The sequence below is a fragment of the Hydrogenophaga bisanensis genome (genome assembly GCF_042665135.1).
Taxonomy (GTDB): domain Bacteria; phylum Pseudomonadota; class Gammaproteobacteria; order Burkholderiales; family Burkholderiaceae_C; genus Hydrogenophaga; species Hydrogenophaga bisanensis.
Genome location: NZ_JBHTBX010000009.1, coordinates 108300 through 158267, shown reverse-complemented (window position 1 = coordinate 158267; position 49968 = coordinate 108300). Strand labels below are relative to the sequence as shown.

The following is a 49968-nucleotide window of genomic DNA, read 5'->3' as shown; positions in this document are numbered from 1 at the left end:
TAGTCGCCTCGGTGCTCCTGCACCATGCGCACGGCGCGCTCGCGGACCTCGGGTGAGAACTTGTTTGACTTTGTCATGGCTCCATATTCTCAGACGTTGGAGCCTCCTCAATTCCCGGGGCGGTTCAAACACGATGTGGCGAAGCACTCTCAGGATTTTCAGCTGCTGCGCTCTTTCCTGGGGCGGCGGCGGCTCGGTGTTGGCTCCTTTGAGGACGTCTTGTGAAGCTCCTCTGTCTACAGCCCCGCTCTCGGCTACGCCGGTTGCGTCGGCCTTCAAGCCCCGAGACCTGAGCTGCGGCAGCAAGCCCTCTTCCCCGGGATAGTGTTCTGCATAGAAGGCATCGAAGGCGCCCAGAACACGGGTGACGACATCATGAACTGTCCGAATGGCCAGTCTTTCAGGCACCCCCAGCAAGTGGCCGGCGGCCAGTACCGCCTCGGGCGTCACCTGATCCAACCGAACGACTTCCTGCGACAGGTGAATGGCCAGCGGCACGTGTGGCCACAGGCCATGGTCATCGGCGAACGCGCGCGTGTGGTAGACCCCTGTGGCCAGCAAGTCATAGTGCGGTGACAGGTCGACGCGCCCCGGGCTGACCAGGAACGACAGGTTCTTCAAGTGGCAATCGTCGTTGGCCACCAACAGGTTGAAAACCAGCCATCGAAAGAGCAGCACAGGTGTCGTGAGCTTGTCCGAGCAAGCCTGTGAAATCTCTCGCAAGACCTGTACGCTCTTCCCGTACTTGAACACGCGCGATTTGTTGAGCAGCTGGCACGCGTCGATGACGTGGACGCGCTGTACATCGGGAGGCCTTTCGGCGGTCTGTGGTGCAAGCTCGGCCGGGTCAAATCGGCGATCGAACCGTTCGATGGCGTAAACCGTCTGAGGCACATGCAAGAGCTCCACCGTCGGCACATCAAGCCGGGCCGCGTGCGCCAGCTTCATGGTGAGCCATTCCAGGTAAGCCGATGCGGGGTAGGTTTCGCTGGAAGGATGGTCTGGCTTGAGGATGTGCGTCGACGGCGTGGAGCCCACAGGCTCATAGATGTCCTGGCCCTTGAGCACCGCCAACATCTTGTGTTGTGCGCCTGCCAAGGACATTCGCTTGGGTGCTTGCTTCGTCAGGGTGGAGCGTGGCAGTTCCTGGATACGCTGGCTCAGCTCTTCATAAGGCAGTGCCTTCAGAGCACGATGCGCCGGAGGCTCCTGACCCTCGGGGAGCAGCGTCAACGAACCTGCAGACTCGGCTCCCAGGTATTCCAGCAGCGCAAAGGCATCGTCGTGATTGCGCAGCTTTGCATCGGCGGCGATGAGCTCCCGGAGCTTCTCTTCGGGCAACAGGTTGTCGAAATACCATTGCACCGGGCGTAGCGTGGCGCCATCACGGTTCAGCAGCTGGGTGCGAGGCAGCGCGGGGCAAAGGTCGAAGCTGTCCTCTCGGGTGGCCCATGACGGCAGATACGCAAGCGTCCAAAGGTCTTGGTCCTCATGAAGGGTGGCCACTTGCACCTGATTGATGAAGATTGTGAGGCGTCGTCCTCCCTGAGGCAGCTGCTCTGTCTCTGCATCAGGCATCGGGGTCTCCTGTCGCAGGGTCGGCCTCTATTGACCCACGGTCGTTCGCCGGGATGGGGCGCTTCTGGTTCGTTCGTCTCCTTGGGTTGGTACGAAGCGCCTGACGCGACAAGGCCTTGCTCATCTCGTCTCTGTAGGAAGCCCCTTCGGAGTCCGGAAGCTCCAGGGCAAGCTTCACCCCAAGGCGATGCAACAGTTGCAGGACCATGCCCATCTGGATGGTCGCCTTGCCATTTTCCAGGTCAGTCATGAACTGCTTGCTCACCCCAGCGGTGAGTGCGAAGTCGTCGATGCGAATACCTGCCCGCTTGCGCAGCGTTCTGACGGCAACGCCGGCGTCCAGTACGGAGGTCAAAGTGATGTTCATAAATATTCCTGCACTCATGGGAACCATCCCTGAAAATCCGCGGGATGCGCCAAAAAATTCCTTCGAACGAAGGAATTTTTAACAAGTCAGTTCGTTCTGTCAACCAAGTTCCTGCGATAAAAGGAACATACTCATGTTTTCTATACCCAGTGGCTACATTTCCTACGAATCCAGGAATATTTCGGGTGGCGGTCCAAGGTTGAGGCAGTGCCGCTGACGGCACTGCTTGGCCTGGGCCGGGGCCACGACCAGCCGCAGCGTGCTCACCCGCTACCGGGGAAACGCACTTCCGCATGGCTGGGCAGCTTTTGCATGCACGCTTCAAACAGGGGACTCTGCAGCCAGTGGGTCAGCCACGCCTGGACACGCGCGAGGGGTAGCGCGTTGAACCACGCCGGGTCCACGGCGGCGAATTGCCTGACGAAGGGGAAGATGCCGATGTCGGCCGCGCATGGCTGTGCGCCGCCCAGAAAGTCGTGCTCGGCCAGGCAACGCTCCAGTTCATGCAACAGCACGGCCACCGCTTGCTCACGGTGGAAGGTGCGCCTGTCGGTCGTCGCCGTGTCTGTGGTGTCCTGCGTGAACCGTTCGGCGTACTTGTAGCGGTCCAGGTGGTGTTTGAAATCGCCGTCGTTGCGTTGCAGAAGCTCCAGGTTTTCCGGGGTCTGCGCCCTGCTCCACCAGGCCTGTGCTTCGGCATCTGCGCTTTCATGGGTCAGTGCCCATTGCACGATGTCCCAGCTCTGCTCCAGCACCTGGCCACTGGGCAGCACCAGCACGGGCACCGTCCCCTTGGGTGAGGCAGCCAGCATCGCGGCGGGCTTGTCGCGCAGGACGATCTCATGTGCGTCGAATGCGATGCCCGCCACCAGCAAGGCCATGCGCGCGCGCATGGCGTAGGGACAACGGCGGTAGGTGTAGAGCAGGGGGCGTGGCGGCTCCATGGCAGTGATCAGGTGGCAACCATCAGGTGTATTCGGGCAAGCCTATATTGTCGGGACTGCACGGAGAACGTTTTTTGGCATGAACAGAACATCGGTGGTCATCGTGGGCGGTGGCCTGAGCGGCCTGTATGCGGCCCATCTGCTGGAACAGGCTGGCCTGCACGACTATGTGGTGCTGGAAGCCCGCACCCGACTGGGCGGGCGGCTGCTGTCCGAGTCGGCGGGCGAGGCCCGTTTTGACCTGGGGGCCACGTGGTACTGGCCCGACATGCAGCCGCAGCTGGATGAGGTGATCCGCCAGCTGGGCCTGCGCACCTTCCGCCAGCATGAGGCCGGCATGATGGTGTTTGAGCAGAGCGCGACAGCGCCCGTGCGCCGCTTTGAGGGCCTGCAGGGCGAATTGGCGCCGTCGCTGCGCATTGACGGCGGCATGGCCCGCCTGGTGGATGCGCTGGCGGCGCGGGTGCCGGGCGAGAAGATCCGAACGGGTCATGTCGTGCGCCGTATGCAGGCATTGGATGAGGCACACACGCTGGTCGAGTCGATGACGGACGATGGGCAGGCGCACGCGTTTGTGGCCCACCATGTGCTGCTGGCCATGCCCCCGCGTCTGGTGGTGGAACGCATCGGGTTCGAGCCACCCTTGCCCGACCCTCTGGCCCGCGCCTGGGCCTACTGCCCCACCTGGATGGCGCCGCATGCCAAGTACGTGGCGGTGTACCCACGGCCTTTCTGGCGGGCGCAGGGGCTGTCGGGCGGCGCACGCAGCTACGCCGGCCCCTTGGTCGAAATTCACGACGCGTCTGCCGCTGATGAAGGCCTGGGGGCCATCTTCGGCTTCATCGGCGTGCCCGCCGCCACCCGGCAACGCCTGCCTGCCAAGGCACTCATCGATCTGTGCCGCGCACAGATGGGGCGCCTGTTCGGGCCAGAGGCCTTGAACCCGACGGCGGAGTGGCTGAAGGACTGGTCCACCGACGCCTTCACGGCGACGCCTGCCGACACCGTGTCTGCGGGTGGTCATGCCACGGCCCCGCCGGCTGCCCCGGGGGATGGCCCATGGCATGGACGGATCACCGGCATTGCCAGTGAATGGTCGTCGCTGTTTCCTGGCTATGTGGCGGGGGCGATTGATGCTGCTGCGGAGGGGACGAGGGCGCTGTCAATCAGCTAGTCGGAAGGTCACACTCATTGGCTGACTCCCCTGGTGTGACTCGTACGCTACTCGTCCGTGGTAGGTGAATGGTGCCGCTTTGGAGCCAACAAGTTTTTGAACACGCACGAAAAGGTCACGGTTAATGCCACACTCCGCATGATGAGTGATCTCATCACCACGAATACTACTGGGAACAGTTGAAGAGCAGAAAATGCGCTTATGTTTCCGGTAGGAGTACGTGACATGAGTTCCAGTTGCCCGGGTTCAACTACTTGCTTAGCAGTAGTGGAATCTCGTTAAACATCAGGGTTGGGCCATGGTCAAAGCAAAAGACGCCTCGCTGAAGCAGGTGGTGGTAGTTGAATGGTCATTCGCCCCTCTGCCCTAAGATACAAGGTTACTCTTTATATGCCGACAGACATGGTGCCTAGCCATTAGCAACCACGTGTGTGGAGCAGCGAACTGCAGAAGTAGCAGCTCAAGTCGGGAGAGAGTCCAGACATCCTTAAGAGAGTGTGATGCGGCTAGCAGAGCATGTTGACGTCAGTGTGGCCATGTCCGAACAAAGCATATAGTGCTATCGTACTCGGACACCATGCTACAAGACCTTCTCTCCGTTGTTTCTTCGAGCGACACTGGCTGTTAGCCGATTCACAGACGGTTGCAGAAAAAGCACTGGTATCCAGAGATTTCTCAGCTTTTAGGTACGTCTACAAGGATTTCGAATGAGTCGATATGTAAATCTTGATGCAATGATTCCGAGAGCCGATTTCGCTGTCTTGCCTGACGATTCAGAGCAAGGCCTGTCCGCTGATAAATTTGAAACCGTACATCTTCAGTCCCTCGGAGGTGACTCGCTAATTCTCCCCAATCTTAGAAAACCAGATTTTCAGCGAGAAACAAACCACTGGTCGCCAGAACAAGTTGTTCAGCTAATAGAATCTTTTGTCGACAATGAGTTAATTCCCGCCGTAATTCTATGGCCATCTAAGCAACATCTCTTCGTAATTGACGGGGGACATCGACTGAGCGCGCTTCGTGCGTGGATAGAAGACGATTATGGCGATAAACATATTTCGGTTCAATTCTTTGGACCAAACATATCCGATTCTCAGAAGCGTGCGGCTCAAACCACAAGAAGACTTGTAGAAAAACGTATAGGTTCATATCAGTATCTCAGGGGTTTGCTCACTGCTAATGCAACCCCTGATTCAGACTCACTAAGACGAGCCAGCAACATGGCGCGACGCTCGCTGCGGGTGCAATGGGTGGAAGGCAATGCAGAAAAAGCCGAAAGCTCTTTCTATAAGATAAATACACAGGGAACACCGCTCGACTCAGTTGAAGAACTACTAATCAAAAACCGGAGAAAAAGCACTGCGATCGCTGCGCGGAGTATCATTCGTGCTGGCTCAGGCCACAAATACTGGACCCGCTTTTCGTCCGAGTTCAAAAGGGACATAGAGCAAAACTCAAAGGAAGTTTTTTCGCTTCTATTTGAGCCCGATACACAAAACCCTGTCAAAACACTAGATCTTCCATTCGGTGGAAGTGCTGGAATACGTTCAGCGCTTGAGCTTCTAATAAGCTATGTCCAGTTCGCGACCCGAACTCAGCAAGGCGTTATTGAGATAGACAAACTAAATGACGACGAAGATGGTAGCGAAACCGTCAAGGCTTTGAGACAGACGTTAAAATTAACCAGCAGAATCACCGGCAACAAGGATGGGAGCTTGGGGCTGCACCCAGCAGTCTATTTCTATGGCCCAAGTGGACGACACTCCCCATCTTTATTCATGGGAATTGCCTTTCTAATCGCAGAGAAGTTGGCAAATAACGATGTAGCATTCTTTCGCATTTTCTCAAAGGCCAGAGGAGAGATGGAGCCATTTATTATTGCAAACAAGCGCCTTCTTGCATCAATAGCTCAGCAGACCCGAAGTACAAAACGGGTAGAAGTAATTGCCAAGCTTTTTGAAACAATGATTCGAAGATTTGCGAACGGCGAAGTGATGACTAGAGAAGATCTGGTGTCTGCAGCAGGCCTCAAATCTGAAGTCTTGTTGTCAGAGAATGAGGTCGATCACGCTGCAATAAGATTCAGCGATGACACAAAGAGTGCCACTTACATCCGTCAGGCGCTTGCCTCTGCATTGAAGTGTCCTGAATGCTCAGGATTCTTGCATCCTTCGAAGTCTGTGTCTTACGATCACAAAATTCGAGTAGCAGATGGCGGAAATGGGAGTGACGAGAACTGTCAACTGATGCATCCGTACTGCAATCAAACCATCAAGAACTAGTTACTAGCTTTACAAAATCACCAAAAGTGAGTATCCAATTTTTCTGAGACTCCGTATATGTAGCCCTCACCGAGGAGGTAGCTACGAGTTGAAGGCCTTTAACTTTCATTTCGGAAGTTTGATTTTCCGATATGGCGGGCTCAAGTGTGATTAGGTGCTTCGTTGGGATTCTGTCTGCCTCCGACAAGACCTGACGCCATCGGTCTTTGCATGTAGTTTTTGCGGCAAGCATCCTCAAGGGCGGTGATCCCACACTCAAATCTCGATATGATTTCACACTTGGAAAGAGGAAATCAGGACGCGAATTTCGCTCGGTTCTTGCACCACGGACATACTTGACACCGAGCGCCTTCAAAGCAGCCTCGATGTGATTCTCAAATGCATGCCCGACCCGTGATTTCCTTCGATTTTGCACCGAAAGAGAGAAGGAAATAAACTCATCAATTCCAGCGAATCCGCTCTTTATTTTTGATTCCAGAATTCTCTTTTCAAAGGCCCGGAAAATTCTTTCCTCCTGTTCCATCCATGATTCCAAAGCAAAATCGGGATCATCATGCACGGTCAACTCGTTGTCGAGACTGAGTCGAGCAAAATCCGAAAAGTCTTTGGTACTTGGAAACTGGCCCTTAAATTTCTCCACCGCCCGCTCTGCCAAATCATCAGCAGGTTCCACTGCTTGAATTCCCAGAGCCTCCAACAGGTAAACCCTAGTCAAATCAAGCGTTTTCTTACTAACTGAATTATCAATCTCCCACGCAGCATTGTTTAACTTTAAGTCGAACAAGTGGCATAGGCGACGCTGATGCACCGAACCAACGCCAGCAAAGATAATAAATAGCGTTCCATCAATTGCCTTGGCAACTATACACAGATCACCCGCACGCAAATTTTTGGTAACGCTGTTGCTCTTGTAATAAAGGCGATATTCAGGCGATCTACCAGTTTTATTGAGTCTAGTATCGTAGTATGTGACCTCGTCGATTAAAGATTCCGGCTCGCCTACATCCTCAAATTTTATATACCTAGCTTTATATCTAATTTTCTCCGCCCCAGGGTTACCGAGAATTGCAGTGAATTTATTAGATCCAATTTCGTGCTGATTTGATGCCTTTGTTGCATCAACTGCGCTTAGAAGTTTGGCGGCAAATCCAGAAAAATATGACGACATCTTTGTCATTTCTCTTTCCCCTGCACTTCCATCCAATCACCTCCATCCACTATCCACTCAGAAATCTGATTTATCGTCTCGGCAATATCCGAGTCTTGACCTTTCAATGCACACTCCCAGATGACTGCAACGCGCCAACCAGCACCAAGTAGTGCTTTCAAGCATCTTTCGTCCCGGCTCTGATTCTCTCGAATTTTTTTGATCCAAGAGCCAGTGTTCGTGGAGGGGGTTTTAAATAATCTGCACGAGTGACCGTGCCAGAAGCAGCCGTTCACAAAAATGACTGCTTTATGCCGAGGCAGGACGATATCTGGTTTACCGGGCAAATCTTTCCGATGCAAACGGAAACGGAAACCTAGTTGGTGAAGCAAGCTCCTAACCAAGAGTTCAGGCTTGGTGTTCTTCCCTCGAATACCGGACATCATCCGGCTTCGTGTCGCCGCATCAACGATGTCGGTCATTTTTCAGATGCCTCAGGCGACCATTCGTTCATCAATCACTTGATTCAAAGACCCCAGAATCATCGGTTGCATCGCACGAGCCACTGCTTCCATAACAGGCACTACAACCGAGTTACCAAACTGTTTGTAGGCACGGGTATCAGACACCGGAATTTTGAATGAGTCCGGGAAGCCCATCAAACGAGCGCACTCCCTAGGGGTCAGTCGTCGCGGGTTCTTCTTGCTGCCTTGGCTCACAAGGATCTCCGAGCCGTCCTTGTAGTAGCGGGCGGACAGCGTTCGAGTCACGCTGTCGGGAGTCACCAGCCCGAAGCCAAAGCCGTTACCAGCGGCCTGGTGCTTCTTTTTGTAGTCCTGCAGATAGGCCCAGAGCTTGTCAGTCAGCGTGTACTTGTCCAGCACACGCCCGGCCTTGTGGTCAAAGTACTTGTCACCATCGGCCTCAATGAACGGCTCGTCTTTTCCGCGGTGGAGGATCTCTCCCAGCAGATGCGAGCCCTTGGGAGGCAGGTCCACCATGTCCCAGTCGAAGATGACCGGATCACGGAAGCCGACAATCAGGATACGTTCCCGGTGCTGCGGTACGAAGTGCGCACCATCGATCACCTTGCAGTGGATCTGGTAACCCAGTTCGTCCTTCAGGGTGCGCTGGATCACGTCAAATGTCCTGCCCTTGTCATGCGACTGCAGGTTTTTCACGTTCTCCAGCAAGAAGGCCTTCGGACGCTTCTCGTCGATGATGCGCGCCACATCAAAGAACAGGGTGCCTTGTGTTTCATCCTGGAAGCCGTGAGCGCGGCCGAGTGCATTCTTCTTTGACACTCCGGCAATCGAGAAGGGCTGGCATGGAAAGCCACCGAGCAGGACATCGTGATCAGGAATTTCGCTCGCCTCTATCTTGGTGATGTCTCCGTTGATCGGGTGGCCGCCCGGATAGTTCTCAGCGTAGGTTCTTTGGGCGTATTCGTCCCACTCGCTGGTAAAAACGCACTCGCCGCCGATGGACTCAAAAGCCTGGCGGATGCCACCGATCCCGGCAAAGAGATCGATGAAGCGAAAGTCACCCAACGGTGCTTTGGACACGCCAAAGTCCAGTAGGCGCTGGAGTTCAGCCACCACGTGTCGGGGAGGAACAATCTCTCCCGCCTTCCAGCGCTGGAGGGTTCTTAACGAGACCCCGAAATGCCGCGCCATATCGAGGGCGGGCCATGCAGCTTGGGCTGCATTCAGGTACTTCAGGGCTGGCTGGTCGTCGGCAGTGGTGAGAATCATGATGTTCAGGCGGGAATAATTGACGACATTATGTCGCTTACTTGTCCCCCTGAACAGATATACAGTTACACCATCTCCCGTTGGACAAATCCGCTGAGGGTGACGCCATCCTCTACCGCCGTCACCAGCACCCCATCCACCCGCGCCAGTCGCGGGCCCTGGCGAGCCCAGTCGATGAGGGCTTGCACGGCGCTGGCCGGGCCTTGGGCCAGGGCTTCAACGCTGCCGTCTTTCCGGTTGCGCACCCAGCCTTGCAGGCCCAGGCGGGTTGCTTCTTCGGTCATGCTGGCGCGGTAACAGACGCCTTGCACGCGGCCGGTGATGCGCAGGTGGCGGGTGATGGTGTGCGTGGTGCTCATCCGGTGGCATTTTGCCGCCGCACGAACATGCGCCAGCCCCCGCTCTGGTTGACCACCATGCCGGCCAGCACGGTGGCGGTGCCGGCCCATTGCAGGGGGGTGGGCACCTCGCCCAGGAAGGTCATGGCGGCCACCAGGCCGACCACCGGCACCAGCAATGAGAACGGTGTGACGCGGCCGGCCGGGTGGCGTTGCAGCAGTTTCGTCCACAGGCTGTAGGCCAGCAGCGTGGCCAGCAGGGCCAGGAAGAGCACCGCAAACCATGCGCGGCCATCGAAGCCGGCCAGCTGCTGGGCCATGCTGGCGGTGCCGTCCACCCAGGCCGACAGCAGCAGGAAGGGCACGATGGGGACCAGGCTGCTCCAGACGATGAAGGGGAAGGGCTCGTAGGCGCCGGCCTGCGCGGCGCGGCGGGCCACCAGGTTGGACACGGCCCACATGAAGGCGGCGCCCAGCGTGAGCACGAAGCCGGCCAGCGTCATTTGCCGGGCGCCTTCGCCGTGGGCGCCGGCGATCATGAGCAGGCCGACAAAGGCGATGACCAGGCCCAGCCATTGGGTGGGGCGGGCACGTTCGCCCAGCACGGTGGCGGCCATGATGAGGGTGAAGAAGGCCTGCGTCTGCATGACGACCGAGGCCATGCCCGCCGTCATGCCCAGATGCAGGCCCAGGAACAGCAGGCCGAACTGCCCCACGCCCTGCGCCAGGCCATAGGCCACGATGAAGCGCCAAGGCAGCGCGGGGCGGCCCACGAACAGCAGAAAAGGCAACGAGGCCGCAGCAAAGCGCAGAGCGCCCAACATCATGGGGCTGAGCGACTGCAGGCCGATCTTCATGACGACGAAGTTGAGCCCCCAGATGACGATGACGCCCAGGGCGCGCAGCAGGTCACCGCGCGAGAGGTGGGTGGGTGTGGCGCTCATGCCTTGGCCTGATACGGGGCCTGCGGGCCGGGCAGTGCGCCCACATGCACCGGCCGGCCCTGCTGCGCGCGCGCCAGGACAAAGCCATCCAGCGCCTGCGCGCTGGTCTTGCGCGGGGTGTAGCCGAACACGGTCTTGAGGGCGGTGTTGAGCAACACCGGGCGGTAGCGCAGGAAGTCCAGCTGTTCGGGCCCGTAGCGCGTCAGGCCCAGGCGCGAGCCCACAGCCAGCGCGGCGGTGAGCAGGCCGGCGGGCAGATCGCGCGTGCGCTTGCCCAGGCGGGCGGCGATCTGGTGGATGGTGAGTGCGCCGTCACCGGCCAGGTTGTAGCAACCGGGCGGGGCGCCGTCCAGTGCATGGGTGATGGCGCCGGCCACGTCTTCGTCCCAGATGAAGACGAAGGGGCTGTCGCTGCCGCTCACGGCCAGCAGGCGGGGTTTTTCAAACAGGGCGGTGATCTGGTTGTCGACCCGCTCACCCAGGATGGTGCCGATGCGCAGCACGGTCTGCGCGAGCTGCGGGTGGTCGGTGCGCCATTGGGCCAGCATCTCTTCGACCAGGCGCTTGTGGTGTGCGTAGGCAAAGCTCTGGTTGCCGCGCAGCGGGTGCGATTCGGTCAGCCAGGCGGGGTTGTCGGCGTGGTAGCCGTAGGCCGCGCCGCTGGAAGACACCACCACATGCCGCACGCCTTGCGCCACGCAAGCGGTGAGCACGTTGCGGGTGCCGTTGACGTCGACGTCGTACTCAAAGTCGCGGTTGGAGTCGCGCCCCGGGGTGACGATGGAGGCCAGGTGCACCACGGTGTCGATGGCGTGTTCCTGCAGGGTGCTGGTCAGGGCCGGGTCACGCACGTCTTGCACGCGGTAGGTGACGCCGGGTTGCTGGCGTTCGGCGGGTACCTCGCGCACGTCCAGCGCGATGATGGCGTCGGTCTCTGGCCGGCGGGTCAGCGCGGCCACCAGGCCACGGCCCAGGAAGCCGTCGGCCCCGGTGATGAGGATGCGGCGCGCGCGTGGGGTGCACGGCGCTGGGTGGGTGCTGTTCATGCTTGTGCGGTCTGTTCGGTGGAGGCACCCTGGGGCTGGCGGCGGCCCCACCATTCGGCCAGCGCCAGGCCGGCGATGATGTCCCAGAAGCCCCAGACGCCGGCCACCACGGCCATGCCGCCCAGGCCCCCGAAGAAGCTGAAGATCAGCACCAGGCCCAGGCCGGCGTTGCGGATGCCGACCTCGATGCTGACGGCGCGGCGGTCATAGTCCTGCAGGCCGGTGGCGCGGGCACAGACGTAGCCGGTGCCGAAGGCCAGCGCGTCGTGGATGACCACAGCCAGCAGCACCAGGCCCACATAGTCCAGGAAGAAGCGCCAGTTGCCAGCAATGGCGCCGATGATGAAGCCGATGAGGGCCACGAAGCTGAAGATGCTGACCCCGCGCTTGACGCGGGCGGTGAAGGCCGGGAAACGGTGCGCGCACCACAGGCCCAGCACAAAGGGCAGGCCGATGATGGCGACGATGTGGCCGACCATTTCCAGCGGGTCCAGCGCAATGGTCTTGAGCAGCACCGAGGCCTCGGGGTGCAGGCTGCCCCAGAACGCGAAGTTCAGCGGCATGACGACGATGGCAATCGCGTTGGAGATGGTCGTCATGGACACCGACAGTGCCACATTGCCCTTGGCCCGGAAGGTGAGGATGTTGGACACGTTGCCCGGCGGACAGCAAGCCACCAGGATCATGCCCAGCGCGATGCTGGGGCCCACCTCCAGCACGCGGGTGAGCACGTAGGTGACCGCCGGCAGCACGATGAACTGCGCCGCAATGCCCACGGAGATGGCCCAGGGCATGCGCAGCACGCGCCGGAAGTCATCGACCCGGGTGTCCAGCGCGATGCCAAACATCAGAAAGCCCAGCACCACATTGAGCAGCGCCAGCGAGGCGGGGTTGAAGTTGAGCTGGATCTCGTCCACAGGCAGCATGAGGGTCTCCCGGTGGTATCAGGCCAGCGCGGCCGCGGCGTTGCGCACGGCGGCGCGGTAGGTGTCCTTGTGGACGTAGTACGCCATGCGTTCGAGCTTGAGGTACTTGAAGCCGCCGGACATATCCGGCGGCGGCCCCTGGATGGCGGCCTCGAAGCGCTGCGCGGCCGGGGTACCGCCATCCAGCCCCTTGAAGAAGCGGGCCACCAGCTCGGCCTGTTCGTAGCGACCCTGCCAGCCGATGCCGCTGGCCTCGATCATGCCCAGCACGGCCAGGCGCTTCCAGCGCGGGGCAAAGATGTTCAGGTGCAACTGCGGCGCCATGCCCTGCCAGTTGAGGTGGGCCTGGTCGATGAAGGGGTAGTGCAGCTTGTAGCCGGTGGCGGCCAGCACCATGTCGTAGTCCTGCTGGGTGCCGTCCTTGAAGTGCACGGTGTGGCCGTCGAAGCGGGCGATGTCGGGCCGCACGCGGATGTCGCCATGGCCCAGGTGGTGCAGGATGAGCGAATTGACCACCGGGTGCGATTCGTACATCTTGTACTCGGGCCTGGGGAAGCCGAAGCGTGTGGGGTCGCCGGTGAACCACTTGAGGACGATGCTGTCGACCTTCTGCTTGAGCCAGGGCGGCAGCGGCTTCTTGCCGCCCAGCGTGTCGGCCGGTTTGCCGAAGACGTACTTGGGCACGAAGTAATAGCCCCGGCGCACCGAAATGTCGACGCTGGCGGCGTAGTGCACCGCATCGACCGCGATGTCGCAGCCCGAGTTGCCGGCGCCGACGATGAGCACGCGCTGACCCTTGAACTGCTCGGCGTGCTTGTAGGCCGAGGTGTGCAGCAACTGGCCGTCGAACCGGCCTTCAAACGCGGGCATGTTGGGCTCGGCCAGCGTGCCGTTGGCGATGACCACACCCTTGTAGACGGCGCTGTCCTGGCTGCCATCGGGGTTCTGCACGGTCACGCGCCAGGATGATTCGGGCTGGTCGTTGACCGGCTCCACACGCAGCACGCGGGTGTTGAAGCGAAAGTGCCGGCGCAGATCGAAGTGGTCGGCAAAGTCGCTGAAGTAGCGGCACAGCTCGCGGTGGCTGGGGTAGTCGGCCGTGCCCTCGGGCATGGGAAATTCGGTGAACTCGGTGGTGCGCTTGCTGGAGATCAGGTGCGCCGATTCGTAGACCGTGGAGCGTGGGTTGGCGATGTTCCACAGGCCGCCGACATCGCTGTACGCCTCGAAGCCCTGAAAGGGGATGCCGAGCTTTTGCAGGTTGCGCGCACCGGCGAGGCCCGAGGGACCTGCACCGATGAGGGCGATCATCTGGTCGGTGGGCACGTTGGCGGTGATGGCAGGGCCGGTGGCCGCTGCCGCCTGGGCTTGGTTGTCTCGCATCATTGTTGTTGTGTGATTGGGGAATCGATGGGCGCCGGGTTCAGGTGGCTGGTGGCGGAGGTGGCTGGCCGCTGGTCAGACCCGGAATGGGGGTGCTGCCCGCTTCACCCGGGCGGGGCTTGCGTGGCTGGCGCAGCAGGAGGCGGTCGTGCCAGCGTGCGGGCAGGCAGGCCAGCAGGCGCGAGAGCCAACCGATGTGGCGCGGCAGCACGATGTGTTCACGCCCGTGCGCCACGCCCTGCAGCAGGGCCCGGGCGGCGACATCGGCCTCCATGAGGCCGGGCATGGCAAAGCGGTTGCCGGCTGTCAGGGGCGTGCGCAGGTAGCCCGGGCTGACGGTGTGCACGCTGAGGCCGGTGCCACGGCACTCGGCGCGCAGGCTTTCCAGGTAACGGATCAGGCCGCCCTTGCTGGCGCAGTAGGCACCGTTGCCGGGCATGCCGCGCCAGCCGGCGATGCTGGCCACGCCCACCAGTGCGCAGCGGGCACCGGGGGTCTGGCGCGCGGCCTTGACGAAGGGCTGGAAGGTGACGGCCGGGCCGAGCAGGTTGATCTCGAGCATGCGGCGCATGACGGCCAGATCGCCGGCATCGGCCGTGTCCATGCCACCGGCGACGCCGGCGTTGGCCACCACCAGAGCGGGCAGGCCTGCGACTTCGATGGCCTGCGCGGCCATGGCCTGCATGGCGATGCTGTCGGACACATCGACGGTGTGGATGGCGGTGCGACCGGGGGCCAGGTCGGCCAGGGTCTGCAAGGCATCGCGGTTCAGGCCCACCAGCGTGACATGGGCGCCGGCGGCCAGCAGCTCGCGCGCCAGGGCCTGGCCCAGGCCTCCACAGGCACCGGTGACGACGGCATGGCGAAAGGGCAGCGCGGATGGATTCATGACAGGCGCAAACAAAGTGCTTGTGTGGCACTGTAGAAGGGCAGCAGAATATTCCGGAATATTTTGTGAAATCGTCTCGGATTCAGAGATTCATGAACCCAACGTCTGCTGCCAGCCCCGGGCTGCGCCTGTTCGATCTGCTGGAGGTGCTGGTGCGCGAAGGCCGGCCGCTGACCCTGGCCGAAGCGGTGGCCGCCAGCGGCTGGCCCAAGCCGACGGTGCACCGACTGCTGGGCCAACTCGAAGCGGGCGAGCTGCTGGCCCGTGAGCCTGACGGACGGCGCTATGCGGTGGCGCCACGCCTGCTGCGCCTGTCGGAGTCGGCGCTGGCGGGCAGCACGCAGCAGGGCGTGCGGCACGCGGTGCTGCGTCAGCTGGTGGCCGATGTGGGCGAGAGCTGCAACCTGACGGCGCTGTCGGGTGCCGAGGTGGTGTACCTGGACCGGATCGAGTCGGCGTTTCCGCTGCAGTTCAACCTGCGGCCGGGCACACGGGTGCCCATCCACTGTTCTGCCAGCGGCAAGCTGCTGCTGGCACACCTGCCCGCCGCCCAGCGAAATGCGCTGCTCGAGGGTCTTCCGCTGGCGAGCCATACCGCCACCACCCTCAGCAGCCGCGAGGCCCTGGAGGCCGAGTTCCGGCGCATCCGCAAGGACGGCTATTCGGTGGATGCCGAGGAATTCGTGGAGGGGCTGGTCTGTGTGGCCGTGCCGGTGCCGGCACAACATGGCGGCATTCCGCGCTGTGCGGTGGCCTTGCAGGCGCCCGTGGCCCGCATGAGCCTGGCACAGGCGATTGAGCGACTTCCACGCCTGCAGGCGGCCGCGCAGGCATTGGCGCGCACCTGGGGGGTGGGCTGATCAGGCCGGCACCGGGCCGGCGCTGTGGCCGGGGGAGCAGTTGCCAGTCGGCGCGGGCGCAACGGCGGGTGCTGCGGGGGGCTGCAGGGCTTCCAGGCTGTGGATGAGCTGGTCGATCTGCGACAGGAAGTCCTCGCGGCTGTGGTGCGGGCTGTCGGTGATGAGGCGGGTGGCCTGTTCGGCCAGGACGGGACGGCCGGCTTCGCGCGCCCAGCGGCGCACGTCGCAGTAGGCCAGAAAGGCCAGCCGGCCCAGGTCACCGCGCCGGCGGGCGTGGTGAAGGTCGGCAAGCAGGTCTTCCAGCAGATCCCAGCGGCTGTTCATGGCATGGCTTTATGTTGCAGTGCAGCACAGTCTGTGCAGCTTGGCGCGGGCTGTCAAGCGCTGTAGTCGACAGATCAGTCTAGAGGGCGACGAGCGGCGGGTGTGGCTGGCAGAGCTGTGTCACTGCGCCGAGGCGGGCAGGCCGAACACCTTGTCGAAAGCCAGGTTGAAGACGAAGGTGTAGATCAGGAAGAAGACGATCAGGCCCAGATCCAGCACGAAGGCCTGCCAGAGGCTGATCTCCAGCCACCAGGCGAAGAGCGGCACCAGCGTAACGACCAGCCCGCCCTCGAAGCCGATGGCGTGGGCAGCACGGCGCCAGAAATTGCGGCCACGCACGGCCTGGCGGGCTTCCCAGCGCTCGAACAGGGTGTTGAAGATGAGGTTCCACGCCACCGCGATGGCCGATGCCGCCACGGCGGCCACGCTGGCATGGCCGACGCTGCTGCTGGAGAGCAGCGCCAGACCGGCGGTGGAAGCGGCGATGGCGATGAGTTCGTAGAGGGTGACGTAAACGATCTTGCGGCGGATGCCTTGCATGGGTGATGTCAGGGGTCGTGTCAGGGGTGGTTGATGTGCGCTTCGTAGCCCGCCTCGGCCAGCGCGGCGGCGATGTCCTCGGGCGAGATCATGCCCGTGTGGTTGACCCAGGCGGTCTGTTCGGCCAGGTTGACGTCGGCCTGGCTGACGCAGGGCAGGTCTTGCAGCTCGAACATGACGGCGTCGGCATCGTCTTGCGTGCGCAGGCCGGGGAGGTGAAAGATGGTCTCGGGCATGGTGTTTTCTAACTTTCGAAAATATTTGTCTGTACTTTTATTTTTATCTGTCATATGATGCACCCATGGCGAGGCGGGTCTCTGGATCCTGCACCTCACCAAACCGGTGGCGCCCCTGGCCCCGGTCCGCTGCGGCCGATGCCGTGCGCGTTGTCCTGCTGAGCTAAGGACACCACGTTTTTTCTTTCCCTACCAGCTTTCTGAGGCAATGCCTGTGGTCTTTGACCGGCGGCGCTGCCACAGCCTCTCTCTGTGCTGTCGCGATCGCCTTGTCTGGCGCCGGCTGGCACATCTCTCTCTCTGTTCTGAAAGGCTCTGACATGAGCAACACCAAACTGTACGTGGGCAACCTGCCTTATTCCATCGATGATGGCGCCCTGCAGCACAATTTTTCCGAGTTTGGCGACGTGACGTCCGCCAAGGTCATGATGGACCGCGACAGCGGCCGTTCCAAGGGTTTCGGCTTTGTCGAAATGGGCACCGCCGAGCAGGCTGAAGCCGCCATCCGTGGTCTGAACGGCATGTCCGTCGGTGGCCGCTCGATCGTGGTCAACGTCTCGCGTCCCAAGGAAAGCTCGGGCGGCAGCTACGGTGCTGGCAACGGTGGTGGCTACCGCGGCGAGCGCCGCTCGTCCTACTGAGCACCCGCTGACCTCCGGCAACGGCCCTTGACGGGCTGACGCCAGCCAGCCAGAAACCCCGCCCGAAACGGCGGGGTTTTTTCATGGCCGGGCGGCTGAGGGGTACCGGCTGCGTGCTGTCGATAATGGAAGAGCGCCCCCTCCTGGTCCCCATGGATAACGACGCCTCTTACCCCCCATCCCGCCGAGCCTGGCTGATGCTGCTGGCCCTGTCAGCCGCGGCGGCCTGCTTGCTGTGGTTGCCATTGGACCTGAATGCACGCAAGGGGCTGGCGCTGCTGGTGTTCATCGGCCTGCTGTGGCTGACCGAGGCGCTGCCGCTGCCGGTGACCTCACTGCTGGTGCCGCTGGGTGCGCTGCTGCTGGGCTTTGAGGGCCTGAACACCACACGGGCGCTGGCGCCCTTTGCCGACCCGATCGTGTTCCTGTTTCTGGGCGGCTTTGCGCTGGCCACGGCCCTGCGGGTGCAGCGGCTGGACCGCATGCTGGCGGTGGCGCTGCTGCGCCTGTCGGGCGGGCACCTGGGGCGGGCGGTGATGCTGCTGCTGGGCGTGACGGCCTTGCTGTCCATGGGCATCAGCAACACGGCCACGGCCGCGATGATGCTGCCGCTGGCCCTGGGCATCCTGGCGCCGCTGACTGGGGACAGCGACCACCGTACGCGCGTGTTCGTGCTGCTGGGCGTGGCCTATGCGGCCAGCCTGGGGGGCATGGGCACGCTGGTGGGATCTCCGCCCAACGCGATCGCCGCGCGCGCCGCGGGCATCGACTTTGCGCAGTGGCTGTGGATCGGACTGCCGATGGTGGCGCTGCTGATGCCGCTGATGTTGCTGACCCTGTGGCTGGTGCTGCGCCCGCACCTGGACCGACGCATCGACATCGACCTGGAGCCTGTGCCCTGGACGCGCGAGCGCGTGCTGACGCTGGCGGTGTTTGCGCTGACGGCGGCGGGCTGGACGCTGGGTGCCGCCCCGTTGAAGACCCTGGGCATCCAGAGCCCGGACACCTTTGTGGCGCTGGCCGCGCTGGTGGCGCTGGTGGTGCTGCAACTGGCGCGCTGGCAGGACATGATGCGGCACACCGACTGGGGCGTGCTGATCCTGTTTGGCGGCGGGCTGGCGCTGGGCGAGGTGCTGGGCTTGTCCGGCGCGGCGCTGGTGCTGGGGCAGTTGATGGCGGGCACGCTGCAGGGCGCCAGCCTGTGGTGGACGCTGCTGGCGGTGGCCGTGTTCATGGTGCTGCTGAGCGAGTTTGCCAGCAACACCGCGGCCGCCGCGCTGCTGGTGCCGGTGTTTGCGGCCGTGGCGGCCCCCATGGGCTTGCCGCCCGAGGTGCTCATCGTGCTGGTGGCGCTGGCCGCGTCGTGCGGCTTCGCGCTGCCGGTGGCCACACCGCCCAATGCGCTGGTCTTCGGCACCGGGCTGGTGCCCCAGCGCAGCATGATCCGCGCCGGGCTGGCGCTGGACGGGATGTGCGTGGCGGTGCTGGTGGTGGCGGCGCTGCTGGTGCTGGGGATTGGGCAGTGACACCAAGCCAGCGGGCTGTCGTGGCCCGGCTGGGCACCACCCAGACCCTGGCCTGGGCCTCGTCCTATTACCTGCCGGCGCTGCTGGCGGCACCCCTGTCGGCCGAACTGGGGTTGCCGGTCACCAGTGTGTTCGGTGCCTTCACGCTGGCGCTGGTGATCTCGGCGCTGGTGGGTCCGCGCGCCGGGCGCGCCATCGATGAACTGGGCGGCCGCACGGTGCTGCTGGCCACCAACGTCCTGTTTGCACTGGGCCTGGCCAGCCTGGGACTGGTGCAGTCCGAATGGCAGCGCTGGGCCGCGGTGGAGACCGCAGCTGAAGAGGCTGACCAGCGCCCTCAGTTGCGGGAGGTCAGCGCCGCCCCACGCCAGGTGCCCCGCTGGATGGGCATGGCCATGGCCACGGTGTTTGCCATCACCTGGTTCACCAGCACCGCCATGGCGGCCCACCTGCCCACCCTGCTGCAGGCGCAGGGCCTGAGCCAGGCGGCCGCTCTGGGCGTGGCCATGCTGGTGGGGCCGGCCCAGGTGGCCGGGCGCTTGCTGGAGTTCGGTTTCCTGCGCCATGTCCATCCCTTGCTGTCGGCCCGGCTAGCGGCGGCCACCCACCCGCTGGGGGTGGTGGGCTTCATGGCTTTCGGTCCGGCGGCGGCCTGGCTGTTTGCGGGCCTGCATGGCACAGGCAACGGCATCCTGACGATCGCCAAAGGCACGTTGCCGCTGGTGGTCTTCGGTGCGGCGGGTTACGGACAGCGGCAGGGATGGCTGATGGCACCGGCGCGCATCGCGCAGGCCGCGGCCCCGGTGCTGTTCGGTCTGGCGGTCACGCAATGGGCCAGCGGTGCACTGTGGCTGACCGCCGGCCTGGGTGTGCTCGCGCTTCTGATGCTGCAGGCCATGGCAGCCCACCTGCCCCGCTGAAGCTCAGGTCGCCACCGCGCGATCAAGCGCCTGGTCGATGTCCCAGAGGATGTCGTCGATGTGCTCCAGGCCCACCGAGATGCGCACCATGTCGGGCGGCACGCCGGCGGCCAGTTGCTGAGCCTCATCGAGCTGGCGGTGCGTGGTGCTGGCGGGGTGGCTGATGAGGGTGCGTGTGTCGCCGATGTTGACCAGGTGGCTCATGAACTGGGCGCTCTCGATGAACTTCACGCCGGCGGCCATGCCACCCTTCACCCCGAACGCCAGCAGGCCCGAGGCACCGCGCATCTGCCGCTTCATCAGGTCATGCTGCGGGTGGCTGGCCAGGCCAGGGTAGCTGACCCAACCCACGCGCGGGTCGTTCTGCAGGTATTGCGCCACCGCCAGCGCGTTGGCGCAGTGCCGCTCCATGCGCAGCGGCAAGGTCTCCACCCCCTGCAGGATCTGCCAGGCGCTGGTGGGCGCCAGAGACGCACCGAACACGCGCAGGCCTTCCATGCGGCAGCGCATGGTGAAGGCAAAGTCACCAAAGGTCTCGAAGAACTTCACGCCGTGGTAGCCGGGCGAGGGTTCGGTCATCCCCGGAAACTTGCCATTGGCCCAGTCGAACCTGCCGCCCTCGACCACGACGCCACCCAGGGTGGTGCCGTGCCCGGCCAGGTACTTGGTGGCGCTGTGCACCACGATGTCGGCGCCGAAGCGGATGGGGTTGCACAGGAAGGGGCTGGGCACGGTGTTGTCCACCACCAGCGGCAGACCATGCGCATGGGCGACATCGGCGATGGCCTGGATGTCGAGCACCACCATGCTGGGGTTGCCGAGCGTCTCGGCGTACAGGGCGCGGGTGTTGGACCGAATAGCGGCCGCGAAAGCCTCGGGGTCGGTCGCATCGACAAAGGTGGTCTCGATGCCGAATTTCTTGAGGTTCACCGCCAGCATGGTGACGCTGCCGCCATACAGCGCACCGGCCGCGACCACGTGGTCGCCGGCCTGCAGCAGCGTGGTCAGCGCCAGGGCCTCGGCCGCCATGCCACTGGCCGTGGCCACGGCGGCGCGGCCGTTTTCCAGTGCGGCGACGCGCTCCTCCAGCGCCGCCACCGTGGGGTTGGACAGGCGCGAGTAGACGTTGCCGAAGGTCTGCAGGTTGAACAGGCTGGCCGCGTGGTCGGCGCTGTCGAACACGAAGCTGGTGGTCTGGTAGATGGGCAGGGCGCGCGCGCCGGTGGCGGCGTCGGGGATCTGGCCCGCGTGGATGGCCAGGGTCTCGGGCTGGAAATTGCGGTCGGCCATGGCGCTCAGGGGTTGCGGGGACGGTGGGCGGAAATCACCCGGGTGTTGACGCCGGCCCAGTTCAGGCCACCGAACAGGCGGGCATGCTCGATCTTGACGCAGCGGTCCCAGATGCTGTCCAGACCGGCATCGGTGGCGATGCGGTCGGCCTCCTCGCTTTTGAGGCCCAGCTGCTGCCACAGCGTCTTCGCACCGATGGCGACCGCGCTTTTCGCAATCGCGGGAATCTCCTCGACCTTGCGGAACACGTCGACCATGTCGACCGGAAACGGAATGTCCTCCAGGCGGGCGTAGCTCTTCTCGCCCAGGATCTCGGGGTAGCGCGGGTTCACCGGCACGATGCGATAGCCGTGCTCCTGCATGTACTTGGCAGCGAAGTAGCTGGGCCGGTGCCATTCGGCCGACAGGCCAACCACGGCAACGGTGCGGTCGCGCGCCAGGATGCGGCGCAGGGTGGGAATGTCGTCTTGCATGGTCCCGACACAATAGCGCCATGGCCACCGAACGCAAGGCCCTGCCTGTCATCGACCCGACGCGCTGCACCGGCTGCGGCTGGTGCGTGGGCGTGTGCCCGCCGCATGTGCTGTCGCTGCAGGCCGCCCCCGGCTGGCAGAAGAAAAGCACGCTGCACGATGCCGACGCTTGCACCGGTTGCGCCCTGTGCGCGGTGCGCTGCCCGTTCGATGCGATCGCGATGCGGCGCCCGCAAGCCGCCTCACCGGGCGACCACCCGGGCTGACTCGGCGCCTACCCTGCGTGCGCGCGCAGCCATGCCACGATGTCGGAGGTGACCTCGTCGCGGTTGGTCTCGTTCAGGATTTCGTGGCGACCACCCGGGTACAGCTTGACCGTCACGTCGGCCAGACCCGCCTTGCGGTAGCGCTGGCCCAGCAGCTCGATGAGCGCGCCGCCGCCGGCCAGCGGATCGGCATCGCCTGAGGCGATCAGCACCGGCAGGTCGCGGCGGATGCCGGCCAGCAGCACGGGATCGCCCACCCGGGATGCGGGCGCGAACAGGGCGGGAATCACATCGGCCGGCACGTCCCAGCCGCACCAGGGGTTCGCCACGTAGGCGTCCACCTCGGCGGGGTCGCGCGACAGCCACTCGTAGCCCGTGCGGTGTTCAAAGCCCGCGTTGAAGGCTTCGAGCCCGGCGGGCCCGTCTGCGGGCGCATTGGCCATAGCGGCAGCAAACGCGTCCAGCGCGGTCGATCCGGACAGCACCACGCCCGACCAGGTGGCGGAGTGGTCGAGCAGGGCCGCCTGCGCGGCGAACGAGCCCATCGAGTGCCCGAACAGAAACACCGGCAGGCCGCCGTGCTGCGCCCGCAGGGCAGCACCGAACTGGGCCACATCGGCGATCAGGCCACCAAAGCCGGCGGCGCCGAAGTCGCCCAGCCGCCCGTCGGCGGTGCGGCCGTGGCCCCGGTGGTCGACCGCGTGGACCACGAAGCCGGCCGCGTTGAGCGCCCGGGCAAAGCGGTCGTAGCGCTCGCCGTGTTCAGCCAGCCCGTGCGCGATCTGCACCACACCGGTGGTCGGGCCGGACACGTCAGACCAGGTGTAGGTCACGACCCGGGTGCCGTCTGCGTTGGAGAGAAAGGAGGAGGTGGAGGTGCTCATCGCTCCATTGTCACCCTGCAGACCCTGCGTCCGACCTAGTGAAAACGGCAGGGCGTTCCGATGTGGTCAGGCGTCGATCTGCATCGCCGGGCGGGCTTGCACCTTCTGCAGCCAGGCGTTCGTGATCGGGTGCTGGTCCACCGGCGCACCCAAGTAGACGCTGTAGCCGATCACCGACGCCACGATCAGGTCGGCCAGGGTGTACGCCTCGCCCAGCAACCAGGGCTTGTTACTCAGGTTCGTCAACGGCCCTTCCTCGCCGAATGAACTAGGTGGAAAACCCAAACATCACTGGCAGTTCCCGCTGCATTACGGTCCTTCTCGCCTAATGCAGTTGCTGAACCTTAGCCCTTCTGCGCCAGCCAACCCCGCCAACTCCCCAGCTGAGTGATCTCAGTCCCATCCTCGACCCCGATCGCCTCACACACAAACCCGCTCACCCAAGTCCCATCGGCCAGCTTCACCTTGCCGATCCCCAGCGGGGCGGGGATGCCGTCGACGATGCTGCCGAAGTGTTCGGCGAGCAGTTCCCAGACTTCCATGTCAATCGCAGCGCCGCCTTCCGCCACGCGCACGATGCCCGGCCGCTGGACCGGGCCGCCGGCGAGGGCGTAGAACTTGTATTTGGGCGCGGACTGCACCGCGCCGAGCAAGCGCGCGCCGCGCTGGGTGAGCTGCCAGTTGAGCGGCAGGCCGCTGAGGTGCGCGCCGCAGACCGCGACCTTGACCGTGTCGGCGGCGTCGCGGCCAGCCTCGACCCCGTACGCGTTTCGACCATGGCACCTTCTCCGCCTTGCAGGCGGCGTACCCCGAGGCGCAGATTCCGGTGGCGCTGCTGTTGGTGCTGAAAAGCTGCGACCCGGCTGCGCTGGGAAGACCTGGCGCACTGAAGGTCCTCAGGCCGAATGCGTATAGCCGATCCGACGTCAGCGCGCAGAGCGCGCGGCACATGGGCGTTCCGGTTTTTGCCCTATTGTCCCGGCGGCAGCGCAGCTTGCCGCACTGCGTCAGGATGCTCCACCTGTCCGCACGGTGCGGACAATCCGTTTTGGAGCAACCCATGAGCGACCTGTCGCAACCCCAGAATCCGCCCGTCCTGCTGGACAAGATGCAGTGGCGCTACGCCACCAAGAAGATGGACGCGTCCAAGGCCGTGCCGCAGGACAAGGTCGAGCGCATCATCGAGGCCGCCCGCCTGGCGCCCACCTCCAGCGGCCTGCAGCCGTTTGAAATCATCGTGATCACCAGCAAGGCCGTGCGCGAGCAGATCCAGCCCATCGCCTGGAACCAGGCCCAGATCACCGACGGGTCGCACCTGCTGGTGTTCGCTGCCTGGGACCACTACACGGCCGAGCGCATCAACCACATGTTCGACCTGGTGAACACCGAGCGTGGCTTCACCAACGAAGGCTGGGAAAACTACCGCCAGATGCTGCTCAAGAACTACCCGGTGCGTGACCCGCAGGTCAACTTCGAGCACGCCGCGCGCCAGGCCTATATCGGTCTGGGTGCCGCGCTGATCGCGGCCGCCTTCGAAGAGGTGGACGCCACGCCCATGGAAGGCTTCGACCCCGCCAAGCTCGACGAGATCCTGAAGCTGCGCGAGCGCGGTCTGCGCAGCGTCGCCATCGTGCCGCTGGGCTACCGCGCGGCCGAAGGCGACTGGCTGGTCAACCTCAAGAAGGTGCGCCGCCCGCGCGAGCAGTTCGTCACCGAAGTGAAGTAACGACCGGTCGCCGAGGCCGGGGCCTTCAGCGGAAGAAGGCCTCGACCTGGCCCTTGAGCTTGATCATCAGCGGCTGGCCACGGCGGTCCAGCGTCTTGGGCGAGGGCACCGCGATCCAGCCTTCGCTGATGCAGTATTCCTCGACATCGTGGCGCTCATTGCCGTTGAAGCGGATGCCGATGCCGCGTTCGATGATCTCGCGCTGGAAGAACTTGCTGCGCGGATCGACCGACAGGCGGTCGGGCAGGGCGAGGGGGGTAGAGGGCGTGGTGTCGGACATGGCGATCGCTCAGAAAACAGCTTGGGCGCGATTGTCCCGCATCATCTGGCCGATCACGGCTCAGCGTGGCGAATAGGCCAGACCCGAAGCCACCCCGCCGAACAAGTCGCCTTCAACCAGCGCGACCCCCGGAAACTCCGCCTGCAGCGCCTGCTGGAAGGGCCGCAGGGCCGATGAGCCCCCGGTGAGATAGATCGCGTCCAGGGCACCATCGCCCAGACCGGCGCGCTGCACACACTCGCGCGCACAGGCCACCGTGCGGGCCAGCAGCGAGTCCAGGTCGTGCTGCATGGCGTCCAGCGACAGCGGTGCCTGCAGCGCGCGCTCGACAAAATCCAGGTCCACCACCGCGTCGGTCGCACCCTGCGAGCAGCGGATCTTGGCCTGCTCGACCGCATGGGCGATGTGGTGCCCGTGGCGCTCGCGCAGCACCGCCATCAGCCGCTCGTGCAGGCGGGTGTCGCTGTAGTTGACCCGCAGGTTCTGCGCCTGCGACAGCGCCCGTGGCAGGTACAGCCACTGGATCAGGTGCCAGGTGGCCAGATCGATGAAGACGCGGCTGGGCACTTCGCGCTGTTGAGGGCCCAGGTGCCGGTAGCCCAGCAGCGGCATCACCTGGCCCAGGCTGATCTTCTGGTCGAAATCCGTGCCTCCGATGTGCACGCCCGTGGTGGCCAGCACATCGCCACTGCGATCGGCTTGCAGGTGCCGTTGCGGACCCAGCCGCACCACCGTGAAGTCCGAGGTACCACCGCCCACGTCCACCACCAGCACGACGCTTTCGCGGTCCAGGCGCCGTTCGTAGTCCAGGGCGGCGGCGATCGGCTCCAGCTGGAACGACACCTGCTCGAAACCGACGGCCTGCGCCGCCTCCAGCAGGGACTGCTGGGCCTGGGCATCGCGCACCGGGTCGTCGTCGACAAAATGGACCGGGCGTCCCATCACCACCTGCGTGGGCGCGATGCCCAGCGCCTGCGTCGCGCGTTCACGCAGGGTGGCCAGAAAGGTGGCCACGATGTCCTGAAAGCTCACCAGCCGGTGGTTGACCTCGGTCTTGTCCATCAGCAGCGGACTGCCCAGCAGGCTCTTGAGCGATCGCATCAGCCGCCCCTCGGTGCCCGCCAGGTACTGGGCCACCGCATCGCGCCCGAAGTGGGTGGTCTGGTCCTCGGCGTTGAAGAACACGGCTGTGGGCATGGCTTGCGCCGCGCCCTCCAGCTCAATCAGGCGGGCCGCGCCGCCGTCCGGCGCCCAGGACACCGCCGAGTTGGAGGTGCCGAAATCGATGCCGAGGGTGCCGCGAAGCGATGAAGTCATGGGGGGAGGGATGCGCTGGGGAGCCGGGATTCTGCCAGCATCCACCCTGCCGTTACCCGGCCCCTTCAGCATCCAGGGGTGGATGCGCCATGGGTGGCAACCGTCCCTTCTGCCGGCTGACCCGGCCCTGCGCCAGGTAGTGGCTCATGCGCCAGATGTGGTGGGCGCTGCGCTCGATCCAGCGGAAACAGTCGGTGCGCTGCAAGGCCTCCACCACATTGGGCTGGCCCGCCGGCGCGTGGCGCAAGGCGTCCTGCCGCATCTGGCGCGCCTGCGCGGTCAGGCCGGTGGCGGCCAGCTCCATCTCGTCGATCACCGAACCCAGTTCATGCGACCTGAGCCCGGCCTTGGCCATGTCGATGATGCGCTGGCTGGCCTCGAACGCCCAGCCAAAATCGGCGCCCGACAGCTCGGTGCGGACCTGCAGCAGGTCGTGCAGGCGGGTACGAAAACGCAGCAGGTGATCAATGGCGTGCAGCTGTGCGATGCGCGGCGCCACCAGCCGGTCATCGTCGGCAGGTACCTCGATGCGGCCGACAAAGTCGTAGACGCGGTTGATCTCGCGGTCGAACTGGCGCAGCCGATCGGCCAGGTCGTCGGACGCCTGGTCACGCAGGCGCCCGTCGTAGATGGCCAGGGCTTCATCGGCCAGCTGCTCCAGTGCGCGCTCGGACGCTTCCAGCGCCACCGCCGGCAGCGCCAGCAGCGTGTCGTCCAGCCGCGCCGACGCCAGGCCGGCCCCATCGGGCAGCAAGCGCTCCACGTAGCGGGCAAACGGGCCCGCAAAAGGCAGAAAGACGATCACCCCGACGGCGATGAACAGCGTGTGGAAGGCCGCCAGGCTGCTGGCGCCGGCGTCCAGCCCGGCGTGCACCCCCAGCCAGTCGATCACCTGGTGGAACAGGGGCAGCAGCACGATGGCGATCACCCCGGCAGCGGCATTGAACAGCACATACGCCAGCGCGGTGCGCTTGGCGTGGATGGTGCCCCCGATGGCCGACAACACCCCGGTCATGGTCGTGCCGATGGCCGCCCCCACCACCAGGGCGGCGGCCTGGTCGAAGTTGATGGCACCGGCGTGCAGAGCGGCCAGCGTCGTGGCAATGGCGGCGGTGGACGACTGCATGACCGCGGTCATGGCCAGTCCGATGAGCATCACGGCAATCCGAGCGCCGTAACCCCCGGTGGGCAGCGACGCCAGGTTGAACAGCCCGGCAATCTGCTTCATGGCCTGCTGCAAGGTGTCAAGCCCCAGGAACATCAGCCCGAAGCCGGCCATGGCCATGCCCAGCGCCTGCCAGCGCCCCCGGGCCAGCAGTTTCATGAAGGCCCCGATGCCCACCAGGGGCAGGGTGTAGAAACCCAGGTTCACCTTCAGGCCCAGCCCGGCCACGATCCAGCCGGTGGCCGTGTTGCCCAGGCTGGCGCCGATGAGCACCCCCACCGCTTGGGCAAAACCGATGAGACCCGCACTGACGAAGCCGATCAGCGTCACAGTGGTGGCCGAGGAAGACTGCACCAACATGGTGATCAGTCCACCGGAGAGCATCGCCTTGAAGGGCGTGCCGGTGAAGCGGATCAGACCCCGTTGCAGGGCGCCGCTGGCAAAACCCACCAGGCCGTCGGACATGAGCATCATGCCCACCAGAAACAGGCCCAGGCCGCCGGCGAACGGAATCAGGAAATCGAACATCGCTGCCATTGTGACGACATGCCTTGAGGGCAGCGACCCGATCGTGCCTGCCACCCACGGGCGATCAGGTGCATATGCACAAACTAGGTAATCTGTTTTTAGGATTTTTTAGCCATATTTATGTAAAATTTAATACCCATAGCCGTTATCAAAATAACCCGTCCGTACCCATCATGTCAGCCCCATCGACCCGTGAAACCAAGCATGTCGTCATGGTCGTGGATGACCGGGAGGATGACCTCTACTACGCCTCCGTGATCCTGCAGAAGACCTGCTCGGACTGCGATGTGCGCACTTACCTCAACTCGGAACAGGCCCTGGAAGACCTGCGCACCCGGGGACACGAGGTGGATCTGGTGCTGCTGGACGTGGTGATGCCGGCCATGAACGGCCTGGAGTTTCTGCGCGCCTACGCCGACCTTCAGCAGCAGGGCCGGGCCCGGGCCAAGGTGGCGGTGCACTCGGCCTTCGGCGACCTGCCCGAGGTGTCGGCGGCCATGAGCCACCCCAGCGTGGCCCACTTTGTCGAGAAGCCCATGAGCCGCGACACCGTCCGCGCCCTGCACGACCTGCTGGCGCGCTGACCATGGCCGGCGATGCTGCGGCCTAGAATGGCCGGCACATGAGCCACGCCGACCGCATCGCCGCCATCGACTTCGAAACCACGGGCGTATCGCCCACCCGGGGGGATCGTGCGACCGAGGTCGCAATCGTCATGACCGAAGGCGGGCGCGTCGTGGACCGCTTCCAGAGCCTGATGAACACCGGGGTGCCGATCCCGCCCTTCATCACGCAGCTGACCGGCATCACCAACGCCATGGTCGCGGCTGCGCCGCCCGCCGCACAGGTCATGGCCGACGCGGCGCGCTTCGTGGGTGACACGCCGATGGTGGCGCACAACGCCGGCTTTGACCGGCGCTTCTGGCAGGCAGAGCTGACCGCGGCCGGCTGCGCGGCCGATCAGGCCTTTGCCTGCACGGTGCTGCTGTCGCGCCGCCTGTACCCGGACGCGCCAAGCCACAAGCTCGGCTCCCTGATCGACTGGTTCGGCCTGCCGCGCACCGGCCAGGCCCACCGCGCCCTGGCCGACGCGGAGATGGCAGCCGAACTGCTGGGCCGGATCCGGCACGACCTGATGATGCGTCACGGTGTGCCCCGTCCCGATCACGCTTTTCTGCGCGAGCTGCAGGCCTGCCCGGCCCGTCAGCTGCCGCGCTTTCTCCAGACCCGCCGCGAATCGACAGTTGTAGCCTGAGTACCGGTCTGCTCCGATCCGGGCAGCTGGGCACGGTCATGGGCGCATGGTAAGTTCTGGCAGAGGAGCCGTGCACACCATGACCGTCACCGAATGGCACAACCTGCCAGCCGACGAGGCTCTCCAGAAACTGGACACCGCGGCCGTCGTCGGCCTGACCCCCGCTGAGGCCGAACGGCGCCTGCGTGACCACGGCGCCAACCGCCTGCCCGAAGCACCGCGACGCCCGGGGTGGCTGCGCTTTGCCCTGCAGTTCCACAATCCCCTGATCTACGTGCTGCTGGTGGCTGGTGGGGTGACGGCGATGCTGGGCAGCCATGTGGATGCCGGCGTGATCATGGGCGTGGTGCTCATCAACGCGGTCATCGGACACATCCAGGAAGGCAAGGCAGAGCAGGCGCTGGCGGCGGTGCGCAGCATGCTGGCCGAGCGGGCCACCGTGCTGCGTGGGGGCGAGCGACACCAGATCGACGCCGCGCACCTGGTGCCGGGCGACATCGTGCTGCTGGAGGCCGGCGACCGGGTACCGGCGGATCTGCGCTTGCTGCAGACCCGCAACCTGCGCACCATCGAATCGGCGTTGACGGGCGAATCGACCACGGTGGAGAAAGACAGCCTGGCGGCGCCCGCCGACGCCGGCATCGGCGACCGGCACGGCATGGCGTTCTCGGGCACGCTGGTGGCCTACGGCACCGGAACCGGCGTGGCGGTGGCCACCGGCGCCGCCACCGAGATCGGCCGCATCGGCACCCTGGTGGGCGACGTGCAGACCCTGGCCACCCCCCTGACCCGGCGGCTGGACCAGTTTGCCCGCCAGATCACCGCGTTCATCCTGGTGGTGGCCGCGCTGACGCTGGCCTACGGCCATCTGGTGGTGCAGATGCCGATGATGGACCTCTTCCTGGCGGTGGTGGGGCTGGCGGTGGCGGCCATTCCCGAGGGCATGCCGGCGGTGGTGACCATCGTGCTGGCCATCGGCACCCGCGTGATGGCGCGCAAACGGGCGATCGTGCGGCGCCTGCCGGCGGTGGAGTCGCTGGGCTCGGTCACGGTGATCTGCAGCGACAAGACCGGCACCCTCACGCGCAACGAAATGACGGCCGTGCTCGTGGTGCTGCCCGAGGGCGAGATCAGCGTGAGCGGCACCGGCTACGCGCCCGAGGGCGGCTTCCACCGCGATGGCGAGGTCCTGGCGGCGGACCGCGATGCGGCGCTGGTCGCATTGCTGCACTGCGCCCTGCTGTGCAACGACGCCCGGATCCGGCGCGGCGAAGACGGCCAATGGACCCTGGCGGGCGACCCCACCGAGGGCGCGCTGGTGACCCTGGCCCACAAGGCCGGCATGGATGCCGCCACCCTGGCGCAGAACCATCCCCGGCTCGATGCCATTCCCTTCGAGTCCGAGCGCCAGTACATGGTGACCCTGCACCACGACCACGCGGGCCACCACGAGCTGCTGCTCAAGGGCGCCCCCGAGCGCGTGCTGGCCCTGTGCCGCACGCAGCAGGGCGGACAGGCCCTCGACGCCGCCTGGTGGCACCAGGCCATCGAGCGCGCCGGTGGTGGCGGCGAGCGCGTGCTGGCCCTGGCCCGCTGCGACTGGCCAGCCACGCAGCACGAGGTGCAGACCGAAGACCTGGCACCGCGCTTCGAGATGCTGGGCCTGGTGGGCATCATCGACCCACCGCGCGAGGAGGCCATTGCCGCCGTGGCCGAATGCCAGCAGGCAGGCATCCGCGTGAAGATGATCACCGGCGACCATGCGGTGACCGCCGCCGCCATCGGCCGGCAACTGGGCCTGAACGCCGATCGCGCACTGACCGGCGACGTGATCGCCACGCTGGACGATGCCGCACTCAGGCAGGCGGCGCAGCAAACCGACGTGATCGCGCGGGCCAGCCCCGAACACAAGCTGCGCCTGATCGCCGCGCTGCAGGCGCAGGGCCATCTGGTGGCGATGACCGGCGACGGCGTGAACGATGCGCCGGCATTGAAGGCCGCCGACATCGGGGTGGCCATGGGCGGCAAGGGCACCGACGCGGCGCGCGAGGCCTCGGACCTGGTGCTGACCGACGACAACTTCGCCACCATTGCCCGTGCGGTGCGCGAGGGCCGCGTCGTCTACGACAACATCAAGAAGTCATTGATGCACATGCTGCCGACCAACGGCGGCGAGGCGGGCGTCATCCTGCTGGCCATCTTTGCCGGTCTGCCGCTGCCGGTGACCGCCGGCCAGATCCTGTGGGTCAACACGGTCACCTCCGTCACGCTGGCCCTGTCGCTGGCTTTCGAGCCTGCCGAGCCCGGCGTGATGCGCCATCCCCCACGCCGCCCGGACGAACCGGTCATCACCCGTGCGCTGGGCCTGCGCATCCTGTTCGTGATCGCGCTCATGGTGATGGCCACCTTCTGGGTGTTCCACTGGGAACTCGGTCGCGGCGCGAGCCTGGAGACCGCGCGCACCGCCGCCGTCAACACCATCGTGTTCTGCGAGCTGTTCTACCTGTTCAACGTGCGGCACTTCACGCGCCACGCGCTGCGCGCCGACACGCTCACAGGCAACCGCGTCGCGCTGCTGGTGGCCGCCATCCTGGTGGTGCTGCAACTGCTGTTCACCTACGCCCCGCCCATGCAGCGGCTGTTTGCCAGCCAGCCGCTGCCCGGCGATTCGTGGGCCATGATCCTGACCATGGGAGCGATCCTGTTCGCCCTGGTCGAGTTGGAGAAGGCCCTGCTGCGTCGCACCCGGGTGCGACGTCTGTGAACCCCCTGCCTGATACGAGGAGAGTCCCGATGCCACTGACCCGACACATCTTCACCGCCGTGGACCTGTCACCCCCGTCGCTGCAGGCGCTGGACCGCGCCCTTGATCTCTGCGCGGCCACTGGCGCGCACCACACGGTGATGCATGCGCTGGGCCTGGACGCGCTGGGCCCGCTGCGCAACCTGATCGGTGCGCAGGCCGAGGACGTGGCCCGGAAGGCGGTAGCCCGCCAGCGGTCGGCCATCGAAACGGCCCTGCAGGCACCCGGCCGACAGCGCACCCCGGCGCCCACGGTACGGGTGGAGGAAGGCTTGGCCACCACGGTGGTGCCCGCCCATGCGGCCGCCACCGACGCCGACCTGGTGGTGGTCGGCTCGCGCGGTGAGAGCGTGCTCAGGCGCATGGTCATCGGATCCACCGCCTCGCGCCTGCTGCGCAAGAGCCGCTGCCCGGTGCTGGTGGTCAAGAACCCCTGCCTGACACCCTACCGGCGAGTGCTGCTGCCCATGGATTTCTCGCCGGGATCGGCCCTGACGATCCGCCTGGTGCGCGAGCTGGCACCACGGGCCGATCTGGTGCTGCTGCACGTCTTTGATGTGCCCTTCGAGGGCATGCTGCAGTACGCCGGCGTGTCCGACGACGTGATCCACCAGTACCGCATCGAGGCTCGCGAACGGGCTCTGCAGCAGATGCGCGAGCTGGCCGCCGCCCAGGGATTGGCGGTGGGCGACTACACCCCGCTGGTGGAGTACGGCGACGCCGTGGCCCTGATCACCGGCCACCAGGAGCGACTGGGCTGCGACCTGATCGCCATGGGCAAGCACGGCACCCATGTGACCGAGGAACTGCTGCTGGGCAGCGTCACCAAGCGCGTGCTCTCCGAGGGCGATGCGGACGTGCTGGTGGTGGTGGACAAGCGCGGGCCGCAGAACAGCGCCTGAGCGATCAGCGACATGGCGCTGCACACGCTGACGCTGTTGGTGGGCGGTCTGGTGGTTCTGGTGGTGGGGGCAGAACTGCTGCTGCGTGGCGCAACACGACTGTCGGCCATGCTGGGGATTGCGCCGGTGCTCATCGGCTTGCTGGTGGTGTCGGTGGGCACCAGCGTTCCGGAACTGGCGGTGGGTCTGACATCGGCCAGCGAGGGCACAGCCGCCCTGTCGGTGGGCAATGTGACGGGAGCCAACCTCATCAACCTGTTGCTGATCCTGGGCATCAGCGCTTGGCTACGCCCGCTGCCCACCGACAGCCTCAGTGTGCGACTGGATGTGCCGGTGATGGCCATCGCCAGCACCGCCCTGTTTCTGCTGGCGATGGACGGCGCCCTGGAACCGGGCGAGGGCTTGCTGCTGCTCATCGGCGGAGTGGCCTATGTCGCGGCGCTGTTTCGCACCAGTCGGCGGGAAGACCGTGCCACGCTCGGAGAATTTGCCGATTCCTTCGCACATGCACCGGTGGCGTCGGCCGGTCAGGCCATGACTTGGGGCATTCACATGCTGACCCTTGCGATAGGCATTGCAATGACCGTGCTCGGTGCCGACTGGCTGGTGGACGGCGCGGTGGACCTGGCCAGCCAGATGGACGTTTCCCAGTCGTTGATCGGTCTGACCATCGTGGCGGTCGGGACCACGATGCCTGAACTGGTCACCACCCTGGTGGCCACCGCGCGCAACCAGCGCGATGTGGCCATTGGCAACCTGGTCGGCAGCTGCATCTTCAATGTGCTGTTGATTCTGGGCGTCACGATCAGTCTGTCAGAGGGTGGCATTCCCATCGGACCCACCCTGCGCTGGATCGATCTTCCCCTGGCGGCGGCGGTTGCCCTGCTGAGCGTGCCGGTGTTCCGTACGCGCCGCGTGGTCTCGCGATGGGAAGGGGGCATGCTGGTGATGGGCTATCTGGCGTTCATGGTTTCACTGCTGGTCTGGCGGACCTGATCGCGGTGTCAACACCGGTTCACGATGGGCTGCGACAATCGCGCCCATGAGCACCCATGTCCACACCGCCCAGCCGTTGTCCACCCAGGACAGCACCCGCATCGACGACCTGCGCATCAGCGCGGTGCGTCCCCTGATCACGCCCGCCCTGCTGCAGGAGTGGCTGCCGGCCACGCCGGCGGCGCAGGCCTTGGTGGAGAACAGCCGCGCTGCCCTGTCCCAGGTGCTGCACGGCCAGGACGATCGCCTGATCGTGGTGGTGGGTCCGTGCTCGATCCATGACCACGAGCAGGCCATGGCCTACGCGCGCCGCCTGAAGGAGCAGGCCGATGCCCTGTCGGACGACCTGCTGGTGGTCATGCGGGTGTACTTCGAGAAGCCGCGCACCACCGTGGGCTGGAAGGGCTACATCAACGACCCGCACCTGGACGGCAGCTTCGCCATCAACGAAGGGCTGGAGCTGGCGCGCCAGCTGCTGCTGGACATCGTGGGCCTGGGCCTGCCGGTGGGCACCGAGTTCCTGGACCTGCTCTCGCCCCAGTTCATTTCGGACCTGGTCAGCTGGGGTGCCATTGGCGCCCGCACCACCGAAAGCCAGAGCCACCGCCAGCTGGCCAGCGGCCTGTCCTGCCCGGTGGGTTTCAAGAACGGCACCGACGGTGGCATCAAGGTGGCGGCCGACGCCATCGTGGCGGCCCAGTCCCCGCACGCGTTCATGGGCATGACCAAGATGGGACAGGCCGCGATCTTCGAGACGCGCGGCAACCGGGACTGCCATGTGATCCTGCGCGGGGGCAAGGCGCCCAACTACAGTGCCCCCAACGTGGACGCCGCCTGCGCGCTGCTGCAGGCCTCGGGCCTGCGCCCGCAGGTGATGATCGACCTGTCGCACGCCAACAGCAGCAAGCAGCACCGCAAGCAGATCGAGGTGGCGGCCGATGTGGCCGCCCAGCTGGGCGCCGGCGAAGCCCGGATCACGGGCGTGATGATCGAAAGCCACCTGCACGAAGGTCGTCAGGACATCGTGCCCGGCCAGCCGCTGCAGGTGGGCGTGAGCGTGACCGACGCCTGCATTGGCTGGGAGCAGACCGTGCCGGTGCTGGAGCAGCTGGCACAAGCGGTGCGCCAGCGCCGCGCGCACCACCCGCGCTGAGGTCTGACCGATGAAACTGCCCTGGCGCCCGGCCACCCCGGTGGTGAATCTGGCGCTGCAGGGCGGGGGTGCCCATGGAGCCTTCACCTGGGGCGTGCTGGATGCGCTGCTGGAAGATGGCCGGCTGGCCTTCGATGGTGTCAGTGGCACCAGCGCCGGTGCCATGAACGCGGTGGTGCTGGCCCACGGCCTGATGGCCGGCGGCCGAGACGGCGCCCGGCAGGCCTTGCGCGATTTCTGGACAGCGGTGGCCGAGAGTCTGCCATTCGAGGCGGCCATCCCGACCGCCGACGGTGAGGGCTTCCAGCTGGCGTCGCCGCTGCGCCTGATGCTGCAGTGGACGCATTACTTCTCGCCCGGACAGCTCAACCCGTTCGACCTGAATCCCTTGCGGGACATTCTGCGCGCCCAGATCGACTTTGACCGTCTGCGTCAGGCATCACCCGTGATGCTGTTCATCGCCACCACGGAAGCCAACAGCGGAAAACTCCGCCTGTTTCGCACACCTGAACTGGTCATCGAAGCGGTGCTGGCATCGGCCTGCCTGCCGCGTCTGCACCGCAGCGTCATGATCGATGGACAAGCGCATTGGGATGGTGGCTACGCCGCCAACCCGGCCATCTATCCGCTGGTGCTGGACTGCCGCACGCGCGACACGCTGCTGGTGATGCTCAGCCCGCTGAAGTGGGCACAGACGCCGCAGTCGGCGCAAGCCATTGGCGAGCGGACGCTGGAGCTGGCGTTCAACGCCACGTTTCTGCGCGAGATGCGCATGTTCGCCCACTTGCGCGAGCGCGTGGACACGATTGCCTGGTGGCGCCGGGGACCGCTGGAGCGGCGCCTGGCAAGGGCACGGTATCACGCCATCGAGCCGCATGCACGCGTGCATGCGCTGGACACCGACACCAAGGCCGCCGCCAGTCTGCGCTTCTTCGAAATGCTGTTCGGCCTGGGCCGCGAGCAGGGGCAGGCCTGGCTGTCGGCCCACCTGGGCGACGTCGGGCGACGCAGTTCGGTGGACCTGGCGGCGCTGTTCTACTGAACGGCGCCAGTCGGTCAATCAGCGACGCACCGGCGAACGCGGCGTGGACGGGCCACGGCCTTCGAGGTGACGGAAGTTGATGCGGCCCTTGGTCAGGTCGTAGGGCGAGAGCTCCAGCGACACCCGGTCACCCGCCAGGATGCGGATGTGGTTCTTCTTCATCTTGCCCGCGGCATAGGCCACCAGCTGGTGGCCGTTGTCCAGCGTCACGCGGTAGCGCGAATCGGGCAGCACCTCGTTGACGATGCCGGACATGTCGATCAGTTCTTCCTTGGCCATGCAATGCTCCTGGGATGATGGGGTAATCGGTGAGACGGGGTCAGATGAGGACCGGCCGGTCGGTGGCGGGCGGCTGCGGCGCCTGCGCATCGGGCACCTGCCGGGCACGGACCCAGCGTACGCCCTCTTCATGACCGAAGCTGGCGGCCGCCTCGTGGGTGGAAAAAGCCTCGTCAAAGCGCATCACGCGGGCGGTCGAGGCGCTGCCCTGACCGCTGGCGATGGACACCTGGGCCAGAAAGCGGCCACAGTCGGTCGGACGAGGATTGGCCACGATGCGGTAGCGACCGATCGTGGAACGGGAGGTGACGAATTGGCCCGTCAACTGGCTTGTCGTTGTATGAATCATCGAATCGAATCCTGGGCGGGCCATGCCGGCGTGGAAACCGGACAGGGCCGCAGCCCGATAGCAATTGGCAGCCCCACGCGCCGGGGTGCCCGACTGCCTGACCGGCCTGTGCTGGCGATGGAATGCACCAGATGGCGGGCGACGATCCCCGGCAGGGGCATCGTTCAGGGCAGGGAGAGCGGAAAAGGCGGGGGCGGTGAGCACACACCCGCTTCGCCAGAGAGGGGCCGGACCTGCATCCCCTCTGCCGGGAATGGTTCACAACCGGTGTACGTGCCGGATGCCGCAGGTCGCCTCAGGCGATCCATCTAATGTAGCACGTTGGTGCGTTTTTTGCACGGCCCATGCCCACGGGTCGTCAGGGACGGTCGCAGACAAGCGCCTGCTGGCGCTCCCGCAGCCGCTGGCGCGAGGCCTTGAGCTCGCCCTGCTGGCGGTAGTCCAGCACCTGGCGGACCAGGCCATCGATATTGGCGATCTCCCGACCCAGGCGCTGGCATTCGGCTTGGCCGGAGGGCGGCCGTGGTGCGCCGGGACCGGACGCGACCACCTCCGTCTCCTGACGCCGCTGCTCGGCCAGGGCCACCTGCCGTTCAAAGGACCAGCCTTCGGGCACCCCCGTGGTCCGCTCCAGCTTGGCGCCCCAGTCGGCGCAGGGCTTGCGGGACCAGAAGAAGGTACCCGAGGTTTGGCGGCATTGGTAGAGCGGCACGTTCTTCGGATCGGGAACCTCGGCCGCCGGGATCAGGACCGGGGCCGGCGCAGGATCGGTGGCCGCCACCACCGGTTCACTCTCAGGCTCGTCCGCAGAGGTCCGGAGCCAGCCAATCGCCATGCCGGCAGCGACCACAAGCGGCAAGACCCACGGCCACCAAGGCCGCGGTGGCGGCGGCGTAAACACCTCATCCTGGTAATCGTCGTCCGCCATTTCAGTCGTCCGTCAGATCGCGCCCCCGGCTGCTGCGCCAGATGGAGCGGATGAGCCACAGGCCACCCACAAAGGCACTGGCGAAGCCGAGGAAACCAAAAGCTGGCAGGCCGAACAGGGTGGGGCCGCCCTGCACCGTCATCACGATGGAGGAACCAACGATCAGCGCGGCAATGATGAGGGCCATGGCCAGCCGGTTGGCCGCGTGGTCGATCTGGTTGCCGACGCGGCGCAGATGGTGCAGCTCGATGCCCACGTGCACCCGGCCACGCCGTGCGTTGCGCAGCAGGCGCGAGACGTCGTGCGGCAGCTGCTCGGCCACGGCCAGCGTGCGCCGCAGGGTCTGCCAGGCGCGGTTGGCCACCACCTTGGGGGTGTAGCGCGCACGGATGACCTGCCGCAGCATGGGCAGGGCCTCGGCCGTCATGTGAAAATCCGGGTCCAGCCCGCGGCCCATGCCCTCGAGCGTGATGAAGGCCTTGATCAGCAGGGCCATGTCGGAAGGCAGGCCCAGGTGGTGCTCGCGCAGGATGTTGGTCACATCCACCAGCATGTCGCCCAGGCTCAGTTGCGCCAGGGGCACGCCGTGGTACTGGTCGACAAAGGCCTCGATCTCGCTTTCCAGCTGCGAGAGGTTGACGCTGTGGTCGTCACCGGCCCAGTCCAGCAGCACGTCGGCCACGGTCTGGGGATGCCGCTCGACCAGGCCCAGCAGCAGCTGCAGCAGCTCCTCCCGCCGCCGCTCCGACAGGCGACCGACCATGCCGAAATCGATGAAGGCGATGCGGTTGCCGGCCAGGTAGAACACATTGCCCGGGTGCGGATCGGCGTGGAACAGGCCGTCCTCGATGATCATCTTGAGCACGGCGCGCGACCCGTGCTGAGCCAGCACCTTGCGGTCCAGTCCTTCAGCGTCCAGACGGGCCAGCTCATGGCCTGGAATGCCGCCGACGAAATCCTGCACGTTGACCCGCTCGGTGGTGTGCGCCCAGTGCACGCGCGGCACCACGATGAAAGGCAGCGTCTGCAGGTTGGCGGCGATGCGCTCGGCATTGCGGCACTCGTTGGCCAGATCGAGCTCTCGGCGCAGCGAGCGGGCCAGCTCGCGCACCAGCTGGCGCGGACGGTAGGGCCGCAGGTTGGGCATCTCGGCCTCAGCCACCGCCGCGATGCGGCCCAGCAGGCGCAGATCGGCCTCGATGGTGTCGATGATGCCGGGGCGCCGGATCTTGACCACCACCTCGGCACCGTCCTTCAGGCGCGCGCGGTGCACCTGCGCGATGGACGCCGCGGCCAGCGGCTCGGTATCGAACCAGGCAAATACCTCTTCGGGCTCACCGCCGAGGTCCTCGCGCAGCTGGGGGCGCAACTGGTCGATGGGCACCGGCGGCACGCTGCTGTGCAGCTTCTCGAACTCGGCGATGTAGTCGGGGCCGAACAGATCGGCGCGGCCCGCGAGGATCTGACCGAGCTTCACAAACGTGGGGCCGAGTTCCTCCAGCGCCAGACGCAGCTGCACCGGCGGCTCCAGCCGCGCCAGATCGGCCGCATGGTCCCAGCGCAGGGCATGGCCCGCACGATCGAGCGCATCGGTCATGCCCAGGCGACGCACGCTGTCGCCAAAGCCGTGGCGGATGAGCACGCCCAGGATGGCGTTGAGCCGTCCCATGTCGCGGGCGGCACCGAGCGTTTCGATCAGCATGCCCGGATGATAGTGCCCTGCGCCCCGTGCGCCTTGACGCGGCCTATCGCGCCACCACGGTCTTGACCGGGGGCCCGGGGTCCGGATCGCGGCCGCCGGCATAGACCCCATTGAGCAGGCGCAACTGGGCCTGGGACACCACGGCCTGGCGCTGCAGCTCGGCAAAACCGCCTCGGGGCATGGGCACCACCCGGACCATCCAGGGGCGCGCGGCCTGGCGATCCTCGTCGGTCAGGGCACGAAAGGTCTTCTCGGTCGCGACCAGCTGGGCGAAGTGACGCTGCAGGGCACCGGCATCGGCCGCCAGGTACAGCAGCAGGTACTGCGCCTGGCGCGGGCCAGTGACGAGGGTGAAATCCAGCCGCTGCGCACGCCCATCCCGGCCGGCGACCTGTCCTTCGAAATGGGTGGCGGGCAGCCCGTTGATCTGGCCGCGGGTGATGCGACCCTGTGGCGTCTTGAGCAGCTGGCGGATGATCTCGTCGTGGCTGCGACCGAGCTCCGGCGGCACCCCCATCAGGCGCAGGGCGGCCCCGCGGTCGGGCGCCATCATGGTGACGCTGTCGTCGGCGTTGACGATGCGCCAGCCCGCAGACGCGGTGATGGCCACACCCAGGTCCGGGTGGTAGAAATGCTGGCCGCGGGTCAGACCTTGGGATGGACTTTCGCCAAAGCGCATGCCCTCGATCATCCGGAGGAACCGGTCCCGCCCGTCGTCCCCGTACTGACCCGCATGGGCCGCCGCGTGCTGGCGGATGTCGCGCAGGCGCTGCTCGTTGCTCGGGTGCGAGGACAGCCAGCCACCGCCCTCTGACGGTGACTCGCCGCGGGCACGGGCCTGATCGGCGGCGTAGCGCTCCTGCGAGTACAGCACACCGATCACGTCGACCATGTTGCCAGGGTCGTAGCGGTTGCGGGCCAGGTACTCGGCACCCAGGGCGTCGGCCTGCAGTTCCTGCTCGCGGCTGTAGCGGGCCACATAGCCGGCGGCCACGCCTTGCGCCACCTGGCCGAAGAGCTCGGTACTGCCCTCCAGCCCCGCCGCACCTTCCAGAATGGCGCCGAGCACGGTGGCGGCCAGCACGCCAATGCCGGCGGCCTGCTGGCGGGTGGCGCGCTGGGCACCATGTCGGGCGGTGACGTGGCCGATCTCGTGTCCGATCACCCCGGCCATGTCGGCCTCGCTCTCCATATAGGCCAGAATGCCGCGGGTGATGTAAACGTAGCCACCGGGCAAGGCAAAGGCATTGACCTCCGGACTGTCCAGCACGGTGAAGGTCCATGGCAGGTTCGCGCGGTGCGAATTGCGCGCCAGCTTCTGGCCCACCTCGTTCACATAGGCCTGCAGCTTCGCATCCGGATAGGCGCCATAGGATTTAAGGACCTCGGCATGGGCCTTCTTGCCCTCGGCGATTTCCATTGGCTCGTCCATCACCGTACGCTCGGTCTGACCGGTGACCGGGTTGACGACGGTGGTGCCGCAACCCGCCAGCATCAGCACGGTGAACAGGCTCAGGCCCAGTTGTCTGAAAAACATGCGATCTCCGCGTGAAAAGGACTGGCCGGTCTCAGTCCCGGTGGACCGCCATGCAGGCCTCGACGGCCCGGGCGCTCTGCTCGCGTGTCTGCTCGACCAGGAAGTCGAGGAAGGCGCGCGTGCGCTGGGGAATGAACTTGCGGCTGGGCAGGGCCGCGTACATGGTCAGCCGACCCGTGATCCAGGGTGAAAGCACGCGCACCAGGGTGCCTGCACTGAGGTAGGGGGCCACCAGGTCGACGGACACCGAGGTGATGCCGGCGCCGTCCAGGCAGGCCCGCAGCAGGGTATCGGTGTGGTTGGCCCGCAGACCCGCCTCGATCGACACATCCACATGTTCCTCGGGACGCTTGGCGCACCACAGGCGCCAGACGCGTGGCGAACCGAGCGGTCCCTTGAGCCGCAGGCAGTCGTGCTGCGCCAGGTCTTCGGGCTTGAGCGGTTCGCCCCGGCGGCGCACATAGGCCGGAGAAGCGACCAGGATGGCCTCGGACTCGATGACCTTGCGCGCGACGATGTCGGCATCGAAGCCGGCGTCGGTACCCAGCAGCGTGATGTCGTGGTCCTCGATCGGCGGTTCGGCGGTGGTCTCGACATCGATGTCGATGGCGATGCGCGGGTACTGCTGCCGGAAAGAGGCCAGCAGCGGCGCCAGCACGTAGGTGGCCAGCACCGGCGGCGCGTGCAGACGCAGGGTGCCGGCCAGTTCGGTGGAATGGGCGCTGGTGACGGCGTGGGCCTCGTCGATGTCCTGCAGGATGTTGCGCACCCGGCTGAGGTAGTTGTGACCGGCCTCGGTCAGGGACAGGCGGCGCGTGCTGCGCTGGAGCAGCCGCGTGCCCAGGTGCTCCTCCAGGTCGGCCACAAGGCGGGTGACCACCGGCGGCGACATGTCCAGCGCGCGCGCGGCACCGGCAAAGCTGCCTTCATCCACCACACGCTCGAACACGCGCATCGACAGCAGGCGATCCATGAAAGCTCCAGAATGATTCCAGAGCGGATTATTTCAGTTCGGCTTGGGTCCAGCCAGCGGTGCCCAGGCACGGTCTGATGCGTTCAGGTCACCGGCGCCGGGTTGAACAGCACCAGATCGTTGTGCAAGCCCCAGCGTTCGGCCCAGGTCTTTTCGCCGCTGGCCACCGCCAGCAGGCGGTGAAACAGTTCCCAGCCCAGTTCCTCGATGGTGGCCTCGCCGCTGGCGATGCGGCCGGCATTGATGTCCATCAGGTCGTGCCAGCGGCGCGCCAGGTCGTTGCGGGTAGCCACCTTGATGACCGGACATTCGGCGAGGCCATAGGGCGTCCCACGGCCAGTAGTGAAGACGTGCAGGTTCATGCCCGCGGCCAGTTGCAGCGTGCCGCAGATGAAGTCGCTGGCGGGCGTGGCCGCGAAGATCAGGCCTTTCTGCGTCACCTTCTCGCCGGGCGCGATCACACCGTGGATCGGGCCGTTTCCGCTCTTGACGATGGAACCCATGGCCTTCTCGACGATGTTGGACAGGCCGCCCTTCTTGTTGCCGGGCGTGGTGTTGGCGCTGCGGTCGGCCTGACCCCGCGCGAGGTAGGCGTCGTACCAGGCAAGTTCACGCACAATGGCGTCGGCCACTTCGGGCGTCGCGGCGCGGCGCGTGAGCTGGTCCACCGCGTCGCGCACCTCGGTGTTCTCGCTGAACATCACCGTGGCGCCGGCGCGCACCAGCAGGTCGGTGGCAAAGCCCACCGCCGGGTTGGCGGTCACACCCGAGAAGGCGTCGCTGCCCCCGCACTGCACGCCCACCACCAGCTCGCTGACCGGACAGGTGGTGCGCTGGCGCGCGTTCAGGCGTTCGAGGTGGGTTTTCGCCTGTGTGAGGATTGAGTCGATCATCGACATGAAGCCGACGTGTTTCTCCTCCTGGAGCACAACGGTTGACCCCCCTGCGCCGCTTTGCGTCTCCCCCCCTGACAGGGGGGGCACACCCTGTGGCCCGGCAGAGCCGGTGCCACGGGTGTCGCTGGATGCTTGAATCGGAATGGCATTGGCGGGGAACAGCCGCTCGGGCTGCAGCTTCTCGCAGCCCAGGCTGAGCACCATCACCTCGCCGCCGAAGTTGGGGTTGCTCGCCAGGTTGCGCACCGTGCGGATGGGGATGATGGCGTCGGGCGCGTCAATGGCCACGCCGCAGCCGTAGCTGTGCGTCAGGCCCACCACGCCGTCCACGTTGGGGTAGTGCGGCAGCAGGTCTTTCCTGATGCGCTCGACAGCAAATTCGAGCACACCGGCCACGCACTGCACCGTGGTCGTCACGGCCAGCAGGTTGCGCGTGCCCACACTGCCATCGGCGTTGCGGAAACCCAAGAAAGTGAAGCCGTCCAGTGGTGGCAGATCGGCCGGTGGCTGCGGCGCGGGCAGGTTGTCGAAGCTGCGCGCGCCGGGCATCACCAGCCGCTGTTCGTTGACCCAACCACCCGCGGGAATGTCCACTGCCGTGTGGCCAATGACCACGTCGTAGCGCCGCACTTCGGTGCCGGCGGGCAGATCGGTCAGCGCGACCTTGTGGCCTTGTGGCACGGCCTGCACCAGTGTCGGGCCGCCGGGCAGGGCGGTGCCGGCGGGCAGGCCGCCGTCGTTGACGACCACCACCACGTTGTCGGACGGATGGATGCGGATGGTGCGGGGTGTCAAAGGGGCGTTCATCGGCGGGACTTCTTCGGGGTCAGCAGGGCTCAGACCGCGCCGGCAGGCAGGGGCTCGCCGGTCAGACCGGCTCGCAGATTGGCCAGACAAAGGTCGGCCATGGCCTGGCGCGTGTCGTGGGTGCCGCTGGCCATGTGCGGGGCCAGCACCACCTGTTCCATGACCAGTAGTTCGGCGGGCACGCGGGGTTCGTCGTCGAACACGTCCAGCGCCGCGCCGCCGAGTTCGCCGTTCTGCAGACTGGCGATGAGCGCGGCCTGATCCACCACGCTGCCGCGCGCCACGTTGACCAGCAGGCCCTTCGGGCCGAGCGCGCGCAGCACCTCGGCGTTGACCAGGTGGCGCGTGCCGGCGCCACCGGCCACGGTGAGCACCAGAAAGTCGGCCCACAGCGCCAGCGCCTGCAGCGAGGGCTCGAAGCGCCAGGGCACGCCATCGGCGGTGCCGCGGTTGGTGTAGGCAATGTCCATGTCAAAGCCCGCCGCCCGCCGGGCCACGGCCTGTCCGATCCGGCCCAGACCCACGATGCCCAGGCGCTTGCCGCTGACGCGGGTGGTCAGCGGGTAACGGCCCTGCAGCCAGTCGCCGCGCCGCACGAAGCGGTCGGCCGCGGCGATGCGACGCGCGCCGTCGATCAGCAGGCCCATGGCCAGGTCGGCCACGCAGTCGTTGAGCACATCGGGTGTGTAGCCCACCGGCAGGCCCGCCGCGCGCGCTGCGTCCAGCGGCAGCCGGTCCAGGCCCACGCCGAAAGACGACACCACCTTCAGCGCCGGCAGTTGCGGCAACCAGGCTGCCGGCACCCCCACCGGGGCCGAGGTCACGACCGCCGCCACGCGCGCCGCATCGGCGCGGTCGGCCAGCGGCGCGTCGGCGGTGAGGGCCTGTGCGCCCAACACGTCGTGCTGTTCGCGCAGTGCCGCTTCCAGCGCCGGCATCAGCGGGCCGATCTGCAGGACGGTGGTGCGGTTCATGGGGTCAGCGGACCAGGCAGGGCTTCTTGTGGTCGAACGTCCAGCCCGGGATCAGGTACTGCATGGCCATGGCGTCGTCGCGCGCTCCCAGGCCGTGCTGCAGGTAGAGCTGGTGGGCCTTCTCGACCTCAGCCAGGTCGATCTCGATGCCCAGGCCGGGCTTCCTGGGCACCTGAACATAGCCGCCTTCGATCGTCAGCGGTTCTTTGGTCAGGCGCTGGCCGTCCTGCCAGATCCAGTGCGTGTCGATGGCCGTGACCTTGCCCGGTGCGGCCGCGCCCACGTGGGTGAACATGGCCAGCGAGATGTCGAAGTGGTTGTTGCTGTGCGAGCCCCAGGTCAGGCCCCAGTCGCGGCAGGTCTGCGCCACGCGCACGCTGCCGGCCATGGTCCAGAAGTGCGGGTCGGCCAGCGGGATGTCCACGCTCTGCAGCGCCAGCGAATGCGCCATCTGGCGCCAGTCGGTGGCGACCATGTTGGTGGCGGTAGGCAGGCCGGTGGCGCGGCGGAACTCGGCCATCACCTCGCGGCCGCTGAAGCCTTCCTCGGCGCCACACGGGTCTTCGGCATAGGCCACCACGCCGCGCATCTTGTGGCCCAGGCGGATCGCGTCCTTCAGCAGCCAGCCGCCGTTGGGGTCCAGCGTCACGCGCGCTTCGGGGAAGCGCTGGTGCAGCGCGGTCACGGCCTCCACCTCGGCGTCGCCCGCGAGCACGCCGCCCTTGAGCTTGAAGTCCTGGAAGCCGTAGCGTTTCTGCGCCGCCTCGGCCAGGCGCACCACGGCCTCGGGCGTCATCGCGGCCTCGTGGCGCAGGCGGCACCAGTCGTCGGCGTTGTCGGGTTCGCTCGCGTAGGGCAGGTCCGTCTTGTTCCGGTCGCCGACGAAGAACAGGTAGCCCAGCATCTGCACCGCGTGGCGCTGCTGGCCTTCGCCCAGCAGGGCCGCGACCGGCAGGTTCAGGTGCTGGCCCTGCAGGTCCAGCAGGGCCGATTCGACGGCCGTCACGGCGTGGATGGTGGTGCGCAGGTCGAAGGTCTGCAGGCCGCGGCCGCCGCTGTCGCGGTCGGCGAACTTCACGCGCATGGCGTTGAGGATGGCCTGCAGGTTGCCGATAGACTGGTCTTCCACCAGCGGACGCGCGTCTTGGAGCGTCTGGCGGATCTTCTCGCCGCCGGGCACCTCGCCCAGGCCGGTGTGGCCCGCGTTGTCGGTGACGATGACGATGTTGCGCGTGAAGAAGGGCGCGTGCGCGCCCGAGAGGTTGAGCAGCATGCCGTCCCGGCCAGCAACCGGGACGACGCGCATCGACTGGACGATCGGTGCGGTCATGGTGGCTCAATCCGCCTTGATGTTTCTGGCGGTGATCAGCTTCTGCCAGCGGGCAAATTCACTGGCCTGAAAGGCGGCGAACTGCTCGGGCGTGTTCAGCACGATCTCGAAACCGAGGTCGGTCAGCTTGGTACTGGTCGCAGGCTCGCGGATGATGGACACAATCGCTTCCTGGACCCGCTTGCGGACCTCCGCAGGTACCCCTTTGGGTGCGGCCACCGCTTGCCATGACTGGACGTTGGCATCTTTGACGCCGCCTTCTTCCAGCGTGGGCACCTCTGGCAGCAGAGGAGAGCGCCTGGCGCTGGTGATGGCCAGGGGGCGCAGCTTGCCCGCCTTGATCTGCGGCAGGGCGGTGTTGATGTTCATGAACGACGCGTCCACCTGGTTGCCCAGCAGATCACTCATGACCGGGCCACCGCCCTTGTAAGGGATGTGCACACCGCTGGTGCCTGTCTGCTGCCAGAACAGTTCCGCGGTCAGGTGGTCACTGGAGCCATTGCCCGAGGACGCGAATGTCATTTTCCCCGGTTGGGCTTTCTGGTGGGCAATCACGTCGGCCAGCGACTTGTGCGCCGAGGCGGCCGGCACGACCAGCACATTGGGCGCCTGGACCACCACCGTGATCGGATCGAGGTCCTTGAGCGCGTCGTACTGGACCTTGATGAGGTGGGGGGCAATCACAAACGGGCCCAGCGAGGCCACGAAGAGCGTGTGGCCATCGGGCGCCGAGCGGACCACATGGGTCGCTCCGATGGTCCCGGTGGCGCCAGCCTTGTTCTCGACCACCACGGTGGCACCGCCCAGCTTTTCGCCCAGCTTGGCGGAGATGGTCCGCGCAATCATGTCGGTGGATCCCCCGGGAGGGAAGGGCACGACCAGGGTGACCGTCTTGTCAGGCCAGGCAAGGGCCGGCAGGCTGGTCGCGGCGGCCAGCAGCAAGGACATCAGTTGCTTTTTCATGGAATGTCTCCTTGGGCTTTACTCGAGGGTGATCTTTTCTTCCCGGACGATCTTTGCCATCTCGGGCAGCTCTGCCTTGATCCAGGCAGCAAACTCATCGCTGGTCATCTTCGACGGTTCGGCACCCAGCGTCTGCAACTTCTCCTTGACGTCGGGAAGCGCGGTGATGCGCTGCACCTCGGCGTGGATCAGGTCCACAACGGCTTTGGGCGTGCCCGCCGGCGCCAGAATGCCCTGCCAGCTGCCGGTCAGGAATCCCGGAACGGATTCGCTGACGGCAGGGGTGTCCGGCAGTTCGCCCCAGCGCTTCGCCGACGACACCGCCAGCAGCTTGAGCTTCCCGGACTTGACGTGCGGGTACGTGGCGACCATGCCGTTGAAAGTCACATCCATGTGACCACCGACCAGATCGTTCATGGCCTGGGAGCCACCCTTGTAGGGCACATAGTTCCATTGGATGCCATGGCGACGGGCAAACTGGACGCCCGCCATGTGGGTGGCGCTGCCCATGCCGGCGGCGGCGGCAAAGTTCAGCCTGCCCGGGTTGGCCTTGGCATACTTGACCAGATCGGCCATGCTGTTGACCGGTACCTTGGTGCTGACTACCAGCAAGTGGGGCGAATAGCCGACCATCGCCACCGGCACGAAGTCCTTTTGCACGTCGAAGGGGAGCTTGTACAGCGCCGGACTGATGGTGAGGTTGCCCACATCCATCAGCACGAAGGTATAGCCATCCGGGGCCGACTTGGCCACGAGGTCAGCCCCCAGATTGCCCGCATTGCCTGCCTTGTTCTCGACCACGACGGACTGGCCCAGTTTCTCGCTCATCTTCTGGCCGATCAGGCGCGCCAGCACGTCCGAGGTACCTCCGGCCGGGAAGGGCACCACGATGCGGATGGGCTTGGTCGGGTAAGTCTGGGCCCAGAGGGCGCTGTGGCCCAGGGACAGGGTGGCGGCCACAGCGGCGGCCATCACAAAGGTTCTCTTTTGCATGTCTCTCTCTTCTCGGTGGTCAGGGGTGGTGGTGAAAGGGTTACTGCGGACCGAGTGCGTCGATCAGCGCCTTGAGCTCTTCCATCTCGCCAGGCTTGAGGTCCGACAGCGGTGCGCGCACAGGGCCGGCATCGTGGCCGACCAGCCTGGCGCCCGCCTTGATGATGCTCACGCCGTAGCCCTCGACCCGGTTGCGGATCTTCAGATAGGGCATGAAGAACTGCCTGAGCAGCTGGTGCTGCGTGGCCATGTCGTCGGTGCGCACGGCTTCATAGAACGCCATCGCCGTCCTGGGGATGAAATTGAAGACGGCGGACGAATACACCGGCGTGCCCAGCGCCTTGTAAGCGGCGGCGTACACCTCGGCCGTGGGCAGGCCGCCCAGGTAGGCGAAGCGGTCGCCCATCTTCATGAAGATGCTCGACATCAGCTCGATGTTGCCCATGCCATCCTTGAAACCGATCAGGTTCGGGCAGCGCTCGGCCAGGATGGCCAGCGACTCGGGCGTGAACTTGGTGCGGTCGCGGTTGTAGACGATGACGCCGAATTTCACGCTCTTGCAGACCTGCTCGACATGGGCGATCAGGCCTTCCTGGCCAGCTTCGGTCAGATAGTGCGGCAGCAGCAGGACGCCGTGGGCACCCAGACGCTCGGCTTCCTGGGCGTGGGCAATGGCCGTGCGGGTCGGGCCACCGGCGCCCGCAATGATGGGGACCTTGCCGCGGCAGGTGTCGACCGCGGTCCGGATGATCTGGCCGTATTCCTCACCGTAGAGCGAGAAGTACTCGCCGGTGCCCCCGGCCGCGAACAGCGCACTGGCGCCATAAGGCGCCAGCCACTCCAGGCGGGCGGCGTAGCCCTTGGCGTTGAAATCGCCCTGGGCGTCGAAGTCCGTCACGGGAAAGGACAGCAGTCCGGAGGACATGACCTGTTTGAGGTCTTGGGGGGTGTATTGCATGGTGTGCACTCTGATGGCGGAGAACAGGATGGGCTTGCAAAGGCTTGGACAGGCTGGAATCTCTTTGCTACAGTTCAATCAGTGACGATGTCTGTTGTATGTCGTCTGACAACTGGCGCAATTGTGTGAAGCCCTCATCCGGCTGTCAAGGAAAAATCCATGTCCTCCGTGAAAACCCTAGGTTCCATGGCGCCCAACGCACCGGCGCGGGGGCGTCGCCCGCGTGGGCTGGTCCCGGAGATCGTCTGCGCCCTGGAAGCCGATATCCGCGAAGGTCGGCTGCAGATCGGTGACAAGCTGCCGACCGAGTCTGAACTGGTCAACCGCTTCGATGTCAGCCGCACCGTGGTGCGCGAGGCCATTTCGCGTCTGCAGGCCTCTGGCCTGGTGGAGACCCGACATGGCATCGGCACCTTTGTCCGCGAGCGACAGACCCCCACCCCGACTTTCCGCATCGCGCCCGAGGATTTCGCCACGGCCGCCGATGTGATCTCCCTGCTGGAGTTGCGCATCAGTCTGGAAAGCGAGGCCGCGAGCCTGGCCGCCCAGCGGCGCGACGATGCCGGACTGGCTGCCATGGGGGCTGCCCTGGCGGCCTTTGAAGCGGCCATTCTTGCCGAATCGGACGCGGTACCGTCGGACTTCCAGTTCCACATGGAGGTCGCCCGGGCCACCGGCAACCGGCATTTCGCCGACCTCATGACCTACCTGGGCACGATGATCATCCCGCGCACCCGCCTGAAGACCGCCAGCGATGCCCCCGAAGGACGCCTGGCCTACCTGCAGCGGGTACACCACGAGCATGAAAGCATCTTTTTCGCGATCCGGGACCGCGACGCCGAAGCCGCACGCGCGGCCATGCGCACCCACCTGAACAACAGCCGTGAGCGCCTGCGCCGCGCGCAGACCGCCGACACGCTGGTGACCAGTCCCTGAACCCGACCCCACAGGCAGCCAACGGCTGCCTTTTTACCCCCTCATCTCATCAGACATCATTTGTCTAATTTCAAGGAGATTGCTTTCATGACGACCCTGATTTCCCTGGACGCACGCACCGGCCAGCCCACTGGCGAGTCCTGGCCCGCATCCACCACCGCCGACATCGATGCCGCCGTGCGCGCCGCCCATGCCGTTGCTGCAGACTGGGGCGCCAGCAACGGCCTTGCCAGGGCCACCTTGCTGCGCGATCTGGCCAGCGCACTGGAGGCCGATCGCGAGGGCCTGGTGACCTGCGCCGACCGCGAGACCGCCCTGGGCAGCCCGCGACTGAACGGAGAACTGGACCGGACCACCTTCCAGCTGCGCCGCTTTGCCGACATGGCCGAACGCGGCGAGCCTTTCCGCACCGAGGACGACCCGGCGGTGACCGGGGCTCCACCA

The 49968-nt window shown here is 65.6% G+C and carries 51 protein-coding genes and 1 pseudogene (1 of these 52 cut by a window edge); 17 read left to right on the top strand and 35 right to left on the bottom strand.

Features of this window, described 5'->3' with window-relative positions:
• Positions 1-372 precede the first annotated feature (372 nt).
• The 3 genes and pseudogenes from ACFQNJ_RS14375 to ACFQNJ_RS14365 form a co-directional block, all read right to left on the bottom strand.
• Positions 373-1578, bottom strand: a pseudogene (locus ACFQNJ_RS14375) (HipA domain-containing protein); the annotation flags it as partial.
• On the bottom strand, positions 1571-1945 hold the full coding sequence (locus ACFQNJ_RS14370) for a helix-turn-helix domain-containing protein (protein WP_382258797.1): 375 nt from the start codon (positions 1943-1945) through the stop codon (positions 1571-1573). The pseudogene ACFQNJ_RS14375 and the gene ACFQNJ_RS14370, both read right to left, overlap by 8 nt.
• 263 nt (positions 1946-2208) lie before the next feature.
• A complete protein-coding gene (locus tag ACFQNJ_RS14365; protein WP_382258794.1) occupies positions 2209-2889 on the bottom strand; it encodes a glutathione S-transferase in 681 nt (226 codons plus the stop codon).
• A gap of 79 nt (positions 2890-2968) precedes the next feature.
• Between ACFQNJ_RS14365 and ACFQNJ_RS14360 the strand changes: the two genes are divergently transcribed.
• Together ACFQNJ_RS14360 and ACFQNJ_RS14355 are read left to right on the top strand one after the other, a co-directional pair.
• Positions 2969-4063, top strand: a complete 1095-nt coding sequence (locus tag ACFQNJ_RS14360) for a flavin monoamine oxidase family protein (protein ID WP_382258791.1) — start codon at positions 2969-2971, stop codon at positions 4061-4063.
• Positions 4064-4770: 707 nt separating this feature from the next.
• Entirely contained in the window at positions 4771-6345 is a 1575-nt protein-coding gene (locus tag ACFQNJ_RS14355) for a GmrSD restriction endonuclease domain-containing protein (RefSeq protein WP_382258788.1), read from the top strand.
• Here ACFQNJ_RS14355 and ACFQNJ_RS14350 read toward each other — a convergent pair.
• From ACFQNJ_RS14350 to ACFQNJ_RS14310, 9 genes are all read right to left on the bottom strand, one after another.
• On the bottom strand, positions 6335-7522 hold the full coding sequence (locus ACFQNJ_RS14350) for a type II restriction endonuclease (protein WP_382258785.1): 1188 nt from the start codon (positions 7520-7522) through the stop codon (positions 6335-6337). The genes ACFQNJ_RS14355 and ACFQNJ_RS14350 overlap by 11 nt on opposite strands.
• Complete coding sequence (locus tag ACFQNJ_RS14345; protein ID WP_382258782.1) at positions 7519-7974, bottom strand: very short patch repair endonuclease; 456 nt, start codon at positions 7972-7974, stop codon at positions 7519-7521. The genes ACFQNJ_RS14350 and ACFQNJ_RS14345 overlap by 4 nt, the downstream gene beginning before the upstream one ends.
• 12 nt (positions 7975-7986) lie before the next feature.
• On the bottom strand, positions 7987-9246 hold the full coding sequence (gene dcm, locus ACFQNJ_RS14340) for a DNA (cytosine-5-)-methyltransferase (protein ID WP_382258779.1): 1260 nt from the start codon (positions 9244-9246) through the stop codon (positions 7987-7989).
• Between the two features lie 65 nt (positions 9247-9311).
• On the bottom strand, positions 9312-9605 hold the full coding sequence (locus tag ACFQNJ_RS14335; RefSeq protein WP_382258776.1) for an acylphosphatase: 294 nt from the start codon (positions 9603-9605) through the stop codon (positions 9312-9314).
• The gene (locus tag ACFQNJ_RS14330; RefSeq protein WP_382258773.1) at positions 9602-10528 is read right to left on the bottom strand and encodes an EamA family transporter; all 927 of its coding nucleotides are present in this window, start codon (positions 10526-10528) and stop codon (positions 9602-9604) included. Before ACFQNJ_RS14330 ends, ACFQNJ_RS14335 begins: the two co-directional genes overlap by 4 nt.
• The gene (locus ACFQNJ_RS14325) at positions 10525-11574 is read right to left on the bottom strand and encodes an SDR family oxidoreductase (protein ID WP_382258770.1); all 1050 of its coding nucleotides are present in this window, start codon (positions 11572-11574) and stop codon (positions 10525-10527) included. Before ACFQNJ_RS14325 ends, ACFQNJ_RS14330 begins: the two co-directional genes overlap by 4 nt.
• Positions 11571-12500: a bile acid:sodium symporter family protein gene (locus ACFQNJ_RS14320; protein WP_382258767.1), complete on the bottom strand. Its 930-nt coding sequence runs from the start codon at positions 12498-12500 to the stop codon at positions 11571-11573. Before ACFQNJ_RS14320 ends, ACFQNJ_RS14325 begins: the two co-directional genes overlap by 4 nt.
• A gap of 18 nt (positions 12501-12518) precedes the next feature.
• Complete coding sequence (locus ACFQNJ_RS14315) at positions 12519-13883, bottom strand: flavin-containing monooxygenase (RefSeq protein WP_382258764.1); 1365 nt, start codon at positions 13881-13883, stop codon at positions 12519-12521.
• A 40-nt stretch (positions 13884-13923) separates the two neighbouring features.
• Positions 13924-14772: an SDR family oxidoreductase gene (locus ACFQNJ_RS14310; RefSeq protein ID WP_382258761.1), complete on the bottom strand. Its 849-nt coding sequence runs from the start codon at positions 14770-14772 to the stop codon at positions 13924-13926.
• 92 nt (positions 14773-14864) lie between these two features.
• On the opposite strand from ACFQNJ_RS14310, the gene ACFQNJ_RS14305 reads away from it, so the two are divergent.
• A complete protein-coding gene (locus tag ACFQNJ_RS14305; protein WP_382258758.1) occupies positions 14865-15632 on the top strand; it encodes an IclR family transcriptional regulator in 768 nt (255 codons plus the stop codon).
• Here the strand turns inward: ACFQNJ_RS14305 and ACFQNJ_RS14300 are convergent, their stop codons facing one another.
• The 3 genes from ACFQNJ_RS14300 to ACFQNJ_RS14290 all read right to left on the bottom strand — a co-directional run bounded on the left by ACFQNJ_RS14300 (position 15633) and on the right by ACFQNJ_RS14290 (position 16732).
• Complete coding sequence (locus tag ACFQNJ_RS14300) at positions 15633-15956, bottom strand: hypothetical protein (RefSeq protein ID WP_382258755.1); 324 nt, start codon at positions 15954-15956, stop codon at positions 15633-15635. It lies immediately after the preceding gene.
• A gap of 120 nt (positions 15957-16076) precedes the next feature.
• The gene (locus ACFQNJ_RS14295; RefSeq protein WP_382258753.1) at positions 16077-16496 is read right to left on the bottom strand and encodes a PACE efflux transporter; all 420 of its coding nucleotides are present in this window, start codon (positions 16494-16496) and stop codon (positions 16077-16079) included.
• Between the two features lie 20 nt (positions 16497-16516).
• The gene (locus ACFQNJ_RS14290) at positions 16517-16732 is read right to left on the bottom strand and encodes a heavy-metal-associated domain-containing protein (RefSeq protein ID WP_382258750.1); all 216 of its coding nucleotides are present in this window, start codon (positions 16730-16732) and stop codon (positions 16517-16519) included.
• A gap of 320 nt (positions 16733-17052) precedes the next feature.
• Between ACFQNJ_RS14290 and ACFQNJ_RS14285 the strand changes: the two genes are divergently transcribed.
• From ACFQNJ_RS14285 to ACFQNJ_RS14275, 3 genes are all read left to right on the top strand, one after another.
• Positions 17053-17373: an RNA recognition motif domain-containing protein gene (locus ACFQNJ_RS14285; protein WP_382258747.1), complete on the top strand. Its 321-nt coding sequence runs from the start codon at positions 17053-17055 to the stop codon at positions 17371-17373.
• Between the two features lie 152 nt (positions 17374-17525).
• A complete protein-coding gene (locus tag ACFQNJ_RS14280) occupies positions 17526-18899 on the top strand; it encodes an SLC13 family permease (RefSeq protein ID WP_382258744.1) in 1374 nt (457 codons plus the stop codon).
• The gene (locus ACFQNJ_RS14275; RefSeq protein ID WP_382258741.1) at positions 18896-19819 is read left to right on the top strand and encodes an MFS transporter; all 924 of its coding nucleotides are present in this window, start codon (positions 18896-18898) and stop codon (positions 19817-19819) included. Before ACFQNJ_RS14280 ends, ACFQNJ_RS14275 begins: the two co-directional genes overlap by 4 nt.
• A gap of 3 nt (positions 19820-19822) precedes the next feature.
• Here ACFQNJ_RS14275 and ACFQNJ_RS14270 read toward each other — a convergent pair whose 3' ends face one another.
• Both ACFQNJ_RS14270 and ACFQNJ_RS14265 read right to left on the bottom strand, forming a co-directional pair.
• Positions 19823-21109 carry an O-acetylhomoserine aminocarboxypropyltransferase/cysteine synthase family protein gene (locus ACFQNJ_RS14270; RefSeq protein WP_382258738.1) on the bottom strand — a complete coding sequence of 429 codons (1287 nt, stop codon included), beginning with the start codon at positions 21107-21109 and terminating at the stop codon, positions 19823-19825.
• Between the two features lie 5 nt (positions 21110-21114).
• Complete coding sequence (locus ACFQNJ_RS14265; protein ID WP_382258735.1) at positions 21115-21582, bottom strand: CoA-binding protein; 468 nt, start codon at positions 21580-21582, stop codon at positions 21115-21117.
• Positions 21583-21602: 20 nt separating this feature from the next.
• On the opposite strand from ACFQNJ_RS14265, the gene ACFQNJ_RS14260 reads away from it, so the two are divergent.
• Complete coding sequence (locus tag ACFQNJ_RS14260; protein WP_382258732.1) at positions 21603-21848, top strand: ATP-binding protein; 246 nt, start codon at positions 21603-21605, stop codon at positions 21846-21848.
• A gap of 8 nt (positions 21849-21856) precedes the next feature.
• Here ACFQNJ_RS14260 and ACFQNJ_RS14255 read toward each other — a convergent pair whose 3' ends face one another.
• The 3 genes from ACFQNJ_RS14255 to ACFQNJ_RS14245 form a co-directional block, all read right to left on the bottom strand.
• Positions 21857-22732, bottom strand: a complete 876-nt coding sequence (locus ACFQNJ_RS14255) for an alpha/beta fold hydrolase (protein WP_382258729.1) — start codon at positions 22730-22732, stop codon at positions 21857-21859.
• Between the two features lie 66 nt (positions 22733-22798).
• Positions 22799-22978 (bottom strand): glutathione S-transferase family protein, encoded by a 180-nt coding sequence (locus ACFQNJ_RS14250; protein ID WP_382258726.1) that lies wholly within the window; start codon positions 22976-22978, stop codon positions 22799-22801.
• A 98-nt stretch (positions 22979-23076) separates the two neighbouring features.
• Positions 23077-23619 (bottom strand): allophanate hydrolase-related protein, encoded by a 543-nt coding sequence (locus ACFQNJ_RS14245; RefSeq protein ID WP_382258723.1) that lies wholly within the window; start codon positions 23617-23619, stop codon positions 23077-23079.
• Positions 23620-23792: 173 nt separating this feature from the next.
• On the opposite strand from ACFQNJ_RS14245, the gene ACFQNJ_RS14240 reads away from it, so the two are divergent.
• Positions 23793-24458 (top strand): NAD(P)H-dependent oxidoreductase, encoded by a 666-nt coding sequence (locus tag ACFQNJ_RS14240; RefSeq protein ID WP_382258720.1) that lies wholly within the window; start codon positions 23793-23795, stop codon positions 24456-24458.
• Between the two features lie 25 nt (positions 24459-24483).
• Here the strand turns inward: ACFQNJ_RS14240 and ACFQNJ_RS14235 are convergent, their stop codons facing one another.
• From ACFQNJ_RS14235 to ACFQNJ_RS14225, 3 genes are read right to left on the bottom strand one after another with little or no spacing between them, the layout of a single operon-like run.
• Positions 24484-24738 (bottom strand): DUF3297 family protein, encoded by a 255-nt coding sequence (locus ACFQNJ_RS14235; RefSeq protein ID WP_382258717.1) that lies wholly within the window; start codon positions 24736-24738, stop codon positions 24484-24486.
• Positions 24739-24798: 60 nt separating this feature from the next.
• Entirely contained in the window at positions 24799-26055 is a 1257-nt protein-coding gene (locus ACFQNJ_RS14230; RefSeq protein WP_382258714.1) for an Hsp70 family protein, read from the bottom strand.
• Between the two features lie 52 nt (positions 26056-26107).
• The gene (locus tag ACFQNJ_RS14225; protein ID WP_382258711.1) at positions 26108-27748 is read right to left on the bottom strand and encodes a Na/Pi cotransporter family protein; all 1641 of its coding nucleotides are present in this window, start codon (positions 27746-27748) and stop codon (positions 26108-26110) included.
• 173 nt (positions 27749-27921) lie between these two features.
• Here ACFQNJ_RS14225 and ACFQNJ_RS14220 point away from each other — a divergent pair, with 173 nt between their 5' ends.
• The 7 genes from ACFQNJ_RS14220 (at position 27922) to ACFQNJ_RS14190 (ending at position 35899) form a co-directional block, all read left to right on the top strand.
• Positions 27922-28332 (top strand): response regulator, encoded by a 411-nt coding sequence (locus ACFQNJ_RS14220; RefSeq protein ID WP_382258708.1) that lies wholly within the window; start codon positions 27922-27924, stop codon positions 28330-28332.
• A gap of 38 nt (positions 28333-28370) precedes the next feature.
• Positions 28371-29003 (top strand): 3'-5' exonuclease, encoded by a 633-nt coding sequence (locus ACFQNJ_RS14215; RefSeq protein ID WP_382258705.1) that lies wholly within the window; start codon positions 28371-28373, stop codon positions 29001-29003.
• Between the two features lie 79 nt (positions 29004-29082).
• Positions 29083-31767, top strand: coding sequence for a cation-translocating P-type ATPase (locus ACFQNJ_RS14210; protein ID WP_382258702.1), 2685 nt, complete (start codon positions 29083-29085; stop codon positions 31765-31767).
• A 29-nt stretch (positions 31768-31796) separates the two neighbouring features.
• Positions 31797-32708 carry a universal stress protein gene (locus ACFQNJ_RS14205; RefSeq protein ID WP_382258699.1) on the top strand — a complete coding sequence of 304 codons (912 nt, stop codon included), beginning with the start codon at positions 31797-31799 and terminating at the stop codon, positions 32706-32708.
• Positions 32709-32720: 12 nt separating this feature from the next.
• On the top strand, positions 32721-33704 hold the full coding sequence (locus tag ACFQNJ_RS14200) for a calcium/sodium antiporter (protein ID WP_382258696.1): 984 nt from the start codon (positions 32721-32723) through the stop codon (positions 33702-33704).
• 46 nt (positions 33705-33750) lie between these two features.
• The gene (locus tag ACFQNJ_RS14195) at positions 33751-34857 is read left to right on the top strand and encodes a 3-deoxy-7-phosphoheptulonate synthase (protein WP_382258693.1); all 1107 of its coding nucleotides are present in this window, start codon (positions 33751-33753) and stop codon (positions 34855-34857) included.
• A gap of 10 nt (positions 34858-34867) precedes the next feature.
• Positions 34868-35899 (top strand): patatin-like phospholipase family protein, encoded by a 1032-nt coding sequence (locus ACFQNJ_RS14190; protein ID WP_382258690.1) that lies wholly within the window; start codon positions 34868-34870, stop codon positions 35897-35899.
• Positions 35900-35917: 18 nt separating this feature from the next.
• On the opposite strand, the gene infA is transcribed toward ACFQNJ_RS14190, so the two are convergent.
• The 12 genes from infA to kdgD form a co-directional block, all read right to left on the bottom strand.
• On the bottom strand, positions 35918-36178 hold the full coding sequence (gene infA, locus ACFQNJ_RS14185; protein ID WP_374640360.1) for a translation initiation factor IF-1: 261 nt from the start codon (positions 36176-36178) through the stop codon (positions 35918-35920).
• A gap of 40 nt (positions 36179-36218) precedes the next feature.
• Positions 36219-36527 carry a hypothetical protein gene (locus ACFQNJ_RS14180; RefSeq protein WP_382258687.1) on the bottom strand — a complete coding sequence of 103 codons (309 nt, stop codon included), beginning with the start codon at positions 36525-36527 and terminating at the stop codon, positions 36219-36221.
• 358 nt (positions 36528-36885) lie between these two features.
• Positions 36886-37455: a hypothetical protein gene (locus ACFQNJ_RS14175; protein WP_382258684.1), complete on the bottom strand. Its 570-nt coding sequence runs from the start codon at positions 37453-37455 to the stop codon at positions 36886-36888.
• Position 37456: 1 nt separating this feature from the next.
• Positions 37457-39157, bottom strand: a complete 1701-nt coding sequence (locus ACFQNJ_RS14170; RefSeq protein ID WP_382258681.1) for an ABC1 kinase family protein — start codon at positions 39155-39157, stop codon at positions 37457-37459.
• 43 nt (positions 39158-39200) lie between these two features.
• The gene (locus tag ACFQNJ_RS14165; protein ID WP_382258678.1) at positions 39201-40694 is read right to left on the bottom strand and encodes a M48 family metalloprotease; all 1494 of its coding nucleotides are present in this window, start codon (positions 40692-40694) and stop codon (positions 39201-39203) included.
• Positions 40695-40725: 31 nt separating this feature from the next.
• Positions 40726-41667, bottom strand: coding sequence for a LysR family transcriptional regulator (locus ACFQNJ_RS14160; RefSeq protein WP_374640355.1), 942 nt, complete (start codon positions 41665-41667; stop codon positions 40726-40728).
• Positions 41668-41750: 83 nt separating this feature from the next.
• On the bottom strand, positions 41751-43370 hold the full coding sequence (garD, locus tag ACFQNJ_RS14155) for a galactarate dehydratase (protein WP_382258675.1): 1620 nt from the start codon (positions 43368-43370) through the stop codon (positions 41751-41753).
• Positions 43371-43399: 29 nt separating this feature from the next.
• Positions 43400-44344: a 2-hydroxyacid dehydrogenase gene (locus ACFQNJ_RS14150; RefSeq protein WP_382258672.1), complete on the bottom strand. Its 945-nt coding sequence runs from the start codon at positions 44342-44344 to the stop codon at positions 43400-43402.
• 4 nt (positions 44345-44348) lie between these two features.
• Positions 44349-45674: a glucarate dehydratase gene (gene gudD, locus ACFQNJ_RS14145; RefSeq protein ID WP_382258669.1), complete on the bottom strand. Its 1326-nt coding sequence runs from the start codon at positions 45672-45674 to the stop codon at positions 44349-44351.
• 6 nt (positions 45675-45680) lie between these two features.
• Positions 45681-46637 (bottom strand): Bug family tripartite tricarboxylate transporter substrate binding protein, encoded by a 957-nt coding sequence (locus ACFQNJ_RS14140; protein ID WP_382258666.1) that lies wholly within the window; start codon positions 46635-46637, stop codon positions 45681-45683.
• A gap of 18 nt (positions 46638-46655) precedes the next feature.
• Entirely contained in the window at positions 46656-47630 is a 975-nt protein-coding gene (locus ACFQNJ_RS14135; protein ID WP_382258663.1) for a Bug family tripartite tricarboxylate transporter substrate binding protein, read from the bottom strand.
• A gap of 40 nt (positions 47631-47670) precedes the next feature.
• Positions 47671-48588 carry a 5-dehydro-4-deoxyglucarate dehydratase gene (gene kdgD / locus ACFQNJ_RS14130; protein WP_382258660.1) on the bottom strand — a complete coding sequence of 306 codons (918 nt, stop codon included), beginning with the start codon at positions 48586-48588 and terminating at the stop codon, positions 47671-47673.
• A gap of 159 nt (positions 48589-48747) precedes the next feature.
• On the opposite strand from kdgD, the gene ACFQNJ_RS14125 reads away from it, so the two are divergent.
• Positions 48748-49524: a FadR/GntR family transcriptional regulator gene (locus tag ACFQNJ_RS14125; RefSeq protein WP_382258657.1), complete on the top strand. Its 777-nt coding sequence runs from the start codon at positions 48748-48750 to the stop codon at positions 49522-49524.
• Between the two features lie 87 nt (positions 49525-49611).
• Positions 49612-49968 carry the 5' end (the start) of an aldehyde dehydrogenase (NADP(+)) gene (locus ACFQNJ_RS14120; RefSeq protein ID WP_382258654.1) on the top strand. It continues 1116 nt past the right edge of the window, so the window shows 357 of its 1473 coding nt (coding positions 1-357); its start codon is at positions 49612-49614; its stop codon lies off the right edge, out of view.

Bases quoted from the DNA above. Each gene is read 5' to 3' on its own strand.
- ACFQNJ_RS14355 (WP_382258788.1), top strand. From the start codon at position 4,771: ATGAGTCGATATGTAAATCTTGATGCAATGATTCCGAGAGCCGATTTC.
- ACFQNJ_RS14160 (WP_374640355.1), bottom strand. From the start codon at position 41,667: ATGGATCGCCTGCTGTCGATGCGCGTGTTCGAGCGTGTGGTGGATGAA.
- ACFQNJ_RS14255 (WP_382258729.1), bottom strand. From the start codon at position 22,732: ATGAGCACCTCCACCTCCTCCTTTCTCTCCAACGCAGACGGCACCCGG.
- ACFQNJ_RS14190 (WP_382258690.1), top strand. From the start codon at position 34,868: ATGAAACTGCCCTGGCGCCCGGCCACCCCGGTGGTGAATCTGGCGCTG.
- ACFQNJ_RS14280 (WP_382258744.1), top strand. From the start codon at position 17,526: ATGGATAACGACGCCTCTTACCCCCCATCCCGCCGAGCCTGGCTGATG.
- ACFQNJ_RS14265 (WP_382258735.1), bottom strand. From the start codon at position 21,582: ATGCAAGACGACATTCCCACCCTGCGCCGCATCCTGGCGCGCGACCGC.
- ACFQNJ_RS14260 (WP_382258732.1), top strand. From the start codon at position 21,603: ATGGCCACCGAACGCAAGGCCCTGCCTGTCATCGACCCGACGCGCTGC.
- ACFQNJ_RS14195 (WP_382258693.1), top strand. From the start codon at position 33,751: ATGAGCACCCATGTCCACACCGCCCAGCCGTTGTCCACCCAGGACAGC.
- ACFQNJ_RS14170 (WP_382258681.1), bottom strand. From the start codon at position 39,157: ATGCTGATCGAAACGCTCGGTGCCGCCCGCGACATGGGACGGCTCAAC.
- ACFQNJ_RS14140 (WP_382258666.1), bottom strand. From the start codon at position 46,637: ATGAAAAAGCAACTGATGTCCTTGCTGCTGGCCGCCGCGACCAGCCTG.
- ACFQNJ_RS14360 (WP_382258791.1), top strand. From the start codon at position 2,969: ATGAACAGAACATCGGTGGTCATCGTGGGCGGTGGCCTGAGCGGCCTG.
- ACFQNJ_RS14320 (WP_382258767.1), bottom strand. From the start codon at position 12,500: ATGCTGCCTGTGGACGAGATCCAGCTCAACTTCAACCCCGCCTCGCTG.
- ACFQNJ_RS14300 (WP_382258755.1), bottom strand. From the start codon at position 15,956: ATGAACAGCCGCTGGGATCTGCTGGAAGACCTGCTTGCCGACCTTCAC.
- ACFQNJ_RS14220 (WP_382258708.1), top strand. From the start codon at position 27,922: ATGTCAGCCCCATCGACCCGTGAAACCAAGCATGTCGTCATGGTCGTG.
- ACFQNJ_RS14365 (WP_382258794.1), bottom strand. From the start codon at position 2,889: ATGGAGCCGCCACGCCCCCTGCTCTACACCTACCGCCGTTGTCCCTAC.
- ACFQNJ_RS14285 (WP_382258747.1), top strand. From the start codon at position 17,053: ATGAGCAACACCAAACTGTACGTGGGCAACCTGCCTTATTCCATCGAT.
- ACFQNJ_RS14150 (WP_382258672.1), bottom strand. From the start codon at position 44,344: ATGAACCGCACCACCGTCCTGCAGATCGGCCCGCTGATGCCGGCGCTG.
- ACFQNJ_RS14290 (WP_382258750.1), bottom strand. From the start codon at position 16,732: ATGCCCGAGACCATCTTTCACCTCCCCGGCCTGCGCACGCAAGACGAT.
- ACFQNJ_RS14135 (WP_382258663.1), bottom strand. From the start codon at position 47,630: ATGCAAAAGAGAACCTTTGTGATGGCCGCCGCTGTGGCCGCCACCCTG.
- ACFQNJ_RS14215 (WP_382258705.1), top strand. From the start codon at position 28,371: ATGAGCCACGCCGACCGCATCGCCGCCATCGACTTCGAAACCACGGGC.
- ACFQNJ_RS14225 (WP_382258711.1), bottom strand. From the start codon at position 27,748: ATGTTCGATTTCCTGATTCCGTTCGCCGGCGGCCTGGGCCTGTTTCTG.
- dcm (WP_382258779.1), bottom strand. From the start codon at position 9,246: ATGATTCTCACCACTGCCGACGACCAGCCAGCCCTGAAGTACCTGAAT.
- garD (WP_382258675.1), bottom strand. From the start codon at position 43,370: ATGAACGCCCCTTTGACACCCCGCACCATCCGCATCCATCCGTCCGAC.
- ACFQNJ_RS14345 (WP_382258782.1), bottom strand. From the start codon at position 7,974: ATGACCGACATCGTTGATGCGGCGACACGAAGCCGGATGATGTCCGGT.
- ACFQNJ_RS14270 (WP_382258738.1), bottom strand. From the start codon at position 21,109: ATGGCCGACCGCAATTTCCAGCCCGAGACCCTGGCCATCCACGCGGGC.
- ACFQNJ_RS14330 (WP_382258773.1), bottom strand. From the start codon at position 10,528: ATGAGCGCCACACCCACCCACCTCTCGCGCGGTGACCTGCTGCGCGCC.
- ACFQNJ_RS14230 (WP_382258714.1), bottom strand. From the start codon at position 26,055: ATGACTTCATCGCTTCGCGGCACCCTCGGCATCGATTTCGGCACCTCC.
- ACFQNJ_RS14180 (WP_382258687.1), bottom strand. From the start codon at position 36,527: ATGATTCATACAACGACAAGCCAGTTGACGGGCCAATTCGTCACCTCC.
- kdgD (WP_382258660.1), bottom strand. From the start codon at position 48,588: ATGCAATACACCCCCCAAGACCTCAAACAGGTCATGTCCTCCGGACTG.
- ACFQNJ_RS14370 (WP_382258797.1), bottom strand. From the start codon at position 1,945: ATGAACATCACTTTGACCTCCGTACTGGACGCCGGCGTTGCCGTCAGA.
- ACFQNJ_RS14165 (WP_382258678.1), bottom strand. From the start codon at position 40,694: ATGTTTTTCAGACAACTGGGCCTGAGCCTGTTCACCGTGCTGATGCTG.
- ACFQNJ_RS14210 (WP_382258702.1), top strand. From the start codon at position 29,083: ATGACCGTCACCGAATGGCACAACCTGCCAGCCGACGAGGCTCTCCAG.
- ACFQNJ_RS14240 (WP_382258720.1), top strand. From the start codon at position 23,793: ATGAGCGACCTGTCGCAACCCCAGAATCCGCCCGTCCTGCTGGACAAG.
- ACFQNJ_RS14310 (WP_382258761.1), bottom strand. From the start codon at position 14,772: ATGAATCCATCCGCGCTGCCCTTTCGCCATGCCGTCGTCACCGGTGCC.
- infA (WP_374640360.1), bottom strand. From the start codon at position 36,178: ATGGCCAAGGAAGAACTGATCGACATGTCCGGCATCGTCAACGAGGTG.
- ACFQNJ_RS14325 (WP_382258770.1), bottom strand. From the start codon at position 11,574: ATGAACAGCACCCACCCAGCGCCGTGCACCCCACGCGCGCGCCGCATC.
- ACFQNJ_RS14335 (WP_382258776.1), bottom strand. From the start codon at position 9,605: ATGAGCACCACGCACACCATCACCCGCCACCTGCGCATCACCGGCCGC.
- ACFQNJ_RS14205 (WP_382258699.1), top strand. From the start codon at position 31,797: ATGCCACTGACCCGACACATCTTCACCGCCGTGGACCTGTCACCCCCG.
- ACFQNJ_RS14315 (WP_382258764.1), bottom strand. From the start codon at position 13,883: ATGCGAGACAACCAAGCCCAGGCGGCAGCGGCCACCGGCCCTGCCATC.
- gudD (WP_382258669.1), bottom strand. From the start codon at position 45,674: ATGACCGCACCGATCGTCCAGTCGATGCGCGTCGTCCCGGTTGCTGGC.
- ACFQNJ_RS14125 (WP_382258657.1), top strand. From the start codon at position 48,748: ATGTCCTCCGTGAAAACCCTAGGTTCCATGGCGCCCAACGCACCGGCG.
- ACFQNJ_RS14200 (WP_382258696.1), top strand. From the start codon at position 32,721: ATGGCGCTGCACACGCTGACGCTGTTGGTGGGCGGTCTGGTGGTTCTG.
- ACFQNJ_RS14305 (WP_382258758.1), top strand. From the start codon at position 14,865: ATGAACCCAACGTCTGCTGCCAGCCCCGGGCTGCGCCTGTTCGATCTG.
- ACFQNJ_RS14295 (WP_382258753.1), bottom strand. From the start codon at position 16,496: ATGCAAGGCATCCGCCGCAAGATCGTTTACGTCACCCTCTACGAACTC.
- ACFQNJ_RS14350 (WP_382258785.1), bottom strand. From the start codon at position 7,522: ATGACAAAGATGTCGTCATATTTTTCTGGATTTGCCGCCAAACTTCTA.
- ACFQNJ_RS14175 (WP_382258684.1), bottom strand. From the start codon at position 37,455: ATGGCGGACGACGATTACCAGGATGAGGTGTTTACGCCGCCGCCACCG.
- ACFQNJ_RS14235 (WP_382258717.1), bottom strand. From the start codon at position 24,738: ATGTCCGACACCACGCCCTCTACCCCCCTCGCCCTGCCCGACCGCCTG.